This is a genomic window from Pseudoalteromonas sp. KS88 (genome assembly GCF_004766475.1).
Lineage (GTDB): Bacteria > Pseudomonadota > Gammaproteobacteria > Enterobacterales > Alteromonadaceae > Pseudoalteromonas.
Genome location: NZ_PYHV01000027.1, coordinates 1 through 57,671 on the forward strand (window position 1 = coordinate 1; position 57,671 = coordinate 57,671).

45 protein-coding genes, 8 tRNA genes and 1 rRNA gene (1 of these 54 running past the window's edge) are annotated in these 57,671 nt (G+C 39.9%); 18 read left to right on the forward strand and 36 right to left on the reverse strand.

The window, feature by feature from the left end:
- Nucleotides 1–70, reverse strand: a 16S ribosomal RNA gene (locus C7Y70_RS16990); the annotation flags it as partial.
- A 602-nt stretch (nucleotides 71–672) separates the two neighbouring features.
- Here C7Y70_RS16990 and C7Y70_RS16995 point away from each other — a divergent pair.
- Nucleotides 673–2,091 (forward strand): sodium:alanine symporter family protein, encoded by a 1,419-nt coding sequence (locus C7Y70_RS16995; protein ID WP_099297104.1) that lies wholly within the window; start codon nucleotides 673–675, stop codon nucleotides 2,089–2,091.
- A 697-nt stretch (nucleotides 2,092–2,788) separates the two neighbouring features.
- On the opposite strand, the gene C7Y70_RS17000 is transcribed toward C7Y70_RS16995, so the two are convergent.
- From C7Y70_RS17000 to C7Y70_RS17055, 12 genes are all read right to left on the reverse strand, one after another.
- Nucleotides 2,789–2,875, reverse strand: a tRNA-Leu gene (locus tag C7Y70_RS17000).
- Between the two features lie 37 nt (nucleotides 2,876–2,912).
- A tRNA-Cys gene (locus C7Y70_RS17005) sits at nucleotides 2,913–2,986 on the reverse strand.
- A gap of 18 nt (nucleotides 2,987–3,004) precedes the next feature.
- Nucleotides 3,005–3,080, reverse strand: a tRNA-Gly gene (locus C7Y70_RS17010).
- Between the two features lie 129 nt (nucleotides 3,081–3,209).
- Nucleotides 3,210–3,296 (reverse strand) — tRNA-Leu (locus C7Y70_RS17015).
- Nucleotides 3,297–3,335: 39 nt separating this feature from the next.
- A tRNA-Gly gene (locus C7Y70_RS17020) sits at nucleotides 3,336–3,411 on the reverse strand.
- Between the two features lie 87 nt (nucleotides 3,412–3,498).
- Nucleotides 3,499–3,585: transfer RNA gene (locus C7Y70_RS17025), tRNA-Leu, on the reverse strand.
- A gap of 35 nt (nucleotides 3,586–3,620) precedes the next feature.
- Nucleotides 3,621–3,694, reverse strand: a tRNA-Cys gene (locus tag C7Y70_RS17030).
- A 30-nt stretch (nucleotides 3,695–3,724) separates the two neighbouring features.
- Nucleotides 3,725–3,800: transfer RNA gene (locus tag C7Y70_RS17035), tRNA-Gly, on the reverse strand.
- Between the two features lie 139 nt (nucleotides 3,801–3,939).
- A complete protein-coding gene (pgsA, locus tag C7Y70_RS17040) occupies nucleotides 3,940–4,485 on the reverse strand; it encodes a CDP-diacylglycerol--glycerol-3-phosphate 3-phosphatidyltransferase (RefSeq protein WP_099297102.1) in 546 nt (181 codons plus the stop codon).
- 42 nt (nucleotides 4,486–4,527) lie between these two features.
- A complete protein-coding gene (gene uvrC, locus C7Y70_RS17045) occupies nucleotides 4,528–6,351 on the reverse strand; it encodes an excinuclease ABC subunit UvrC (RefSeq protein ID WP_135476054.1) in 1,824 nt (607 codons plus the stop codon).
- 8 nt (nucleotides 6,352–6,359) lie between these two features.
- Complete coding sequence (gene uvrY, locus C7Y70_RS17050; RefSeq protein ID WP_099297098.1) at nucleotides 6,360–7,010, reverse strand: UvrY/SirA/GacA family response regulator transcription factor; 651 nt, start codon at nucleotides 7,008–7,010, stop codon at nucleotides 6,360–6,362.
- 109 nt (nucleotides 7,011–7,119) lie between these two features.
- Nucleotides 7,120–8,271 carry a dicarboxylate/amino acid:cation symporter gene (locus tag C7Y70_RS17055; RefSeq protein ID WP_135476055.1) on the reverse strand — a complete coding sequence of 384 codons (1,152 nt, stop codon included), beginning with the start codon at nucleotides 8,269–8,271 and terminating at the stop codon, nucleotides 7,120–7,122.
- A 213-nt stretch (nucleotides 8,272–8,484) separates the two neighbouring features.
- Here C7Y70_RS17055 and C7Y70_RS17060 point away from each other — a divergent pair, with 213 nt between their 5' ends.
- The 4 genes from C7Y70_RS17060 to C7Y70_RS17075 all read left to right on the forward strand — a co-directional run bounded on the left by C7Y70_RS17060 (nucleotide 8,485) and on the right by C7Y70_RS17075 (nucleotide 14,708).
- Entirely contained in the window at nucleotides 8,485–10,818 is a 2,334-nt protein-coding gene (locus C7Y70_RS17060) for a carbohydrate binding family 9 domain-containing protein (protein WP_135476057.1), read from the forward strand.
- 207 nt (nucleotides 10,819–11,025) lie between these two features.
- Nucleotides 11,026–11,994, forward strand: a complete 969-nt coding sequence (gene cysK, locus C7Y70_RS17065) for a cysteine synthase A (protein WP_099297092.1) — start codon at nucleotides 11,026–11,028, stop codon at nucleotides 11,992–11,994.
- A 174-nt stretch (nucleotides 11,995–12,168) separates the two neighbouring features.
- Nucleotides 12,169–14,148 (forward strand): tetratricopeptide repeat-containing sensor histidine kinase, encoded by a 1,980-nt coding sequence (locus C7Y70_RS17070; protein WP_167850843.1) that lies wholly within the window; start codon nucleotides 12,169–12,171, stop codon nucleotides 14,146–14,148.
- A gap of 83 nt (nucleotides 14,149–14,231) precedes the next feature.
- Nucleotides 14,232–14,708: a hypothetical protein gene (locus C7Y70_RS17075; RefSeq protein ID WP_099297088.1), complete on the forward strand. Its 477-nt coding sequence runs from the start codon at nucleotides 14,232–14,234 to the stop codon at nucleotides 14,706–14,708.
- 53 nt (nucleotides 14,709–14,761) lie between these two features.
- On the opposite strand, the gene C7Y70_RS17080 is transcribed toward C7Y70_RS17075, so the two are convergent.
- The 4 genes from C7Y70_RS17080 to gltB form a co-directional block, all read right to left on the reverse strand.
- The gene (locus tag C7Y70_RS17080; RefSeq protein ID WP_135476061.1) at nucleotides 14,762–15,442 is read right to left on the reverse strand and encodes a response regulator; all 681 of its coding nucleotides are present in this window, start codon (nucleotides 15,440–15,442) and stop codon (nucleotides 14,762–14,764) included.
- Nucleotides 15,443–15,765: 323 nt separating this feature from the next.
- Nucleotides 15,766–17,934, reverse strand: a complete 2,169-nt coding sequence (locus tag C7Y70_RS17085; protein WP_135476063.1) for an ATP-binding protein — start codon at nucleotides 17,932–17,934, stop codon at nucleotides 15,766–15,768.
- 129 nt (nucleotides 17,935–18,063) lie between these two features.
- The gene (locus C7Y70_RS17090; protein WP_135476065.1) at nucleotides 18,064–19,479 is read right to left on the reverse strand and encodes an FAD-dependent oxidoreductase; all 1,416 of its coding nucleotides are present in this window, start codon (nucleotides 19,477–19,479) and stop codon (nucleotides 18,064–18,066) included.
- Nucleotides 19,480–19,488: 9 nt separating this feature from the next.
- On the reverse strand, nucleotides 19,489–23,946 hold the full coding sequence (gene gltB / locus C7Y70_RS17095) for a glutamate synthase large subunit (RefSeq protein WP_135476067.1): 4,458 nt from the start codon (nucleotides 23,944–23,946) through the stop codon (nucleotides 19,489–19,491).
- Nucleotides 23,947–24,721: 775 nt separating this feature from the next.
- Here gltB and C7Y70_RS17100 point away from each other — a divergent pair.
- The 6 genes from C7Y70_RS17100 to C7Y70_RS17125 all read left to right on the forward strand — a co-directional run bounded on the left by C7Y70_RS17100 (nucleotide 24,722) and on the right by C7Y70_RS17125 (nucleotide 31,982).
- Nucleotides 24,722–25,975 (forward strand): HlyD family efflux transporter periplasmic adaptor subunit, encoded by a 1,254-nt coding sequence (locus C7Y70_RS17100; protein ID WP_135476069.1) that lies wholly within the window; start codon nucleotides 24,722–24,724, stop codon nucleotides 25,973–25,975.
- 37 nt (nucleotides 25,976–26,012) lie between these two features.
- Nucleotides 26,013–26,723 (forward strand): ABC transporter ATP-binding protein, encoded by a 711-nt coding sequence (locus C7Y70_RS17105; RefSeq protein ID WP_135476071.1) that lies wholly within the window; start codon nucleotides 26,013–26,015, stop codon nucleotides 26,721–26,723.
- A 3-nt stretch (nucleotides 26,724–26,726) separates the two neighbouring features.
- On the forward strand, nucleotides 26,727–28,040 hold the full coding sequence (locus C7Y70_RS17110; protein ID WP_099297072.1) for an ABC transporter permease: 1,314 nt from the start codon (nucleotides 26,727–26,729) through the stop codon (nucleotides 28,038–28,040).
- Nucleotides 28,041–28,049: 9 nt separating this feature from the next.
- Nucleotides 28,050–29,255: an FtsX-like permease family protein gene (locus C7Y70_RS17115; protein WP_135476073.1), complete on the forward strand. Its 1,206-nt coding sequence runs from the start codon at nucleotides 28,050–28,052 to the stop codon at nucleotides 29,253–29,255.
- An 82-nt stretch (nucleotides 29,256–29,337) separates the two neighbouring features.
- Nucleotides 29,338–30,666, forward strand: a complete 1,329-nt coding sequence (locus C7Y70_RS17120) for a sigma-54 dependent transcriptional regulator (RefSeq protein ID WP_135476074.1) — start codon at nucleotides 29,338–29,340, stop codon at nucleotides 30,664–30,666.
- Nucleotides 30,666–31,982 (forward strand): ATP-binding protein, encoded by a 1,317-nt coding sequence (locus C7Y70_RS17125; RefSeq protein WP_135476076.1) that lies wholly within the window; start codon nucleotides 30,666–30,668, stop codon nucleotides 31,980–31,982. The genes C7Y70_RS17120 and C7Y70_RS17125 overlap by 1 nt, the downstream gene beginning before the upstream one ends.
- 48 nt (nucleotides 31,983–32,030) lie before the next feature.
- On the opposite strand, the gene C7Y70_RS17130 is transcribed toward C7Y70_RS17125, so the two are convergent.
- The gene (locus C7Y70_RS17130) at nucleotides 32,031–32,369 is read right to left on the reverse strand and encodes a Grx4 family monothiol glutaredoxin (protein ID WP_099297064.1); all 339 of its coding nucleotides are present in this window, start codon (nucleotides 32,367–32,369) and stop codon (nucleotides 32,031–32,033) included.
- Nucleotides 32,370–32,644: 275 nt separating this feature from the next.
- Here C7Y70_RS17130 and C7Y70_RS17135 point away from each other — a divergent pair, with 275 nt between their 5' ends.
- From C7Y70_RS17135 to C7Y70_RS17150, 4 genes are all read left to right on the forward strand, one after another.
- Nucleotides 32,645–33,226, forward strand: coding sequence for a Fe-Mn family superoxide dismutase (locus tag C7Y70_RS17135; RefSeq protein ID WP_099297062.1), 582 nt, complete (start codon nucleotides 32,645–32,647; stop codon nucleotides 33,224–33,226).
- A gap of 308 nt (nucleotides 33,227–33,534) precedes the next feature.
- A complete protein-coding gene (locus C7Y70_RS17140) occupies nucleotides 33,535–35,457 on the forward strand; it encodes a PrkA family serine protein kinase (protein ID WP_135476078.1) in 1,923 nt (640 codons plus the stop codon).
- 31 nt (nucleotides 35,458–35,488) lie between these two features.
- The gene (locus C7Y70_RS17145) at nucleotides 35,489–36,772 is read left to right on the forward strand and encodes a YeaH/YhbH family protein (RefSeq protein ID WP_135476080.1); all 1,284 of its coding nucleotides are present in this window, start codon (nucleotides 35,489–35,491) and stop codon (nucleotides 36,770–36,772) included.
- A gap of 21 nt (nucleotides 36,773–36,793) precedes the next feature.
- Nucleotides 36,794–38,308, forward strand: a complete 1,515-nt coding sequence (locus C7Y70_RS17150; RefSeq protein ID WP_135476082.1) for a SpoVR family protein — start codon at nucleotides 36,794–36,796, stop codon at nucleotides 38,306–38,308.
- A gap of 36 nt (nucleotides 38,309–38,344) precedes the next feature.
- Here C7Y70_RS17150 and C7Y70_RS17155 read toward each other — a convergent pair whose 3' ends face one another.
- The gene (locus tag C7Y70_RS17155; protein WP_099297054.1) at nucleotides 38,345–39,340 is read right to left on the reverse strand and encodes a diguanylate cyclase; all 996 of its coding nucleotides are present in this window, start codon (nucleotides 39,338–39,340) and stop codon (nucleotides 38,345–38,347) included.
- Between the two features lie 4 nt (nucleotides 39,341–39,344).
- Nucleotides 39,345–40,349 carry a response regulator gene (locus tag C7Y70_RS17160; protein WP_135476084.1) on the reverse strand — a complete coding sequence of 335 codons (1,005 nt, stop codon included), beginning with the start codon at nucleotides 40,347–40,349 and terminating at the stop codon, nucleotides 39,345–39,347.
- A 202-nt stretch (nucleotides 40,350–40,551) separates the two neighbouring features.
- Between C7Y70_RS17160 and tpx the strand changes: the two genes are divergently transcribed.
- Nucleotides 40,552–41,133, forward strand: a complete 582-nt coding sequence (tpx, locus tag C7Y70_RS17165; RefSeq protein ID WP_135476086.1) for a thiol peroxidase — start codon at nucleotides 40,552–40,554, stop codon at nucleotides 41,131–41,133.
- Nucleotides 41,134–41,220: 87 nt separating this feature from the next.
- Here tpx and adk read toward each other — a convergent pair whose 3' ends face one another.
- From adk to C7Y70_RS17210, 10 genes are all read right to left on the reverse strand, one after another.
- Complete coding sequence (gene adk, locus C7Y70_RS17170; protein ID WP_099297048.1) at nucleotides 41,221–41,865, reverse strand: adenylate kinase; 645 nt, start codon at nucleotides 41,863–41,865, stop codon at nucleotides 41,221–41,223.
- Nucleotides 41,866–42,042: 177 nt separating this feature from the next.
- Nucleotides 42,043–43,956, reverse strand: coding sequence for a molecular chaperone HtpG (gene htpG, locus C7Y70_RS17175; protein WP_135476088.1), 1,914 nt, complete (start codon nucleotides 43,954–43,956; stop codon nucleotides 42,043–42,045).
- 359 nt (nucleotides 43,957–44,315) lie between these two features.
- Nucleotides 44,316–44,924 (reverse strand): recombination mediator RecR, encoded by a 609-nt coding sequence (recR, locus tag C7Y70_RS17180; RefSeq protein WP_099297046.1) that lies wholly within the window; start codon nucleotides 44,922–44,924, stop codon nucleotides 44,316–44,318.
- 8 nt (nucleotides 44,925–44,932) lie between these two features.
- Nucleotides 44,933–45,259 (reverse strand): YbaB/EbfC family nucleoid-associated protein, encoded by a 327-nt coding sequence (locus tag C7Y70_RS17185; protein ID WP_099297045.1) that lies wholly within the window; start codon nucleotides 45,257–45,259, stop codon nucleotides 44,933–44,935.
- Between the two features lie 58 nt (nucleotides 45,260–45,317).
- Nucleotides 45,318–47,759 (reverse strand): DNA polymerase III subunit gamma/tau, encoded by a 2,442-nt coding sequence (dnaX, locus tag C7Y70_RS17190; protein WP_135476090.1) that lies wholly within the window; start codon nucleotides 47,757–47,759, stop codon nucleotides 45,318–45,320.
- A 4-nt stretch (nucleotides 47,760–47,763) separates the two neighbouring features.
- Nucleotides 47,764–48,303 carry an adenine phosphoribosyltransferase gene (gene apt / locus C7Y70_RS17195; RefSeq protein WP_099297043.1) on the reverse strand — a complete coding sequence of 180 codons (540 nt, stop codon included), beginning with the start codon at nucleotides 48,301–48,303 and terminating at the stop codon, nucleotides 47,764–47,766.
- A gap of 459 nt (nucleotides 48,304–48,762) precedes the next feature.
- Nucleotides 48,763–48,885: a hypothetical protein gene (locus C7Y70_RS20775; RefSeq protein WP_272897230.1), complete on the reverse strand. Its 123-nt coding sequence runs from the start codon at nucleotides 48,883–48,885 to the stop codon at nucleotides 48,763–48,765.
- A gap of 60 nt (nucleotides 48,886–48,945) precedes the next feature.
- On the reverse strand, nucleotides 48,946–49,707 hold the full coding sequence (locus C7Y70_RS17200; RefSeq protein WP_135476092.1) for a putative DNA-binding domain-containing protein: 762 nt from the start codon (nucleotides 49,705–49,707) through the stop codon (nucleotides 48,946–48,948).
- A 5-nt stretch (nucleotides 49,708–49,712) separates the two neighbouring features.
- Nucleotides 49,713–50,534, reverse strand: a complete 822-nt coding sequence (locus C7Y70_RS17205) for a DUF692 domain-containing protein (protein WP_099297106.1) — start codon at nucleotides 50,532–50,534, stop codon at nucleotides 49,713–49,715.
- Nucleotides 50,535–50,720: 186 nt separating this feature from the next.
- The gene (locus tag C7Y70_RS17210; RefSeq protein ID WP_135476094.1) at nucleotides 50,721–51,233 is read right to left on the reverse strand and encodes a hypothetical protein; all 513 of its coding nucleotides are present in this window, start codon (nucleotides 51,231–51,233) and stop codon (nucleotides 50,721–50,723) included.
- Nucleotides 51,234–51,402: 169 nt separating this feature from the next.
- Here C7Y70_RS17210 and C7Y70_RS17215 point away from each other — a divergent pair, with 169 nt between their 5' ends.
- Both C7Y70_RS17215 and C7Y70_RS17220 read left to right on the forward strand, forming a co-directional pair.
- Complete coding sequence (locus C7Y70_RS17215) at nucleotides 51,403–52,359, forward strand: tRNA-dihydrouridine synthase (RefSeq protein WP_135476096.1); 957 nt, start codon at nucleotides 51,403–51,405, stop codon at nucleotides 52,357–52,359.
- 72 nt (nucleotides 52,360–52,431) lie between these two features.
- On the forward strand, nucleotides 52,432–52,773 hold the full coding sequence (locus C7Y70_RS17220) for a conjugal transfer protein TraR (RefSeq protein WP_135476098.1): 342 nt from the start codon (nucleotides 52,432–52,434) through the stop codon (nucleotides 52,771–52,773).
- Nucleotide 52,774: 1 nt separating this feature from the next.
- On the opposite strand, the gene C7Y70_RS17225 is transcribed toward C7Y70_RS17220, so the two are convergent.
- The 6 genes from C7Y70_RS17225 to C7Y70_RS17250 all read right to left on the reverse strand — a co-directional run.
- The gene (locus C7Y70_RS17225; RefSeq protein ID WP_099297039.1) at nucleotides 52,775–53,830 is read right to left on the reverse strand and encodes a hypothetical protein; all 1,056 of its coding nucleotides are present in this window, start codon (nucleotides 53,828–53,830) and stop codon (nucleotides 52,775–52,777) included.
- Nucleotides 53,831–53,947: 117 nt separating this feature from the next.
- On the reverse strand, nucleotides 53,948–55,207 hold the full coding sequence (locus C7Y70_RS17230; protein ID WP_135476100.1) for a tetratricopeptide repeat protein: 1,260 nt from the start codon (nucleotides 55,205–55,207) through the stop codon (nucleotides 53,948–53,950).
- Nucleotides 55,208–55,217: 10 nt separating this feature from the next.
- Entirely contained in the window at nucleotides 55,218–55,835 is a 618-nt protein-coding gene (locus C7Y70_RS17235; protein ID WP_135476102.1) for an energy transducer TonB, read from the reverse strand.
- The gene (locus C7Y70_RS17240; protein WP_087531729.1) at nucleotides 55,835–56,239 is read right to left on the reverse strand and encodes a biopolymer transporter ExbD; all 405 of its coding nucleotides are present in this window, start codon (nucleotides 56,237–56,239) and stop codon (nucleotides 55,835–55,837) included. Before C7Y70_RS17240 ends, C7Y70_RS17235 begins: the two co-directional genes overlap by 1 nt.
- A gap of 14 nt (nucleotides 56,240–56,253) precedes the next feature.
- Nucleotides 56,254–56,778, reverse strand: coding sequence for a MotA/TolQ/ExbB proton channel family protein (locus C7Y70_RS17245; protein ID WP_087531730.1), 525 nt, complete (start codon nucleotides 56,776–56,778; stop codon nucleotides 56,254–56,256).
- Nucleotides 56,778–57,671, reverse strand: partial view of a MotA/TolQ/ExbB proton channel family protein gene (locus C7Y70_RS17250; protein WP_099297036.1) — the 3' portion only. Its footprint extends 471 nt past the window's final position; the window shows 894 of its 1,365 coding nt (coding positions 472–1,365); the start codon falls outside the window, past its right edge; it ends in the stop codon at nucleotides 56,778–56,780. Before C7Y70_RS17250 ends, C7Y70_RS17245 begins: the two co-directional genes overlap by 1 nt.

Sequence of the window (57,671 nt, forward strand, 5' to 3'; positions counted from 1 at the left end):
ACCGCTCGACTTGCATGTGTTAGGCCTGCCGCCAGCGTTCAATCTGAGCCATGATCAAACTCTTCAATTAAAGTTTTTTGTCTTTCGACAGCTCAATGAATTCTGAATTTATTTAATATCTTTCGATATTGAATTGACTGTGCTGCAATAAATAAATTTATTGCTGTTGGTCACTCAGTTTCAATTGAGACTCTAAATTTTTTTGCCTCACTACCTAAGTAGCTTGGCTGTTAGAACTCAATCTGTACGAGTGCCCACACAGATGATTGCTTTATATTGTTAAAGAACGTTGCGATTAAAGTGCTTTACTTTATCTCGCTAGGGCTGCGCATGTTACGCCTTCCTGTTTTTTTGTCAACACTTAATTTTAAACTTTTTTAAAAATCTAAACTCAAGTTTTACTCGACTACCTGATTAGCTGCTTGCCTCGCTAAGCGTTGCCTGCTCTGCCGTCTCAGTGGGGTCGCATTATAGGGAGAACCAATTTTTACGCAAGCGTTTTTAATCGTTTTTTTGCATTTAATTTTTACCCCAACGATACTCAAGCAAAACACACAAGTTACACACAAAAACCTGTGGATAAGTGATTAATTTGCGCTCTTTACTAAACTATTTATCACGCTTGTGGTAAGTTGCGCCGCATATTTACAACTCGTTTATTAGGCAGCACACATGACAGATATAATAAATAGTATAAGTGGTCTCTTATGGGGTCATATTTTGGTGTACTTATTAATAGCCGCGGGACTATTTTTTACAATACGCCTTGGCTTTATTCAATTCTTACAATTCCCGCATATGGTCAAAGTAATGTTCCAAAGCCGTCAAGGTTCAGATGGCGGTATCTCCTCTTTCCAAGCATTTTGTACGTCCTTAGCTGCCCGTGTTGGTACAGGTAATATGGCAGGTGTTGCAGTCGCGCTTTATTTAGGTGGTGCTGGTGCTATTTTTTGGATGTGGCTGATAGCTTTAATAGGTATGGCAACGAGTTTTGCAGAAAGTACGTTGGCTCAGGCTTACAAAACTCGCGATGAGGAAGGTAATTTTCGCGGTGGCCCTGCTTACTACATGGAATACGGTCTTGGCAAACGTTGGATGGGCATCGTGTTTTCGCTGTGCTTGATTCTAGCATTTGGTTTAGTTTTTAATGCTGTACAGTCAAACTCAATTGCAGCAGCATTTGAAGTTGCCTTCGGTATTCCCAACTATATAGTAGGTATAGCACTTGTTATAGGCTCTGGTATTATCATATTTGGGGGTCTAAAAACGATTTCACGGTTTGCTGAGTTAGCAGTCCCTTTCATGGCCGCCGCCTATCTAATTGTTGCATTGTATATATGCGCTATAAATTACACTGAATTACCAGATGTATTTATGCATGTAATTAGAAGTGCCTTTGGCCTTGAGCAAGCTGGCGCCGGGGCAATTGGTTATGGTGTTATGCAAGCGATGATCCAGGGGATCAAGCGCGGATTATTCTCAAACGAAGCGGGTATGGGTAGCGCAGCTAATGCTGCGGCAACCGCAACACCCAATCCACCTCACCCTGCTTCACAAGGTTATGTACAAATGCTAGGTGTATTTGTTGATACTATTATTATTTGTACTGCGACAGCCGCACTTATTTTATTGTCTGAACAATTAGCACCAGGCTCAAATGTAACGGGTATAGCTTTAACACAAGCAGCCCTTGAAGAGCATGTTGGTAGCTGGGGCGCAATATTTGTTGCAGTCGCCATTTTGTTTTTTGCTTTTACATCAATTGTAGCTAACTATTCTTATGCTGAAACAAACTTAATGTTTTTAGAGCACAACCATGCATCAGGCATGTTGATATTTAGGTTACTAGTTTTAGGTATGGTAATGTTTGGTGCGCTTGGCGAATTGCCACTTGTGTGGACTTTAGCGGATGTATCTATGGGCTTAATGGCAATAGTGAACGTAATCGCGTTATTTATGCTATCTGGTGTTGTAGTATGGCTAGCTAAAGATTATAACGCTCAACGACGCGCTGGAAAACTACCGACGTTCGACCCAAGTAAAAACGATAAGCTCAATAAAACGATTCCAAAAGGCATTTGGCACAAGTAACTTTAAAATGGTTTCGATAAAAACCCGAAACGGCCGTGGTCATTTCGGGTTTTTTATTGTTTTATATTAGTTCGCTTAATTAAGAGCTCTATTTTAATGTAGACACTCTTTGTCGCTCACTTGAGGTTTAGACTCTCAAAATGATTAAGTGTTATTGCGGATTGGTATAAGCCTCGTCGGTATATTCCTAATAACAGTATTTACCTAGTAAGACTCTTAACAAACGCATTAGTATTATCAAGCGCCTCGTCCCCTCTCTTTATAAATAATTAGTGAAGCAATTTACATTAACGCTATTAATGCTGGTTATGGCTTTGTAATGGTGTTAATACAAATAACAGTATGTGACTTTGGTTGATGCATATTACGAAACAAAACCATCAACGCCATTAAAAGCCTTATATTACTGCTTTTATATAAACCTCTTAAATTGGCCAGCCTGTTTTGGGGTGGATAGTTCCCATCGATAGCAAGGCGTAAATTTAGTGTTTTGTTCTAAATGAGAGGTTTTTTCGTGGCTAGAGTCAGGTTTGGATTATAAAAATGATCAACTGCAACCCGTTAATAGAGCAAATTTTTGCAACAAAGCGTGAGAATTTAACGTTTTAGACTAATGAAGTATTTTAGTGTGATCTTTTACGATTAGTTCGGTTAATCGAGAATAGTTTAATTAAAACTATAAGGGGAGAGCATAAAGTGGTGCCCGAGGCCGGACTTGAACCGGCACGACTTGTTAGTCGAGGGATTTTAAATCCCTTGTGTCTACCAATTCCACCACTCGGGCATCGAGTTTGCTATTTAAAGCGTGTGGACTAATTATTTGGAGGCGGAACCCGGAGTCGAACCGGGGTAAACGGATTTGCAATCCGGTGCATGGCCACTCTGCCATTCCGCCTAAACATATCAAATAATTTGGAGCGGCACACGAGGCTCGAACTCGTGACCTCGACCTTGGCAAGGTCGCGCTCTACCAACTGAGCTAGTGCCGCATAAAACATTATCAGTAATTCGTACGTTGTTGCGCGATTATGTCGCGGTAAAACGTTCTGGCAACTGAGTTAGTGCCCATTATTGAGTATTTATCTAACTTTTAATTACCTTGGTAAAATAATTAAAAGTGGTGCCCGAGGCCGGACTTGAACCGGCACGACTTGTTAGTCGAGGGATTTTAAATCCCTTGTGTCTACCAATTCCACCACTCGGGCATCGAGTTTGCTATTTAAAGCAAGTGGATAAAACTAATATGGAGCGGCACACGAGGCTCGAACTCGTGACCTCGACCTTGGCAAGGTCGCGCTCTACCAACTGAGCTAGTGCCGCATCATATTAATTCTATTTTTCACATAAACTAATTTATGTAACATTATTTTTATAAATTACACTTGGCGATGTAATTAAACCACAAAGTGGTGCCCGAGGCCGGACTTGAACCGGCACGACTTGTTAGTCGAGGGATTTTAAATCCCTTGTGTCTACCAATTCCACCACTCGGGCATCGAGTTTGCTATTTAAAGCATGTGGAGTGTTGTTGGAGGCGGAACCCGGAGTCGAACCGGGGTAAACGGATTTGCAATCCGGTGCATGGCCACTCTGCCATTCCGCCCCAATATCGGGGTTAGCCTTTAAGATAAACTGGAGCGGCACACGAGGCTCGAACTCGTGACCTCGACCTTGGCAAGGTCGCGCTCTACCAACTGAGCTAGTGCCGCTTTGTTTATCTAGGGGGCTATGCCCTCTCAACACGGACGCATTCTACAGAGATTATTAAACGCGTCAATACAAAAAATGCTAGTTTTGAACTGTTTGATTATTTTTTATCTAAAACGGTGCGTTATTAGACGTTTACAATCAATTTTTAGTCAATTCACCCCATGCAGCTACTAAATATTGCAGCATTGAACTCAATGTTAAGAAGGTTGCAATATATAATAAGCCATAGCTTAAATACATCATCCATGTATCGTACTGCCAAATCAGGCCTATAATGGCTAACATTTGTGCTGCTGTTTTGATCTTGCCCATATTAGACACAGCAACATTACCTCTTTTGCCCTGCTCAGCCATCCATTCGCGTAAAGCTGATATAACTATCTCTCGGCTAATGATGATTAATGCAGGAATGGTCATATACATAGATTGATAATAACTAGATAGTGCAACCAGTGCAGCGCACACCATTACTTTATCTGCTACTGGATCTAAAAATGCGCCAAAGGGCGTTGATTGCTCAAGCTTACGCGCTAAGTAACCATCAAGGATGTCGGTTATTGATGCTAGCCAAAAAATAAATGCGGCAGCAAAAAATGCCCATGAATAAGGTAAATAAAATATCACCAAAAAAATGGGGATAAGAAAAAGTCTAAAGGTTGTGAGTGTGTTTGGAATATTCCACATAACTACTTGGAGATGTCTTTTTTTCTATATTCGCACGAAGGGCTAGCCCTTGTCATGCAAATGATTAAATATCTTCTCAGCCATGTCAGGGCTGATCCCAGGAACTTGCTTTAATTGATCTATATTAGCAGCTTTTACACCCTGCATGCCCCCTAAATATTTTAATAATGTTTGACGTCGAACAGAGCCGACACCGCTAATCTCTTCTAGCAACGACTGGGTACGTTGTTTTTGACGCTTATTTCGGTGCCCTGCAATTGCAAAGCGGTGCGATTCATCACGAATATGCTGAATTAAGTGAAGCGCTGGTGCATCAGAGTCCATTGGAATGGTTTTTCTACCACCATCAATTAAAAGTGTTTCCAAACCAGGCTTACGGCTGGTCCCCTTTGCAACACCAACCAATAACGGCATTTTTGAATGTGGCCAAGTTTCAAAATATTGCTCAGCACGAGAAAGTTGCCCTTTTCCGCCATCAATGAATATAACATCAGGAATTTTATCTTCCGCAACAAGCTTGTTGTAACGCTTATTTAACGCAAATTCCATTGCGGCATAATCATCGCCCCCTGTTATACCAGTCACATTAAAGCGACGATACTCTTTATTATTAGGTCCTTGAGAATCAAAAACAACGCAACTTGCCACCGTATTTTCGCCCATTGTATGGCTGATATCAAAACATTCCATTCTATTAATATCATCAAGCCCCAGAGTTGCCTTGAGCTGAGCGTAGCGTTTGTTTATTGAGTCGATGGTACTTTGTTTTACAGTGATACTATTTAATGCATTTTTATTGGCTAATTGTAAATATTGAAAGCGCTCGCCCCGAGTTACTGTTTTTAAAGTTACTTTGCGCTCACTTATTTGACTCATAGCATCACTGAGTACATCAGACTCATTAAGTGTAAAAGGTAAAATGACTTCTTTTGCAATTCTGCCAGTAGCCCCTGGCGCCAGGTAATATTGACCCAAAAAAGATGTAAGGATTTCTTCATGCGATGAATCTTTTGGTACTTTTGGGAAATATGTTTTACTGCCGAGCACTTTATGGTCGCGAATCATCAATAAATGTATACCATTTAAGCCATTTAAGTGAGCAAAGCCTACAACATCCATTTCAGCATGATTTCCAGAAATAGACTGCTGCTCTTGCATCTTACGTAGTAACATTATTTGGTCACGAACTTTGGCAGCAAGTTCAAATTGCAACGCCTTACTGGCAACTTCCATTTTATTTACCAGCTCAGCAATAACCTCATGTGACTTACCCGTCAAAAATTTTCTAACATAATCGACTTGTTGAGCATATTCTTCATCAGTTACTTTATTAACACACGGTGCTGAACAACGTTTAAGTTGATATTGCAAACAGGGGCGACTGCGAGCTCTGTAATATGCATCTTCACACTGGCGAACTGGAAATATTTTCTGCATTAGCCTTAAGCTTTCAGACACAGCCCCAGCACTTGGGAAAGGACCAAAGTATTCGCCTTTGACTTTTCGGCTACCACGGTGAAACGCCAAACGAGGGTGTTTATGAGCAGTAAGTAAGATGTAAGGGTACGACTTATCATCACGTAACAAAATGTTGTAACGCGGCTGATATTTTTTTATTAGGTTGTTTTCAAGCAGAAGCGCTTCGGTTTCGGTATTAGTAAGCGTAACTTCAATACCATTAATATTGCTGACTAAAACACGCGTTTTGCTGTCTGTTACGTTACTTCTAAAGTAACTAGTTACCCGCTTTTTTAAATTTTTAGCTTTGCCGACATAAATGACTTTTTGTTCACTATCAAGCATCCTGTATACACCAGGTTCACTTGATAGTGTTTTTAAAAAATGCGCGTGATCAAATTGAGTCATAAAACAGATTAATTTGCGCTATCAATATCAATCATTTTGTACCGAATTGCTAAGTGGGTTAGCTCTACATCCCCACTCACATTAAGTTTTTCAAACATGCGATAACGGTAGCTATTCACTGTTTTAGCACTTAAATTTAATCGCTCGGCAATGTCTTGAACTTTTTGCCCTTTTGTAATCATGAGCATTATCTGTAGCTCACGCTCAGATAAACAGTGAAATGGGTTTTCATCTGTTCGGCCTGTTACCTGCGCCAAAGCTATTTGTTGGGCTATGTTAGGCGCTATATAGCGTTGACCTGCATTCACAGCCCTAATAGCATTAACCATTTCATCTGATCCCGCATCTTTGGTCAGAAACCCGTGCGCACCAATTTGCATAACTTTACTAGGAAATGGGTCTTCGCATTGCACTGTTAGTACGATAATTTTCACATCAGGACAGTAACGGCAAATCTTTTTTGTCGCCTCTAATCCACCGATCCCAGGCATGTTCATATCCATTAATACAATATCTGGCGAATTTTGCCGACAAAACTGAACAGCTTCTTCACCTGTTTTTGCCTCGCCAACTACCTTAAAACCCCGAATATCATCTAGAATACGTCTGATCCCTGTACGCACAAGTTCATGATCATCAACTAGAAGTACATTAATCAATGGAACACCCTCATATAACCTAAAAACATGCCCTAATGGCAAAATTAATGCGTCACATTAACACATAAAGCTGAAACGATAACAGTATTATCGTTTCACAAACTTCAAATTAGGCTGATTGTTTTTCACTAAAACGATCAACCCACAAAGCAATGACACCGTCTCCCGTTACATTACATGCCGTACCGAAGCTATCTTGGGCTAAATAAAGTGCAATCATTAACGCTACAGCCCCTTCGTTAAATCCTAACATACTGGTTAACAAGCCTAATGCAGACATTACGGCACCACCTGGCGCTCCTGGTGCAGCAATCATAACGACCCCAAGCATCATAATAAATGGCAACATACCAACAAGTGAAGGTACGCCCATATTGGGTGATAAGAACATGACGGCCATCGCACATGTTACAATAGTAATGGTCGAACCTGAGAGGTGGATAGTCGCGCATAAAGGCACACTAAAGTTAGCAACATCTTCTTTTACGTTATTTGCTTTACTCGCTCGTAATGAAACAGGAATTGTTGCAGCACTTGACATAGTGCCTAATGCTGTAAAATACGCTGGGAGCATGTTCTTCAACAACTCAAGTGGATTACGTTTGAGTAAGATACCACTGCCTACATAAAGGATACTTAACCACACCCAATGCATAACAAGCGCAGCGATAAGTACAACGCCAAACGTTTGTAAGGTATCAACGACGGTGCCAGCCACAGTCATTTCAGCAAATACACCCGCAATGTAAAAAGGTAAAGCAGGAATAATGACCTTAGCGAGTAACGCATCAATCACATCTCGCCCCTGATCAGACACTTTCTTAAGCGTTTCTAATTGTAATTGACTCATGCCAATACCAAAAACAAATGCAGTAGCAAGAGCAGTCATTACACCCATCAATGGTGGAATTTCTATATCAATAAAGCTTGTAACTTCAGTAACAACTTCAGCTTCAAATGTTAGGCCACCATCAAAAAGCGGGATCACTGCACTGATAACTAAAAAAGCCAATGTACCTGCAATGACTGTTGAACCATACGCAAAGCCAACTGTTTTTCCCAGAAGGTGACCTGAGCCTTTAGGTAAACCCGCAATTCCCGAGGCAATAAAAAATAAAATGATTAAAGGGATAGTAAAAGAAATTATTTGTCCGATAATTTCTTTTGCGGTGTAAAGAAGCTCAACACCTATCAGTGGCGCATACAAGCCCACTAAAATACCACCGACAATACCGGCTATTAATTTGAGTATTAAATTCATAACGTTCACTTTAAGATATAGATATTAACCTTTTACCACGTTTTAATTTATTTTTGTTATAAATTAGGCAGATTTATGTTTAATCGTATAAATTACCACCACAACAGGGCTCAAACTGATTTAAACGTAAATATATGCGCCCTATCGCGTTGCATTTGTTAACAAACATGCAAATTTATAACATACCCCTAGTTTGAACTTTTATAAGCATTTATGTACAAATCAATTATCTGTGCAGCCTTTATCAGCGCTTCCTTTAACGCTATTTCGGCCACTCAACCTATTAAACTACCTTACATCCCTCAATCAGCTACTGTAGATGGAAAATTAGATGAACCAAGCTGGAAACAAGCCAGAAAAATAGTCATAGATAATGTAACTTGGCCTTACGAAAATACTAAAAGCCCGGTGAACACCAACGTATACGTTTACGAAAATGGTGAAACTCTTTTTATCGGATTTGATGCACAAGATTCAAACCCTGAAGATATTCGCGCATTTTATCGTGATCGTGATGCTGCTTGGGACGATGACTTAGTCGGTTTAAAAATAGACTCTTACAACAACTCTCAACTTGCATATCAATTTTTTATAAACCCTCTTGGTGTCCAACAAGATTCAATTGAAAATGAACTTACTAAAAGCGAAAGTTCATCATGGGACGGTATTTGGGATAGTGTGGGCATTATTCATGAAAATGGTTATACGGTTGAAGTAGCCATACCTCTGCGTGTACTTAACTTTGATGACAGTATCGCTAATAAAACCATGGCTATGGAATTTTTACGGTTTTTACCCAGAAGTGAACGTTTGCGTATTTCGAGCATGCAAATAGATCATGGTAACAATTGTTGGATTTGTCAGATGCCCAGTTACATAGGATTTGAACAAGCAAAACAAGGTAACAATGTAGCTGTTATTCCTTCTGTGGTAACTGGAAAAAGTGAAAACCGCGACATAGATGCAACTGAGGTAGGTGAATGGCAAGCCGATCAAAATACTGAAGTAAGCCTTGATGTAAAGTGGGGTATCACTCCCGATATTACGCTTAATGCTACCATTAACCCTGATTTTTCTCAGGTAGAGGCTGACGTTGCACAGCTGAGTGTTAATAATAACTTTAGCTTGTTTTTTCCAGAAAAAAGGGCATTCTTTTTAGATAATGCAGACTATTTTGCCTCTACACTAAACTTAATACATACCCGAAATATTGCAGAGCCAGACTACGGAACTAAAATTACAGGCAGCAAGAACGGTCATACTTTTGCAGGCTTTGTTGCCAACGACAGTCAAACAAACGTTTTAATCCCCGGGAATCTAGGTTCTTCACTTGTTTCTTTTGACAGTAAAAGTGAAAACGCTGCGCTGCGTTATCGATATGATTTTGCGTCAGCTTTGTCATTGGGTTCAACAATAACACACCGTCAAAGTGATGATTACCAAAACAGTGTATTGAGTATTGATGGCAAGTTTAAACCGACAGTGAATGATACATTTTTACTTCAAGTCTTAAAGTCTGACACACAATACAGCGATGAATTTATAAATGAGTTGTGTGATGGTGAGAGTTGTTTAGACGCTGATCCTGAGCCTTGTGAAATAAATCAGGATTGTGATTTTAATGAAGGTGTTTTACGAGTTCTTAATCAACATAAACAATCAGGGACTGGCTACTTTGTAAAATATGAACACGATGAAAAATATTGGCGAGCTTTTGCCGATTACCAATACCGCGATGCCGATTTACGTGCTGATTTAGGGTTTATTTCACAAGTTGATTTTCAAAAGTTTACCACTGGTGGGGAGTATCGCTGGTATGGTGAAAAGCACAACTGGTGGAATCGTGCTAATTGGTATGCGGATTGGGATATTACACACAACGAAAATAACGAATTACTAGAAAAAGAAGCCCAAACTAGCTTTTCAGTCAATGGCCCTCTGCAAAGTTATTTTGAACTATCTATGGAACACCGAAACCGAACTGGCCTTCGTCATGATAAATCACGGCTAGACATCGACAATAATACTGATCTTTTCAGCGAAAATGGTATTGGTTTATACAGTAACTTTAAGCCCAAAGCTGGATTATTTGCTTCTTTATACATGTACACGGGTAATGCAGTAGATCTGGCCAATAATCGTGTTGGCAACAAGCTTCGGATCCGCCCGATTTTAAATATGAATTTGGGTAAGCACTTTGAAATACGCCTTCGTCATACCTATGAGAAGTTAGACGCAAACGGCCGTGACGTATTTACCGCTAATTTAAGTGACGTCAGGTTGACCTATCAATTCAATGTAAATAGCTTCTTAAGGCTTGCCGTTATCTACACAGATCTCGAAAGGAATAAAAGCAACTATATTGAAGATGTCGACAGCCAATATAAAAAATTAGCTACACAACTGTTGTATTCTTACAAACTAAACCCACAAACAGTTTTCTTTGCAGGCTACTCCGATACAGGCTATCAAGATGATGAGCTTTCATCCATCACAAAAGAACAGCGCACTTTATTTGCTAAATTCAGCTATGCTTGGCTTTTATAATTAACTAATGAGCCTCAATAGAGAGCTCATTTTAGCTGTTAGCCGCTGATTATAAGGCTTATGACTAAATGCTATAAGCCTATTCGCTATATGTTATAGCCAAACTTTACTTTCGTTTTTTATGGGGCAAAGTAAAGTGTGGTTATTATAGATCGAACACATACGTGATTTGATCCCCATTGAATTAATTGCTTCCAAGGGAACATTATGTCTAACATTTTTGAAGATAACTCATTAGCGATTGGTAACACACCAATCGTCAAGCTTAACCGCGTAACGTCTGGGAATGTATTTGCCAAGATAGAATCTCGTAACCCAAGCTTTAGTGTAAAATGTCGTATAGGCGCTTCAATGATTTGGGAAGCAGAAAAATCGGGCGTTCTAACTAAAGATAAAGAATTAATCGAACCAACATCTGGTAATACAGGTATCGCGCTTGCTTTTGTTGCAGCTTCACGCGGCTACAAGTTAACGCTAACTATGCCAAACACAATGAGCTTAGAGCGTCGTAAGCTACTTAAAGCATTAGGTGCAAATCTAGTGTTGACAGATGGTGCTAAAGGTATGAATGGCGCTATTGAAAAAGCGAAAGAAATTCAAGCAAGTGATCCTCAAAAGTACATTCTTTTACAACAATTCGAAAACCCTGCAAACCCTAAAATTCACTTTGAAACAACGGGCCCAGAAATCTTCGAAGCAATGGACGGAAAGATTGATATCTTCGTTGCAGGTGTTGGTACAGGCGGTACAATCACAGGTGTTAGCCGTTATCTAAAACTAGAAAAAGGGCTAGATGTGCTATCAGTTGCTGTTGAGCCAACAAACTCACCCGTTATCAGCCAAACACTCGCTGGTGAAGAAGTTAAACCTGGTCCTCATAAAATTCAAGGTATTGGCGCAGGCTTTATCCCGGGCAACCTAGACTTAGAAGTTGTAGACGCTGCTGAGCAAGTATCTAATGAAGATGCAATTTCAATGGCTCATGAACTTATGAAAAACGAAGGTATTTTAGTGGGTATTTCATCAGGTGCCGCTGTTGTAGCTGCTAAACGTCTTGCTGAAAAGCCTGAAAACGCAGATAAAAACATTGTTGTTATCTTACCAAGTGCGACCGAGCGTTACCTTTCTAGCCCGTTATTCGCTGATGAATTTTCTGATCAAGAACTCGTACAGTAATATATTCTCGATATACTAAATACCTCAGGCCCCGTATCTATGCGGGGCTTTTATTTGTAACTCAATAAAATTAAAACACAACCCTCCCCTCCATAATTAAGACACATTTGACGGCTAGTGTTATATAACTCATTTCCATTTTGCCTTCTTATGTACAACTTTATATACCCCTTAGTGTTAATATTATCTTTTTCAACTTTAGCTGTTGCTGATGCCAAAATAAAAAAAATCGAAACATCTGTAGCAAATGAAAATTTAGACATATCAAGAAAAAGCTTAGATTCATTTTTTGAACAGATGGAGTTTGCTAAGTCACTAAGAAAAGCGAGTAACCATAAAAAGGCCATTGAAGTTTTAAAGCCTCTATTAAACTATACACACCTGTCTAACACAGAGCTATTCAAACTGCACACTGAGCTGGGGATCAATCATCGACGCTCTTTATTATTAAAAAATGCCACAACACATTATCTCTTAGCCAAAAAAATAGCGAAAGAAATTGGCGAAAATGAATTACTTTCCAAAGCCCACAGTAACCTAGGTGTTTTATATGAAACACAGAGCAACTTATCTCTGGCTATGCAAGAGCAAACTAAAGCGTTAGCACTTCTTGATAAAAGTTCAAACTGGGGGCTAATAGCGAGTGTGTATTACAATCTAGCTGAAATATCTAGTAGGTTAAATAAGTTAGAGGAGGCAGCCTACCTTTATTCAAAAGCACTTGAGAACGATAAAAAATCACAGGACAAATTTAATATTGCTTCCACTAATTTAAGTTTAGCTAAAATAACAATTAAGCAGACTAATTATCATCTTGCAATAACACAGCTCATTAGCACTCTCGAGTATCTATCTAGTTTGAAAGCTCCGCAGCAGCTCTCTGTTACGCATAGACTATTATCCTTGAGTTACATGAAAACAAACCGATTAAATAAAGCATTCAAGCACGCAAATAAAAGTGTATCGTTTGCACTAGATACAGACTCGCCGATTTATAAAGCTTATTCATTAATGCAATTGTTAGAAGTGTCGTTAGCGAAAAAAAACATACTTTTAAGTACACAAACTTTGCACAAGATTCAGCAGCAACTTGAACATATTGATAACGAAGTACTGCTTTTAAAGTACCACAGATACAGTGCTTTACTTCTTGAATTAACCGGCGATCTTGAAAAAGCAATTCTGCATTGGAATATAGTTGACTCATATCACAACATCATTCAAGTAAACTATTTAAATGAGGCTACTACGAATTATATGCATCAAGTGGATTCACTTGTCCAAAGACAAAAGCTTATTACCTCTGAACAAAATAATATTGTCAGCCAGGCTAAACTGAAAACACAAAGGCTTGAGAAAAAAATATGGTTACTTGCATACTCAGTAGTATTTCTACTGTGTATTTTGATAATCAGCCTTTACTATATAAAACACAGAAAAGCTAAGTACAAAGCTAAGCTTTATCAATCCAGCTTGAATTTGAAAGACAAAATGTTAGCCGACATCTCACATGAATTAAGAACGCCTTTGAGTGTCCTCAAACTCAATATCGAAAGCTTAGAGCATGATTTACAGGAAGATAAATCACTTGCATACCAAAAAATTAATGACAAAATTAGTCAACTAAATAACTTGATAAGTAATGTCTATCAATTATCGCAAGTAGATAATGCATCTATGAGTTTAAACAATCAAACCTACTCTATTGTCAATTTATTTAAAACCTATTCTGAAGACCTTAAATCAATGGCAGAACATAAAGGGCTGACATTTATCATAGACAATGCGGTTTCACAAAAACAAAGTATTTTTATTGATAAACACAAACTCGATCAGATAATTTATAACATATTCAATAATGCTTGTTTGTACACAAATAACCCTGGATTAATTAGATTTAAAGTTCGCCTAAATCCAACACAACTTTTTATTCAAGTGGATGATAGTGCTCCTGGCGTCTCAGAATCACATATTGAACATTTATTTGAACGCCTTTACAGAGTCGAGGATACACGCTCTAAATCTGTTGATGGTTCAGGCTTAGGGCTCTCAATATGTGCTAGCTTGCTAAAGCTTATGCAAGGTTCAATTAAAATAAAAAAAGGTAAATACGGGGGGCTATGTGTGAGGGTGTTACTCCCACTTAAATATTAAAAAACTATAGAAATTAATATCTTATCCATTTTCTATCCATATTTAATTGTTTAAATTTAACAATACAGTGATGGAGAGAAAACATGACACAGCAAACATTAAAACACCGAGATTGGGTAAAGATAATTGATAAACGCCATAGAGAGCTCTCACTTAAAAAAAAGAAAACAATAGCTGACTTACTGCCTTGCTATTTAATTTGTTCGGTAGCGATTGGCTCTGCATTTTTAATATTATCCAGCTTCATAAAATCAAACAAGCAAGAAGAACTCTCTGCTCAAGAAAAGCAAATTATTCAGCAGTATTTTAGTAAAAAATTGAAAGCAGGAAGATGGTATTTAAGTCATTCAGACTTCAATGGTAATAACATAAGTATTTATATCAACTTACCGGAGCTGCTTCCTATAGAAGAGCCCTATCTGAGCAACTATATTCAAAATACTTTGTGTCCATCGCGTAAAGAGCATGAATCAAAGCTCATAGAAAATTACAACTTATTGATAAATTTGTTCACTGGGCCAAAAGCAACCAGTATGCAAAGCACAAGGTGTAAGGTGTAATTTGAACTGCAAAAAGCCAGTATTAATAGAATACTGGCTTTTTTATTGACTGGTTAAGCTATTTCATCTTTATTGAAGCAATAGCCGGCTCCATATACAGAGCCAACTATTTTAGGAGAGAAATTTAAGTGTTTAAGTTTTTTGCGGATGTTTTTAATATGGCTATCAATCACTCGGTCGGTGATATCCAAGTTGCTCGGTTGCACATATTCAAGAATATATTGTCTAGAGAACACACGGCTTGGTGATTTATACAGGAGTGAAAAAATGTCAAATTCTACTTTAGTAAGAGCAAGCAAGTTGCCTTTTAATTTTACAGTTAGGTTTTCAGTGTTTATTTCGATGGCCTGCTCAGCCTCTGTATGTTGATTTTGTGAGCACCGGCGTAATATAGCTTTCACACGCATTACTAACTCAGCCGCACTGAAGGGTTTACAAACATAATCATCAGCCCCCAGTTCAAGCCCTTTTAATCGGTCTGACTCAGCAACTTTGGCTGTAACCATAATTACAGGTACTAACGAAAAAAGCCTAATCTGCTTTAAACACTCGACCCCACACTGATTAGGTAGCATTACATCCATTATTATTGTATCGGGTTTATTTTCTTTAACCCAAGAGACAACTTTTGCACCATCATCAATATGTGTTGATTTAAAACCTGCCGCTTTAAAAAAAAGCATTACTTGTTGAGCAATATCAATATCATCTTCAACAATTAAAACATGATGCATAAATGAGCCTGTTTATTTTATTTGAATTGTTTTTAAATGCTTTTTTATCGAGCATCTAAAGGTTAATGATAATGTTTCGTCAAATAACAACATTGATAATACATCATATATATCATCACTATTTTCCAACTCACAAAGTAAATCCTGCTCAATGGGTGTTGTTGACTTGATAAAGCCAAGGGCCGATAGTTTTGTATAAGAAACAGACATACCTAAGCGCTATCCATATAAGTTTACACCAAAAATACTATTTTGGTTTTAAATTCTAATATGGTTATTACAACTCAATATTATGGAGAGAATATGGATAATGTCATAGGATGTTATTTATTTAAGTATAAAGGAACAGTAATGAGCACGCTGACGCCGCCTAATTCACTTAGCGATGCGTTGATAGTCCCCCCATGTAAAGATATTATTTTTTTACTTATTGCCAGTCCTAAGCCTGAACCACCGGATTCTCTGCTTCTTGATTTATCACAACGGTATAAACGGTCAAAGATTTTATCTAAATCATTTACACTGACACTTGGACTGGAATCACTTAAGCATAGAATCAAATCGTTATTAATGATCTCGCTACTAAACTCTACTTTACCTGGTAAATCTGTGTAGTTAATACTGTTGCGCGCGAGATTATAAATAACCTGATTTAATTTATGAACATCAATTGATACTAAAACGTTTAATTGTATATTAACTTTACTTTCAAATGATAAACCCGCTTTAGTCACTAAAAGCTCAATGTCATTTGAGAAATTTGAAACGAGCTCATACGCATCACACTGCACCCTTTGTAACTCTAGATATCCACTATCAGCCTGAGCAAGTTCATATATATCAGAGATTAATTTATTTAGGCTGTCCAACCTGACATGTAAGAGTTTATATGTCGCGTCTGGATCATCTATCAAGTTATGCTCTAGTGACTCTATATTTAATTTTAACACCGTTAAAGGTGTGCGAAGCTCGTGTGATACATCCGCTAATAATTGGTCCTTCATCATAAGCGACTTATTTAATATTGTCGCTTCTTGCTGAGCCAACTTGCGTTTTTGACGATAGAGTAAATACAAGCCAATAAAACTGAGTAGAAGTATCAGCGCCACACCAGCAGCAATAAACATATTTTGCTGATTTTTAATTTCATTAACTTCCTGCTCTGCTTTCATTTCGGCTAATTCGATCTGAGACGTTTGGTATTGCGCTTGTGCTGCTAACCCTAGCGCGCGTGAGTTACTCTCATTATTCATTTCGTCTGTTAGATTATTGTATGCCATATTTTTCATAGCAAAGGCTTCTTCAAAACGACCTAGTTGGCTATAAACTGTGGCTAATAAGTTTGTTAATGAATGTTGAGAACTCTGTGTAACACCGCTGGTATTGAGCTTATTTAAAACCTTCAGAGCCTTCATATGATCATTATTACCCACAAGCGCTTTAGCATAAGATAGTGAAAGCTGTTGATGTAGTACCTTACTTTCAATTTTATCTAAGCTTTCAAGTGCTTCTTCAAAAAGAAGAATAGCCTCTGCGTATTGCTGTGTATGTGCAAGTAACTCAGCCTGATTACCTTTAGTCCATGCAATATTTCTTTCACTTTTTAACTCAGTGAAAAGCGTCAACGCCTCTTCTAAAAAAACGGGTACTTCAGCATATCGCTCAAGAGCCATCAACTGTTGACTTATTTTAATTAGGTCAGACCCCGCATAATTAAAAAACTGAGTTTTTTTGTCATACTTATATGCATTTAAATACGCATCGAGGCTTTTTTCATGGTCTTTTAAATCTGCATAGCTTTTACCAATACTGTAATATAGTTGACCATACCAATTTTCGGGGGACTCTGCCTGATTCGTTACATAATCTAAGAGATCTAACTGAATTTCTAACGCTTTAACAGGCAACTTTAGATCACTATAAATCATTGCTTCAGCATTATAAGCAGCCATGGTAACAGGTGTGTTATTTGCCATAGTCGCCGCAATTTTGGCCCTTTCTACAGCTCGCATCGCTTCACTAAATTTACCGCTCTCTTTAAGAGCAAAAGAGTAAAACCGTAAACTATGGCTTAGCATCCGATGGTCTTTTGTTTTCTCAAAGAATTTAATTGCTTGCTCAAAATTTCGTTGTGCTGTTATAAATTGCCCGAGATTTATAGCCAAATCTCCACGAGTAATAAATAATTTTCCCTGATATTCAGAACTTTTAAACCTCGTAAGCAACTCCTCAAGTTGATTCAAGTAATTCTCTACTTTAGTAAAATCTCCCAGCTTATTGTGCAGTAGTGCAACTCTGTGAAGAACGTAAGCACGTTGGCTATCAGCAAGCTCACTTTCAAGCAACCTTGCTCCTTCTTGAGCCAGCATTTCTTTATCTTTTTGTTCTTTTATTGCGGCTACAAACGAATCAAATTGTGTTGCCTCATTTGCAATTAATACCGGTGCTGTAAATACACTTAAAACTAAAATGAGTTTGATCAATAATTTCATTTACTCTACAAGTCCATACTGTGAGATATTTTATTGATTTAATAATAACAGTTTGCGATATAAAATTCTGTTCATAATAAAAAAGCAAGCCAGTAGGCTTGCTTTTCATATTCTTAAACTTTCAAAACGTTATACTTCTAAGTAGTCCATGATCCCTTCAGCGGCATTACGCCCTTCGAAGATTGCCGTAACTACTAAATCTGAGCCGCGAACGATATCGCCACCAGCAAAGATTTTTGGATTTGTGGTTTGATGGGTAAAATCACCTTGCTCTGGTGCATTAATGCCACCCCAATGGTTAATTTCAACATCGTATTTTTCTAACCAATCCATTTTGTGTGGCTTAAAGCCAAACGCCATAAGTACTTGGTCGGCTTCGATTACATGCTCTGAGCCAGGTACGACTTCTGCGCGGCTACGACCATTCTCATCAGGTTCACCCATTTGAGTTTTAACCATTCTAACGCCAGCAACATGACCTTTGTCGTCAAGTTCGATACCTGTAGGTTGTACGTTAAAGGTAAATTCCACACCTTCTTCCTTGGCGTTTTTAACTTCACGCTTTGAACCAGGCATATTTTCTTCGTCACGGCGATAAGCACAAGTTACTTTGTCAGCACCTTGACGAATCGATGTACGTACACAGTCCATCGCAGTATCACCACCACCAAGTACCACAACTTTTTGCTTAGCCATATCGATGTAAGCTTGGTTTGTTTCGTCATAGCCCATTACACGGTTAGTATTGCCGATTAAGAACGGCAGTGCATCATGTACGCCCGGTGCATCTTCATTTTCAAGGCCTGCACGCATACTTTGATATGTACCCACACCTAAAAACACAGCATCGTAATCAGCTAAAATCTCATCCATGGTGATATCAACACCGACTTCGACGTTAAGTTTAAACTCAACGCCCATTTCAGTGAATATTTCGCGGCGCTTTTGCATCACTTCTTTTTCAAGTTTGAAAGAAGGAATACCAAACGTTAATAACCCACCAATTTCAGGGTGACGGTCAAATACGACCGGTTTTACACCATTGCGCACTAGAATATCAGCACAGCCAAGACCTGCTGGGCCTGCACCAATAATGGCTACTTTTTTATCTGTCCATGTCACATAGGACATGTCAGGCTTCCAGCCCATTTTAAATGCCGTGTCAGTGATATACTTTTCGATATTACCGATAGTTACTGCGCCAAACTCTTCATCCAACGTACATGAGCCTTCGCATAATCTATCTTGTGGACAAACACGTCCACATACTTCAGGCAAACTATTGGTACGGTGAGACAGCTCTGCGGCCTCTAATATACGGCCTGTACGAATTAACTTGAGCCACTGTGGGATATAGTTATGTACTGGGCATTTCCACTCGCAATATGGGTTACCACAATCTAAACAACGATCAGCTTGAGAGTTTACTTGAGTCTCTGAAAAGGGTTCGTAAATTTCAACAAACGATTTCTTACGTGACGAAATAGGTTTCTTTCGCGGATCAACCCGCTGCACGTCTATAAATTGATATACATTCTCGCTCATACTACCCCCTTACTGTGCTTGAACACGAAGTTCTGCACTACTGCGAGCGCGATGCCCGAGTAAACTTTTCACATCACTTGATTTTGGTTTAACCAACTTAAACTTAGGTAAGTAAGTTTCAAAATTAGCTAAAATATTCTCTGCACGACTTGAGCCTGTTAGCTCTAAGTGCTCGGCAATTAGACCGCGTAAGTGTTCTTGGTGAGAACTGAGTTCATCCAATAACACAACTTCAACCAACTCTGGGTTAATGCGTTTTTCAAAGTCGTTACGCTCATCTAAAATATAAGCAAAACCACCAGTCATACCCGCACCGAAGTTAACCCCAACGTTACCAAGTACGCACACAACTCCACCGGTCATGTATTCACAGCCGTTATCGCCTAGGCCTTCTACCACCGCTTGCACACCCGAGTTACGCACAGCAAAACGCTCACCTGCACAGCCTGCAGCAAATAACTTGCCGCCTGTTGCACCGTATAAACACGTGTTACCAGCAATCGTCGCTTTGTGGCTTTGAAATGATGAACCTAGTGGCGGGCGAATAACCAGCTTACCGCCAGCCATACCTTTACCAACATAATCGTTAGCGTCACCTACAAGCGTCATTTCAAGTCCGCCTGCATTCCACACACCAAATGATTGACCAGCAGTACCGTGCAATTCAATTGATACAGGATCAGCTGCCATACCTTGGTTGCCATGTTTGTCAGCAATATAACCTGATAGCATGGCACCCACTGAGCGATCGGTATTACAAATACGATTAACCAGCGAAATCCCCGTACTTTCATCGATTGCTTGTTGTGCTTTTTCAAGCAGCGTTTCGTTTAACTTACCTAAGTAATGTGACGAGTTTGGCGCACTGCAATAAAGCGTTTCACACGTTGGGTTATTTGGCTGAGCAATCACAGATGATAAATCAATCTTTTGTTGCTTCGCGGTTTTGCCTTCAATCGCTTCAAGTAAATCTAAGCGACCAATTAAGTCGGTTAAATTTGCTACACCAAGGCTTGCCATTATTTCACGGGCTTCTTGTGCAATAAACTTAAAGTAGTTCATCGCCATTTCTGGCAGACCATGATAATGCTTTTGACGCAGTGTATCGTCTTGTGTTGCAACACCAGTCGCGCAATTGTTTAAGTGACAGATACGTAAGTATTTACACCCTAATGCCACCATAGGGCCAGTACCAAAGCCGAAGCTTTCTGCCCCTAAAATAGCCGCTTTAATAATGTCTAAACCTGTTTTTAACCCGCCATCTGTTTGTAGACGAATACGGTGACGTAAGCCATTTTCAACCAATGCTTGTTGGGTCTCTGCAAGACCAAGTTCCCATGGGCTACCTGCATACTTCACGGATGTTAATGGACTTGCACCTGTACCACCGTCATAACCCGATATTGTAATTAAATCGGCATAGGCTTTTGCAACACCCGTTGCAATCGTCCCCACACCTGGCTCTGATACTAGTTTGACCGAGATCAGCGCTTTAGGGTTTACTTGTTTTAAATCAAAAATTAGCTGGGCTAAATCTTCAATTGAGTAAATATCGTGATGTGGTGGAGGCGAAATAAGCGTTACACCGGGTACTGAATAGCGTAGCTTAGCGATATACGGGGTTACTTTTTCACCCGGTAACTGGCCGCCCTCGCCTGGCTTTGCACCCTGCGCTACTTTAATTTGAATGACATCAGCGCTGCGTAAGTAATGCGGTGTTACACCAAATCGGCCCGAGGCAACTTGCTTAATACGCGAGTTTTTCTCTGTACCGTAGCGTAGTTTGTCTTCACCACCCTCACCGGAGTTCGAACAACCGCCTAAGCGGTTCATTGCGATGGCCAGTGCTTCATGTGCTTCTGGTGACAACGCACCAATACTCATTGCCGCAGAGTCAAAACGTTTGTATAGCTCAGTAGCAGGCTCAACATCATCAATGCTGATACCTTTATCTGGCAATTTAAGCGCCAACATGTCACGCAATGTAGATACTGGGCGTTTATTAACCAAATCAGCATAGACGCTGTAATCAGTGTAGTCACCTGAACGCACTGCTTTTTGCAATGTTTGAATAACGTCTGGGTTGTAGGCGTGGTATTCACCGCCATGTACATATTTTAATAAACCACCATGGCTTAATAGCTTGCGTTTACTGTGTGCTAACTGATGAAGTTTACGTTGGTCTTCATCAAAGTCGCTAAAACATGCGCCCTTGATTCGACTAGCTACGCCATTAAAACACGTATCAACCACGGTATCTGACAAACCAACGGCTTCGAATAACATTGAACAACGATATGACGCAACGGTACTGATACCCATTTTCGACATAATCTTGTATAAGCCTTTGTTTATCGCATTACGATAAGCAAGGGTCACTTCGCAGTAGCTTTTCTTAATCACTTTTGAGTCGCTCATTGCAACCAATGATTCATACGCAAGATATGGGTAGATTGCCGTTGCACCAAAACCAATTAGTACGGCAAATTGGTGCGCATCTCGAACGCTACCTGTTTCAATGATGATATTTGATTCACAGCGTAAGTTGTTATCTACAAGGCGTTTTTGTACAGCGCCAACAGCCATTGCTGCTGGGATTGGTAATTGATTTTCATCAAAATTACGGTCGCTTAGAAATAACATTACACAGCCTGAAGCCGCTTTTTCTTGCGCTTCATCGCAAATACGGGTGACCGCATTAGCTAAGCCTTCTTCTTTACTATAAGTAATGTCAATTTTACAGTAGCTGTAATGCGCTTGGTCGGCACTTAGTAACTGCTGCATGTCAGCGTACATCAAAATCGGTGTATCAAACTGCAAGCGTTTAGCGTGGCCTGTGGTTTCGTTAAACACGTTTTGCTCACTTCCAATACAAGTAGCCAGTGACATAACGTGATTTTCACGGAGAGGGTCGATCGGCGGATTAGTTACCTGCGCAAACTTTTGGCGGAAGTAATCAAACAACGAACGGTTACCTTCAGATAGCACGGCAAATGGCGTATCATCGCCCATCGAGCCCGTTGCTTCTTGGCCAATTTCACCCATTACACGAATAACACTGTCGAGCTCTTCGTTAGTAAAGCCAAACATTTTTTGGTATTTAAGTAAGGTGTGATCGTCAAATGAACGATTACCTGCATCTTGCTCTGATAACTGCTCGAACGGTGTTAATCGTTTCACATTCTCTTGCAGCCATGCTTTATAGGGGTGGCGCGCTTTTAAATCTTGATCGATTTCATCAGAGTGCCAAATTTTGCCTAAATGTGTGTCAATAACTAACAGTTCACCCGGACCAACACGGCCTTTTTCAACGACTTCATCAGCGGTATAATCCCAAATACCCACTTCAGAGGCAAGGGTAATAAAGCCATCTTGTGTGATCACATAGCGCGCAGGACGAAGGCCGTTACGGTCTAGATTACAGGCCGCAAAGCGACCATCAGACATAACGATACCCGCTGGGCCATCCCACGGTTCCATATGCATTGAGTTAAAGTCATAAAACGCACGTAAGTCATCATCCATTGCACGGTTTTTCTGCCATGCAGGTGGCACAAGCATACGCATAGCACGGAATAAATCCATGCCACCCGCTAAAAATAGCTCAAGCATATTATCTAAACTTGATGAATCTGAGCCTGTTTCATTAACAAAGGGTGCTGCTGTTTGTAAGTCAGGAATAAGTGGCGAGGCGAACTTGTACGAACGCGCACGCGCCCACTGACGGTTACCTTGAATCGTATTGATCTCACCATTGTGCGCTAAATAACGAAATGGTTGAGCAAGTGGCCAGCGTGGCTGTGTGTTTGTTGAAAAGCGTTGATGAAAAACACATATCGCACTGGTCATACGAATATCAGCTAAATCTAAATAAAAGTTAGGTAAATCTACCGGCATCATTAAGCCTTTGTAGATGGTCACTAACCCAGACAAGCTCGCTATGTAAAAACCTTCATCGTCGCTTAAACGTTTCTCGGCACGACGACGTGCTACGTATAAGCGGCGCTCTAAATCTTTCGGACGCCAACCCTCAGGCGCACTTACAAAAATTTGTTCAAAATTTGGTAGTTGTTTTTTGGCAATAGGGCCCAAGCACGATGCATCTGTCGGCACAACACGCCAACCCTGAATATTAAGCGTTTCTTTTTCGAGTTCTTCACTCAATACATCTTTGGCAGTTTGTGCAAGTACTGGATCTGCGTTTAAGAAAATCATGCCAACTGCATAATTTTTACCTAAATGCCAATTTTGCTCACTGGCGATTGCGCGAAAAAAGCTGTCTGGTTTTTGTAACAATAAACCACAACCATCGCCTGTTTTACCATCGGCAGAAATACCACCACGGTGTTCCATACGGTCAAGGCCTGTGATCGCTGTTCTTATTAAGCGATGACTAGCCTGACCATTAACCTGGGCTATTAAGCCAAAGCCACAATTATCTTTTTCTAATTTTGAGTCGTATAACATAGACCCCTCCCCTTGCTACAACAGCTAGCTATTAAAGATCTTCTCGACGGTTTGCTAGCAGACGGTCAAAACTATCGCCAATTGTACATAGAGTCAATAGCATTATGAATACATATTCATATTCTTGAATATTTCTCACGCAAGTACAATCTTTTTATTTCGTGCCAATTTTTAACATTTAGCCAATAAATACCCATTATTTTTTTATGACACTGGTGTCAAATTTAACAACTTGTAAAAAACGACACTTCTAAAATCACAGTTTACGTAAACGTAAAGGCGCCATAAAATGCATAAATATTCACTATCGAGTTTGAGTGATGTCCATCGTTTTTTTCCATTGGGTGTCGAATTTTTACTTATTATAAATGGCGTAATTAAGATGCACTTTTACAAATTGACTCAAGGCATAACTCTGTTGAGCTGCATAAAAAACACATAAATGCATAAATACCGCTTTGTGATAATCCGGCTATTTACCTTCCCTCACATAAAAGCACTATGAAATTGACCTTAAGGGAATGCTCAAAAAAGTGTCCGCTGCGGACACATTTGCTGTCCGCGGACACATTAAAAAGGGCAAGTAAAAACATTTAATACAATAAATCAATAACTTGAAACTTGGCACAGTAATCGAATACATAAAACTAAGATATTAATAGGACACCATTATGTTTATTCTCAGTTTGTTTTTAGTCTCGCCAATTACCATGCTTGCCGTGAGCTTAATGATTACCTACCTCGAAGAATAAATATAAAAAATAAAGGAAGTCTCATGATAAAAGACACTAGCGCACAGGACACTTCTGTTGTCCGAACTAAAAACTATATGAAACCGCTCATTATTGGGGCAGCAATCATGTCGCTTGTTGCATTGTGTGCTCAGGCATTTATGGGCACTGAGAAAGGGGCTTTTTCTGTTGATAGAGATACATTGCAGATTGCCCACGTAACCCGGACTACATTAATTAGGGATGTTTCTGCCAGTGGCAAAATCGTCGCTGCAAATGCACCAAAAATTTACAGCCCAGAGCGAGGCTATGTGGATTTACGAGTAAAAGCAGGCGATAACGTTAATAAGGGAGCGATTATTGCTATTGTTGAAAGCCCTGAACTCACGAACGAATTAAAGCAACAACAATCTGTATTAGCGCGCCTAGACGGTGAGCTTAAACGCAAACACCTTGAAGCGCGCAGACAAAAACTTAGTTTAACTAAAGCTCTCGACCTCGCTCAAGTTGAACTCAATGCTGCGGATAGGGAAAATCGCCGCGCCAAACTATCAATTTCTAAAAATTTAATTAGCCAAATTGATCTAGAAAAAGCAGTCGATGATTTAGCTCGCGCAAAGCTTTCATACAAACATGCCCAACAAGAGGTAGCGTTAGCTAAGGATACATTGGCGTTTGAACTTCAAGCCGCTGAACGAGATTTAGCACGGCAACAGCTTGTTGTTGACGAACTAAACCGACAAGTTAGCAACCTGACTATTGAAGCTAGCGTTTCCGGTATTGTAGGCAATTTATTAGTACAACAAAAAGAAGCGGTTACGCAAAGCCAACCGTTAATGACCTTGGTTGATTTGAGTAACTTTGAGGCAGAACTGCAGGTCCCTGAAAGTTATGCAAATGAACTGGGGCTAGGCATGACAGTCGAGCTCACATTAGGGGCTAGTAAAGTGTTAGGAACGCTTAGTGCAATTTCACCCGAAGTTAATAACAGAGAAGTCACCACTCGGGTCAGGTTTAATAAAGAACTAACAGGAATTCGTCAAAATCAACGATTGACCGCCCGTATACTATTAGAAAACCGCGACAATGTGTTGCAGGTCAAACGTGGTGCATTCCTACAACAAGGAGGAACTCGAGCCTATAAGGTTGTAAATGACTCTGCACAATTAATTGATATATCTATTGGGGCAACAAGTATCAATGCCGTCGAAATAATTACAGGTGTAGAACCCGGCGATAAATTAATAATTTCAACTTATGACAATTTTAAAAACGCATCAACCTTATTACTCCGCTAATAGTCGCGTTTAAACAAAACAATAAAAGGACACAATCATGCTAAAAATGAACAACATTAGTAAAATATATCAAACTGAAATGGTACAAACACATGCATTGCAAGACTTTAGTTTACAAGTAGATGAAGGTGAATTCATTGCTGTAACAGGGCCTAGTGGCTCAGGTAAAACAACATTCTTAAACATCGCTGGCATGCTAGAGCCCTTCTCTGAAGGAGAATACTTACTTGACGGTATTGATGTTGGCAAACTAAACGATAACCAGCGCGCTGATGTTCGTAATCAAAAGATTGGCTTTATATTTCAAGGCTTCAACCTCATTCCTGATTTGAATTTATACGAGAACATTGAAGTACCTTTGCGCTATAGAGGTATTAAAGCAGCTGAACGTAAACGTCGAATTGAACAATGTTTAGAGCAAGTAGGCCTTGCCTCGCGTGCTAAACATCTACCGCAGCAACTGTCTGGCGGTCAACAACAACGGGTTGCGATCGCACGAGCGCTGGCGGGTGAACCAAGGTTTTTACTCGCTGATGAACCAACGGGTAATTTAGATAGCCTAATGGCACGCCAAGTGATGGAATTACTTGAACAAATAAATCGCGATGGTGCAACCATTGTGATGGTCACACACGACCCCGAACTCGCCCGCCGCGCCCCCCGTAATATTCAAGTAGTCGATGGTCAACTCGCCGATTTTACCTTGTACCAAGGCGCGCAAAACCTGAAAAATGTTGCTGGAGCGTAAGCCATGCTATTACATTACTTTGATTTAAGTTGGCGTAGTTTTAAACGTACGCCATTGGTCAGCAGTTTGATGGTGTTAGCAATTGCTATTGGCATTGGTGTCACCATGACAAGCCTCAGTGTTTATCACATGATGGCGAGCGACCCAATCCCTAGTAAAAGCAGCCAGCTGTTTAGTGTTCAAATGCAAATAATGGATGATGGCAACACGTGGTGGACAAAAGATAATTTACCACTGCAGTTGACATACAAAGATGCGACCAACTTATATCGTGCTAATACTGAAGGTAACCGCTTGAGTATGGTACGTAGTGGCTTTTCTATCTATACCGACTCAGACACCGTTAAGCCTTTTAGCAAAAGTGCGCGGATGACCACACCTGAATTTTTTGACATGTTTCAACTTGAGTTCTTATATGGCAATAAGTGGTCGCAACAGCAAGAAGAAAATGCAGCTCCTGTCGTTGTCATAAGTGAAGAGTTGAACGAAAGGCTATTCGCTGGTGAAAATTCTGTCGGCAATATCATTTACCTTGATAACGAAAGCTATGAAGTTATTGGCGTCACAAAGAACTGGCCTTTAGTCGTTAAATACTACGATTTAAATAATGGAGCCTTTAACGAGCCTGAGAGCATGTTTTTACCATTTAGTCTTGTTGAAGCGAGAGAATTTGGCAACTGGGGTAATACCAATGGCTGGAAACATGAAGACGTTAGAAGCTTTAAAGCGAAGCTACAGTCAGAAATGGTATGGGTTCAATTTTGGGTGGAATTAAACAACGCACAGCAAAAACAAGACTATGAAACCTTTTTAATGGCCTATATGGAAGAGCAACAAAAGCGTGGCCGTTTCAATCGCAAAGAGCTTATTTACAGCTTGCGTGATGTTAACCAATGGATGGAATACAACAATGTAATCAGTGAAGACAATAAAATCTTGGTCGCCTTAAGTTTTATGTTTTTAGCCGTTTGTTTAGCCAATATTCTTGGCTTATTGTTAGCAAAATTTTTACGTCGCGCGCCTGAAGTCGGTGTACGCCGCGCTTTAGGGGCTAGTAAACGGCAAGTATTTTTACAGCACCTTGTTGAAGTTGCAATGCTCGGATGTTTCGGTGGCTTAATCGGTATCGTACTTGCACAATTAGGGCTGTGGGGTGTTCGTCAAAGCTATGATTACTACTCATCAATCGCCACTATGGATATCACTATGTTACTCAGTGCACCCATCATTGCAATTACAACCTGCATCTTAGCCGGGCTCTACCCTGCTTGGTTAGTTTGTAAAACAAACCCTGCAATTTACCTAAAGAGCCAATAGGGGCAAATTATGTTAGAGATAAAACCAATTTTTCACGCGTTATGTCGCTCAAAAATAGGCGCCTTATTGCTATTGCTTCAAATTGCTATCACCACCGCGATTGTCAGTAATGCTGCATTTATAATTGAAGATAAAGTGAGCTATTTAAGTCAAGAAACAGGCTACCCTGAAGACGAAATATTTTCATTCCACGTCATGTTATTTGGTGATGATGTGTCTAGCCACCAGCAGTTTGAGCTGGACGAAGCAATGTTACGTAGGTTACCTGGCGTAATTGATGCTGCTTATATTAGTAATACACCGCTTTCAGGCAGTGGCAGTGCGTCTGACTTTAGTATTAACCCAGCTCCTGAACCCGGGCTTTCAGCCAGAACGTCCTATTTTTTTACTGATGACCATGCTTTAAATACATTAGGACTTGAACTTGCTGCTGGACGAAACTTCAACGAAAGTGAAGTTATTGTAACTGATAATAATGAGCAACGTGCTAATGTAACTATCATTACCCAAGTACTAGCCGATGAGTTATTTCCTGATGCAAATGCTTTAGGTAAAACCGTATATTTAGGTGATATTGCTCTTAAAATAGTGGGTATTATCAAAAAAGCTAAAGGCCCTTGGCTCAAAGATAGCCGCCCTGATAGTGTTGCTTTAATTCCTTACATCAACCCAAATATTTCAGGTAACTTTATCGTTCGTACTGATGCCAGCCAACGCGCAAAATTAACGAGTACAATTGAAGATGAGATGCTAAAAAACTATGACAAACGCGTAATTGTAAGAGTCCGAGGTTTAAATGAAGCCAAAGAAAGTTACATGGCGCAAGACACCTTAATGATGCGTATGTTAATTGTGCTCATCACTATATTAGTACTGGTAACTGCTCTAGGTATATTCGGCTTAACTTTATTTAATATCAGTAAGCGGACTAAACAAATTGGTACCCGTCGTGCATTGGGCGCGAGAAAATCTGCCATTATTAGCTATTTTTTAGTTGAAAACGCCATGATCTGTAGTTTTGGTTTAATATTAGGTTGTATTGCAGCCTTATTACTTGGCCAATTGCTCATGCAACATTTTTCAATTGCTGCATTGCCAACAAGTTATATAGTAGGCACCGCAATTATGGTGTTTGTAATGAGTTTGCTCGCGGTATTTGGTCCAGCCAGACGTGCGGCGAATATATCCCCTAGCATTGCTACGCGAACCATATAAAGCCATTCCCAACCTATGCTACACTGGTTTAATACCGTGTAGCATTTTAAATAAAGATAATAAAAACAGCGATTATATTCTCATGGAAAAAATACTTATCGTTGATGATAACCCCGCTGTTTTAGAGGCGCTATCATTACTACTGGAAATTCATGACTTTGCTGTTGTGACTGCCACTAATCCATTTGAGGCCATTCAAGTGGTGCAATATCAACGTATTGCGTTGGTCATCCAAGATATGAACTTCACTGCAGACACAACCTCTGGTGAAGAAGGTAAAGCGCTTTTTTATCAATTAAGGCAACTCAATCCACACTTACCCATTATTTTGATCACTGCTTGGACAGAGCTTGAAGTAGCCATAGAGCTTGTTAAAGCAGGTGCCGCAGATTACCTACCCAAACCATGGGATGATACAAAGCTGCTAACGTGTGTCAGTAACTTGATCGAACTTGGTCAGGCAAAGCAACAAAACGCAATTTATAAGCGTCATCAACAAGAACGTGATAAAAGTATAAACAATGCAGAACTTGTCGGGTTAGTTTACAAAAGTACGGCCATGGAAAATATTCTCACAATGGCCATTCAAGTAGCTAAGTCGGATGTTTCAGTGCTCATAACAGGCCCCAATGGCAGCGGTAAAGAGCGAATAGCACATATAATTCAAGCCAATTCTTTATTGCACGATCACCCCTTTATAACAGTAAACGCCGGTGCCCTGCCCAGTGAATTAATTGAAGCAGAATTATTTGGCGCCGAAGCTGGTGCATACACAGGAATAACCAAACAACGTATTGGCCGCTTTGAGGCAGCTGATGGGGGAACATTGTTTTTAGATGAGATTGGCAATCTACCTCTGTCAGGGCAAATGAAGTTGCTACGCGTTTTACAAACGGGTGAATTTGAACGACTCGGTTCGACTCAAACACGAAAAGTTAATGTGCGAGTTATTTCAGCAACCAACGAAAACTTGGTAAACGCTATTAAGCTGGGTAAATTTAGAGAAGATTTATACTATCGCCTGAATGTCATTGAGTTAAATTTACCCGCTCTTGCTGAGCGTCCAGATGACATCTTGGTACTAGCAAATCACTTTTTGAACAATAGAGAGCTTAGCATTGAAACAGAGCAAGCATTATTAGCCCACAGTTGGCCTGGCAATGTTCGTGAGCTTGAAAATGCATGTAAACGCGCGGCCGTATTAAACTCATCAGGTATTATTACTTTGGCTGATTTTGCATTACAAACACCCAAAATGAATAATTCGAGCACTAAAACTGAGGTGACAAAACACGATATAGAGCAGGCCATGCATCTTCATCAAGGAGTAATTGCAAAGGTTGCGAGGCAATTTGGTATGAGTCGGCAAGCACTGTATAGACGTTTGCAAAAATTTGAGATTGATTATTGATGAATATTAACAATCGATTTATGAGTATTCGCTATGGTTTGCTTTTTATAAGTATTGTTGCCGCACTCGTCCCAATTTTGCTAATTAGTTGGATTACAGATCTTTCATGGCAGCTGACTCTTGCTTTCAGTGTATTTTGTGTACTGATAACCAGCTACTTATCACTGCGGTTGGTTAATCCACTAATGCAAGGAATACATTCATTAGAGACCGGATTGCTTAATTTTAAAGATGGGGAACTTTCATCATTACTTGCCTATGATGACAACAATGAAATTGGGAGATTATGCGAACTTTATAATCAAACGGCAAAACAACTGCGCCAAGAGAAACAATGGATTTATCAACGTGAATTGATGCTAGATAAAGTGCTACAAAGCTCACCGCAAGCGGTTATTTTAAAAAACGACCAAGGCTTTATCGTTTACAGTAACCACAGCGCCAGAGACTTACTCAATGCTAAAACGTCACTTGAAGGCAGTCAGTTTTCAGCGCTATTTGCCAATGCCCATCCACAGCTAATTAATGCCCTTGAGCGCGAAGTTGACGGTTTATTTACCCTCGATAATCAACAACAAGAATCGCAAACGTGGCATTTAGCCACTGGCAAACTGTTACTCAATAATCAGTTTCATACTTTATATGTATTTAAACAATTAACTCGCGAACTAAGCCGACAAGAAGTGGAAGTCTGGAAAAAAGTGATACGTATAATCAGCCACGAGCTTAATAATTCACTTGGGCCTATGTCATCCATGTTACACAGCGGAAAAATTCTCAGTGCGAAAGTCGATGAGCCAAGACTAAGCCGCGTATTTTCAACCATTGAAGAGCGTATTAAACACTTAAACGAATTTGTTCAAGGTTACGGTAAGTTTGCCAAACTCCCCACACCACAGCTTTCTAAAATAAATTGGCCAACATTATTCTTACAACTACAAAATCAATGGTCATTTAATTTATCAGAGCAAACCGCAGTAACAACGTTTGCAGATCAAACTCAGATTGAACAATTACTCATAAACTTGTTGAAGAATGCGCATGAATCGGGCTCTAAAGCTGAGCATATTTCAATCACACTAGCACAAGATAATAACAATACCCGAATTATTGTAAATGACCAAGGCAAAGGAATGAGTGAGCAAGTGATGGCCAATGCACTTATTCCTTTTTACTCAACAAAATCAAGCGGTAGTGGTTTAGGGCTCGCATTATGCAGAGAAATCGTTGAAGCACACCATGGACAGATAAGTTTGCATAATCAAGCTACAGGCGGGTTAAGCGTACACATAATACTGCCTAATAACACCCAATAAAAAAGCCGCTAAACAGCGGCTTTTAAACATTCTAACTGGCAATCAGTATTACTCAGCGTCAGCTTCTTTGAACTTTGCTGCTGTTTCAGTAATCAATGGTTGTAACTCACCACGCTGGAACATTTCGATGATGATATCGCAACCACCAATCAACTCACCTTCAATCCAAAGCTGTGGGAATGTTGGCCAGTTAGCATAAGCTGGAAGTTCAGCACGGATGTCTGGGTTTAGTAAAATATCAACGTACGCAAATGGTTCGCCACAAGACATTAAAGCTTGAGACGCCTGTGAAGAAAAACCACAATTTGGTAATTTAGGTGAGCCTTTCATATAAAGGATAATTGGATTTTCTGAAATCTGCTGTTTAATTTTATCAATGGTTTCCATCTACAACCTCAAAGTGACGATAACTGAACATATTCATGGCTTGAAAAATTTTCATTAAGCCTCATATATGTATCTTAAAATGGGCAAATAAAGCCGCAATCGAAATAGTCTTGCATTTGCATTGCTGTTTTGCATTGCTGTTTGCTAAAACTTGAGTAAAATACTCAACAATTATAGTAACACTATAATTCTGTTTGGTATAGATAAGTGGTCTGTTCAAGCAGGCATTACGTATTACCAAACGGACTATCAACCAAAAGAAGATGGAGATAAAAATGTCATTTGAACTACCGTCACTACCATATGCAATTGATGCACTTGAGCCACACATCTCAAAAGAAACACTAGAGTTTCACCACGGCAAACACCACAACACTTATGTTGTTAAATTAAATGGTTTGATCCCTGGCACTGAATTTGAAGGCAAAACACTTGAAGAGATCGTTTGTTCTTCAGAGGGCGGCGTATTTAACAACGCAGCTCAAATCTGGAACCACACTTTCTACTGGAACAGCCTTTCTCCGAACGGTGGCGGCGAACCAACTGGCGCAATCGCTGACGCGATCAATGCTAAGTGGGGCTCTTTCGATGCGTTTAAAGATGCATTAAATGATAAAGCAGTAAATAACTTTGGTTCAAGCTGGACGTGGTTAGTTAAATTAGCAGATGGTTCACTAGACATCGTTAATACGTCTAATGCTGCTACGCCACTAACTGATGAAGGCGTTACGCCTGTTCTTACTGTTGATTTATGGGAACACGCATACTACATCGATTACCGTAACGTGCGTCCTGATTACCTTAAAGGTTTCTGGTCTCTAGTTAACTGGGAATTCGCAAACGCAAACTTCGCGTAATTTAGTAACCTATTTAGAGTTTACTAATAGAAAAGGTGCTTCGGCACCTTTTTTTGTTATTACAAATTGCTCTGTATTATTGACCACCCTCCTTAAAAATATATTTCCTCTATTTGAACGCCGTACCCACGCAAGGTAAGCAACAAGGTGTATTGAAAGTAATCGTTTGAAATAAGTCCTCATAAAACCCTAGGATAAATTTTTAATTTTATTGCACAAAAATCCAAATTCATGACTAAGCTTTAAATAGCCTTTGCTTACTTTTAATAATTCAGCACCTAGTTTAAGCAGGTTTTTTGGAGGTCTTCATGAGTATTTTTGAGCATTACCAAGCACGCTACGAAGCGGCACAAGAAGAAGAATACAGCATTGCTGAATTCTTAGAAATTTGTAAAACCGATAAGTCTGCCTATGCCAGTGCCCCGGAACGATTACTAATGGCAATTGGTGAACCACAAATGATTGATACGTCTACAGACGCGCGACTGAGTAGACTATTTTCAAACCGTGTTGTAGCCCGGTATCCCGCGTTTAATGACTTTTATGGAATGGAAGACGCCATTGAGCAAATCGTTTCTTACCTAAAACATGCTGCGCAAGGTCTCGAAGAGTGTAAACAAGTACTCTACCTACTTGGGCCTGTTGGCGGTGGTAAATCTTCGATCGCAGAGAAACTAAAATATTTAATGCAACAAGTCCCTATTTATTCAATCAAAGGTTCACCTGTTAATGATCACCCCTTAGCATTATTTGATGTGAATGAAGATGCAGGTGTACTTGAAAAAGAATATGGCATTAAGCCGCGTTACTTAAAAACAATCATGTCGCCATGGGCAACTAAACGCCTACATGAATTTAATGGTGATATAAGTCAGTTTAAAGTAGTGAAACGCTACCCTTCAATTTTAAATCAAATTGCAATTGCAAAAACTGAGCCCGGCGATGAAAACAATCAAGATATTTCTGCACTGGTTGGTAAAGTAGATATTCGTCAACTTGAGCATTTTGCCCAAAGCGATCCTGATGCTTACGCTTTTTCGGGCTCATTGTGTCTTGCGAATCAAGGGTTAATGGAGTTTGTTGAGATGTTTAAAGCGCCTATCAAAGTGCTGCACCCTCTACTAACAGCGACCCAAGAAGGTAATTACAACGGCACCGAAGGCATCAGTGCTCTGCCCTTCAATGGTATGATTTTAGCTCACTCGAATGAATCTGAATGGCAAACATTTAAAAATAATAAAAACAATGAAGCGTTTCTAGATCGTGTCTACATAGTAAAAGTACCTTACTGTCTACGTGTGTCTGAAGAAATTAAAATTTATGATAAATTACTTGAACACAGCGAGTTGTATAATGCGCCGTGTGCACCAGGGACGCTTGAAACTCTCGCCAAGTTTACCACCCTATCACGCCTTAAAGACCCAGAAAATTCCAGCATCTATTCTAAAATGCGTGTTTATGATGGGGAGACTTTGAAAGATACTGATCCCAAGGCAAAGTCGTATCAAGAATACCGTGACTATGCGGGGGTTGATGAGGGGATGACTGGACTATCAACCCGGTTCGCCTTTAAAATTTTGTCCCGCGTATTTAACTTTGACACGCTTGAAGTTGCAGCTAACCCTGTGCATTTATTTTATGTATTGGAACAACAGATAGAGCGAGAGCAATTCTCGGCTGATGTAGAGGAGCGTTATTTAAGCCATTTGAAAGGCTATTTGATACCTCAATACGTTGAATTTATAGGCAAAGAGTTACAAACCGCTTACCTTGAGTCTTACTCTGAATATGGACAAAACATATTTGACCGCTACGTTACCTATGCCGATTTTTGGATTCAAGACCAAGAATATCGCGACCCAGATACCGGCCAGTTATTTAATCGCGAAGCACTTAATGCGGAGCTTGAAAAAATTGAAAAACCTGCGGGTATCTCTAACCCCAAAGATTTTAGAAACGAGATAGTTAATTTTGTTCTTCGAGCTCGCGCTCACAATAACGGTAAAAATCCACTTTGGACAAGCTATGAGAAACTTCGGACGGTTATTGAGAAAAAAATGTTCTCAAATACCGAAGAGCTATTACCTGTTATTTCATTTAATGCCAAAACATCGGCTGAAGATCAGAAAAAACATGAAGACTTTGTCAATCGCATGGTCGAAAAAGGCTACACCCAAAAACAAGTTCGCTTGCTGTCAGAGTGGTACTTACGCGTTCGTAAGTCGCAGTAATAAAATGGTAGGTGCATTTTAGGGGGTCAATATGGCGAATTTTATAGACCGTCGTCTAAACGGTAAAAATAAAAGTACGCTTAACCGTCAGCGCTTTATAAGACGGTATAAGAAACAGATAAAAGAAGCGGTATCTGATGCTGTAAACAAACGTAGCGTGACAGATACCAGTAGTGGCGAAAGTATTTCGATTCCACAAAGAGATATTAGTGAGCCGATTTTTCATCAAGGTAGAGGCGGTGATAGAGAGCAAATACACCCAGGGAATGATCAATTCTCAACGGGTGATAAAGTTGAGCGCCCTCAGGGGGGACAAGGGGGAGGCGCTGGAGAGGGTGAAGCAAGTGACTCTGGTGAAGGAGAAGATGATTTTGTTTTTTCTATTTCTAAAGACGAATACCTAGACTTATTATTTGAGGACTTAGAGCTGCCTAACCTGCAGAAAAATCAACTTGATAAACTAGTACAAATGAAAACTCACCGAGCGGGATTTTGTAGTGATGGTATGCCCAGTAATATTGACATAGTACGCTCCTTACAAGGCTCTTTAGCGAGGCGTGTTGCAATGAGTGCAAGTAAAAAGCGCCGTTTGAAAGAACTCAATTTTCAGCGCGAAATCTTGCTTGCAGAAGCTGAGCCTGACTTAGCTGCAATTACTTTACTTGAACAAGAGATTGCGCAATTAGAACTGCAAATAAAGGCGGTGCCCTTTATAGATAACTATGATTTACGCTTTCGTAACTATGAAAAGCAGCCCCACCCCACCAGCAAAGCGGTTATGTTTTGTATTATGGATGTGTCTGGATCAATGGATCAGGCAACCAAAGATATGGCTAAGCGTTTTTACATCTTGCTCTATCAGTTTCTAACAAGAAGCTACAAAGATATAGAGGTGGTTTATATTCGCCACCATACGCAAGCAAAGGAAGTGGATGAACAAGAGTTTTTTTATTCACAGGAAACCGGCGGTACCATTGTTTCAAGCGCGTTGAAGCTCATGAATGAAATAATTCAAGAGCGCTATAACGCATCACAATGGAATATTTATGCCGCACAAGCATCTGATGGTGATAACTGGGCCGATGATTCACCACAGTGTTCGCAGATCCTGCAAAATAAGCTGCTCGACGATGTACGTTATTATGCCTATATAGAGATCACGACTCGCGCTCATCAAAGTCTTTGGCGAGAATACCAGAGCCTCTGCCAAAAATACGACAACTTTGCCATACAGCATATTAAGCGTGTTGAAGATATTTACCCTATTTTTCGAGAGCTATTTAAGAAGAATCGTCAACATCAAGGTGCTGCGTAACCTGCACAATGAGGTATTTATATGACCGATCAACGTATGAGTGATGGTCCTGACTGGACGTTTGAGTTATTGCAACAATATCAAGATGAAATTGCACGTGTTGCTAAGCATTATCGATTAGATACTTACCAAAACCAGATTGAAGTTATTACTGCTGAGCAAATGATGGATGCCTATTCAAGTGTGGGTATGCCTATTGGTTATAGTCACTGGTCTTATGGAAAGAAGTTTATTCAAACAGAACAAAATTATAAGCGAGGACAAATGGGTCTTGCTTATGAAATTGTGATTAATTCAGACCCTTGTATCGCTTATTTAATGGAAGAAAACACCTTACCAATGCAAGCACTTGTCATGGCCCATGCATGCTACGGACACAATTCTTTTTTTAAAGGGAACTACTTATTCAAAACATGGACCGATGCAGGCTCAATAATCGATTACTTGCTATTCGCTAAGAATTACATCTCTCGTTGTGAAGAAAAGTATGGCATCGACGAAGTCGAAACCCTGATAGATTCTTGCCACGCGTTAATGAATTACGGCGTTGATAGGTATAAGCGCCCGCAGCAAATATCTTTATTTGAAGAACAGAAGCGTCAACAAGAGCGTGAAGAATACATGCAATCACAAGTCAATGAACTTTGGCGTACTATTCCTGTTCAGCATCAGGAAGCGAAAAAAAGTGAACATAACTTTCCTTCAGAACCACAAGAAAATATTCTGTATTTTATTGAAAAAAATGCGCCGTTATTAGAATCATGGCAACGTGAAATAATTCGTATCGTGAGAAAAATATCGCAGTATTTTTATCCGCAAAAACAAACCCAAGTTATGAATGAAGGCTGGGCTACGTTTTGGCATTACACTATTTTGAATCACCTTTATGATGAAGGGAAACTGACCGACTCATTCATGCTAGAGTTTTTACAAAGCCATACCAATGTTGTATATCAGCCGCCTTATAATAGTAAATATTATTCAGGTATTAACCCTTACGCACTCGGTTTTAATATGATGGTGGACATTAGGCGCATCTGTGAAAACCCGACTGAAGAAGATAAACGCTGGTTTCCTGAATATGCTGGCAGTAATTGGCTGGATACTTTGCATTTTGCTATGGAGAACTTTAAAGACGAAAGTTTTATCAGCCAGTTTTTATCGCCTAAGCTTATTCGTGATTTTAAATTATTTACTATTATTGACCATGAAAAAGAGCCTACTTTAGAGATTGGCGCGATTCATGATGACAGTGGTTATCATAAAGTGCGAGAGTCATTATCTGCACAATATAACCTAAGTAATCATGAACCAAACATACAAGTATATGATGTAGATATTAGAGGCGATCGTTCATTAACGCTTCGATATGTTCCCCATCAACACATCCCGCTGGCGAAATCTCAGGATGAAGTTCTTAAGCATCTATATCGATTGTGGGGTTTTAAAGTAAAGCTAGAACAACAGTCCCCCTCTGGGGAGATAACAGCACTGGGTCAATGTCCAATGGACGACTCTCGCCATAGTACTGAATGAAACATTGAAACCCGATTGTCTAGACAAAAAATGACGCTAGGCGTCATTTTTTAATTCATCGTTAGGTTGCTGTAATGCAGTGTAATCTGTAATACAGTTTCGCCCTTTATCTTTTGACGTATATAGCGCTTTATCAGCAGCTTCAATCCACTTTTCATAGCGTTCAAAATCAGATTGGAAACAGGCAAGACCAATGCTAATCGTCATTTTTATTTGTTCTCCATCAAAATAGATCGAAGAAGCTTCAATTAAACTACGCAGTCTTTCTGCCAATATTTCAGCGCCCGCCTTATCTGTATCAAGGAGTGTTACTGCAAACTCTTCACCACCATATCGACCCGCTACATCTGTTTCACGCAATGTTTTTCTGAGCAAATCCGCAATATGACGTAATGCCTCATCACCACAACGGTGTCCGTATTGATCATTGATTTTTTTGAAGTGATCAATATCAAACATCAATAAACAACTGCTACCAGCACTTCTTTTTATCCTTAAAAACTCTTTTCTGAGAGAGTCTTCCCAGTGACCACGGTTGTTCAATTTAGTTAAAGCATCTGTCTGGCTCATTAGCTCTAATTTGCTATTTAGCTCTTCGAGCTCACTTTTGTTCACGGCTACATCTGTAACATCATAAATAATGATACAAATATGGCTTACTTCACCTCTGACATTAGATAATGGAATAAAAGTCGCATTTTGATACATATGGTCCGCTTTACCTGTGATAGGCCTGTAATTTTTAAAGCGGAATATATAAGGTTGTTGCTCCCATATGGTGAACGAGCGATTTTTTAAAACAAATACTGATTCTGATTTACTGCGAAACCACTTCTCATCAATCGAAGGAAAAAGGTCGAATAAGTCTTTATCTTTTACAGCACTTGGCAATAAACCCGAATGATTTTCCATAAAACCATTCCAGATACACACTTTATATTCGCGATCTAACACTACCAAGCCGACATCGACAGTGTTAAACATATCCATTAACCAATGGATTTCATTCATATTAAAATCAGCTGCTGGCATAATGTTAGTCTTCTAATAGGTACGCAACTTTGTATTTCAAAGTCTTCATTGAATCTTCGGTGAATAACAGCATTAAATCACAATTTATATTATGGTTTTCAATACCGTAACTGATCTCAATCGCAAGGGTGCGTTGCCAGCGAGATTTATTCGCTTTCACTAAGTCAGACACATCACAGTGTTGACCTAGCACGACCGGGTGACCTTGGCTAAACGTCATATCTAACTGGCGAGAAAGGCCGGTTAAAATGGCGCCAATTAAGATATTACTAATATCCATTAATAGCTCAAGTTCAATATTGTTATTTAGCTCGCCTTCGTAATTCATTAACGAAGCAATTTCTTTGAAGCTTGAGTCATTTAAAAGTAATAATGCCTCACCCGACACACCACCACCAATAAAGCCCTGGCATACGCCTGAAGTAGTTGCATTTGCATCAATTGAGCGCAATGCCATATCTAATTCATTAACTTCAAGGATATTAACATTAGGTATCGGCAGTTCGACAAACACGTTTAACAGTCGAGCAAGCAGGTCCCCTGCTTGACCCATAGCAACATTGGTTAGCTCCTGATAGATATCCCGCACATCGGGGTCGACTTGCTCCCCTAACTGGTGTGCTAAACGCTCACGCATGGCTTTGTCTTTAATACCATGGTGTTCAATAATATCGGCAAGCTTTTGAGCGTCACAGGGTTTTTGAATAAAGTCAATTGCACCTAAACCGAGTACCCGCTGATGGGCGTTCGGTTGTATATCACCAGACACCACAACAGTGAGTACAGAAAGAGATTGATTTTGAATCTCTTGCAATACTTCGTAGCCATCCATTTTTGGCATGTTTAGATCTAGAAATAGGATTTCTGGTTGTATGGCTTTGATCTGCTCAATGCAATGCTCACCATCTTCAGCAAACTCAACTTTGATATCCCAATCATCTGGTAGCGATCGTGCTAATTGTCGCCGTGCTAGCTTTGAGTCGTCGCAAATTAATACCGATGTTGACATAGCTTCTCTCTGTTTTGCCGTTGCACGTATTTAGTATACAACATGCTTTTATTGTTATTTGTCAGCGAATAAACGTAAATCTGTGCAATATGTTAATCAATGTAACCAATATTTACAATTTTAAATTTCAGTAAACTCTTTGTCCCATTCGTTGATTATAATACACTGAATGCAATTGCGTTAATTTTAAAGGAAATACCTTATGCTTAGATTGCTTACTTTTGCTTTGTGTAGCTTTTGTGCCACTACTTTTGCGGCTGATATTGGCCAAAATACCTTAGATGCCGGTAAGGTATCAGCTCAATCAAAACCTGTTACTCTGCTAGGCACGGGGGTTGAAGTAGATCAGCAAGCTCCAAATTTTAAAGTCGTTAATGATTCATTTGCCCCTGTTACTCTGAAAGACTATCAAGGCAAAGCCGTTTTAATCAGTGTTGTACCAAGCCTAGATACCGGTGTTTGCAGTATTCAAACTAAACATTTCAATGAAAAAGTAGCTGCGCAATTTCCCTCGATTGCCATGCTTACAATCAGTGCTGATTTACCTTTTGCTCAAAAGCGATTTTGTAAAGCTGAAAATATAGACAAAATCACGACGTTATCAGATTCTGTTTGGCGTGACTTTGGCCAGAACTATGGACTAATTATTAGAGATATGGGCTTGTTAACACGTGCAGTATTTGTATTAGATAAAGAACATAAAATTGTATACAAGCAGTTAGTTGATGAGTTGTCTAAAGAGCCTAATTACGCGCCTGTCATTGATGCAATGAAAACAATTTAAGCCATGACGTATTAAAAACCGTAGTTATAAAAAACCATAGTTATAAAAAAACCGCCAAATTTGGCGGTTTTTTACTTTAGGCACTTTTTAGCCTAATAATTCACCTAGCTGTTGGCTTACCGCTTCAACTGCTTGAGTACCGTCTAATTTATGGTACTGGGTGTTACCCGCTTTTGCTTCTGCTTGGTAGTAATCAACCAACGGCATAGTTTGCTCATGGTAAATACCTAAACGTTTGCGTACTGTTTCTTCAGTATCATCGGCGCGGATGATTAAATCTTCACCTGTTACATCGTCTTTGCCTTCCACTTTTGGTGGATTATAAACAATGTGGTAAACGCGACCAGAGCCCGGATGAACACGACGTCCGCCCATACGCTCAACAATGATTTCATCAGCAACGTCAAATTCGATAACGTGGTCTACTACTACGCCATTTTCTTTCATTGCATCTGCTTGTGGGATTGTGCGCGGGAAACCATCTAACAAGAAACCTTTTTCGCAATCTTCTTTAGCGATACGCTCTTTCACTAAACCGATGATGATATCATCAGAAATTAACTGACCTGCATCCATTACTTTTTTAGCTTCTAAACCCAGTGGTGTGCCTTCTTTAATTGCTGCACGTAACATGTCACCAGTAGAAATTTGTGGAATACCGTATTTGTCCATCAAAAACTGAGCTTGAGTGCCTTTACCTGCACCCGGCGCGCCCAAAAGAATAATGCGCATATCATTGTCCTCGGTTGATACTGTTCTGAACAAGCAGCCCAGTAGTATTTATCTTAAAGATTGAATTCTTCCATAAGCGCTTGCGATACTCAAGCAACTTATACTAATTGCTTATCCGTAATTAACAAAAAAGGGAGCTATTTGCTCCCTTTTTATTCAATGACACATCTAATGCTATTATTTACTAAGATCGAGCATCAATTTATTCAAACGAGTCACAAAACCAGCAGGGTCTTTAAGCGTACCACGCTCTGCAAGCAATGCTTGATCAAGTAATACATTTGACCACTGACCAAACTTGTCTTCATCCTGCTCAACATTAAGGTGCTTAACAAGCTGATGATCTGGGTTAAGCTCAAAAATTGGTTTCGCTTCTGGTGCAGTTTGACCCACAGATTCCATTAGCTTTTGCATTTGCGAGCTCATGTCGTTATCGTCGCTAACTACACACGCAGGCGAGTCAGTTAAACGATGCGTAAAGCGTACATCTTTAACGCTTTCACCGAGTGCAGTTTTAATGCGCTCAATTAAGCCTTCAACTTCTTTTTCAGACTCTTCTTGCGCTTTCTTCGTTTCTTCGTCATCCAAGTTACCTAGGTCAAGATCGCCTCGGGTAATTGACTTGAACGGTTTTTCAGAGAATTCTGTTAAGTGGCTCATCATCCACTCATCAACACGGTCGCTCATTAGTAATACTTCGATACCCTTCTTACGGAAGATCTCTAAGTGTGGTGAGCTTTTAGCCGCTGTAAACGAATCAGCAACAACATAGTAAATAGCATCTTGCTCTTCGTTCATACGTTCAATGTACTGCTCTAATGAAACGTTTTGAGCTTCTTCATCTGTGTGCGTTGAAGAGAAGCGTAGTAATTTAGCAATCACTTCTTTGTTGGTCGCATCTTCAGCTGGACCTTCTTTCATTACTTGACCAAATTCGTTCCAAAATGTTTGGTAATCATCGGCTTTATTTTTCGCCATGCGCTCAAGCATTTTTAAAATACGTGAAGTACAACCCTTACGAATAGCTTGTGTCACTTTGTTATCTTGTAAGATTTCACGCGATACGTTCAACGGTAAATCGTTTGAATCAAGTAAACCTTTTACAAAGCGTAAGTAGCTTGGCATAAACTGCTCAGCGTCATCCATTACAAACACACGTTGTACGTAAAGTTTTAAGCCACTTTGACGTTCACGGTTCCATAAGTCGAAAGGCGCTTTTTTAGGGATATAAAGTAGGCTTGTGTATTCAGTTTTACCTTCAACTTTATTGTGACCCCAGCTTAGCGGCTCTTCCCAGTCATGACTTACGTGCTTGTAGAACTCTTTGTATTCATCTTCAGATATTTCAGACTTATCACGAGTCCAAAGTGCTGTAGCGCGGTTAATGCTTTCCCAAGCAGCAGGCTCTGCTGGTGTTTTTTCGCCATCTGGGCCTTCAGACTCAGGTACTTCCTCTTTATACATTTGTACTGGTGTAGAAATGTGATCAGAATATTTAGTAACAATGCTACGCAGGCGCCAATCATCAGCAAATTCAGCTTCGTCTTCACGAAGGTGCAGAATAATGTCTGTACCACGGCCTTCTTTTTCAATCTCTTCTAGGGTGTACTCGCCCTCACCTTGTGATTGCCACTCAACACCTTTTTCTTCGCCAGCTTTACGAGTGCGAACAGTCACTAAGTCAGCCACAATAAACGCTGAATAGAAACCAACACCAAATTGACCAATTAACTGTGAATCTTTGCTTTGGTCGCCAGTTAAGTTTTTGAAAAACTCAGCTGTGCCCGATTTTGCAATAGTACCTAATGAGCTGATAACTTCATCACGGGTCATACCGATACCGTTATCTGAAATAGTCACAGTTTTTGCATCTTTGTCTGCACTGATACGCACACGTAAGTCCGCATCGCCTTGGTATAAATCACCATTTGAAAGCGCTAAAAAGCGTAACTTGTCGGCCGCATCTGAGGCATTAGACACAAGTTCACGTAAAAATATTTCTTTATTTGAATAAAGCGAGTGGATCATTAGGTTTAATAGTTGTTTAACTTCTGTTTGAAAGCCTAATGTTTCTTTTTGTGCTGCAGTCATTGTGTAAATCTCCAATTAGCAAATTGTCTGCGTTATGCACTTAATATGGGGCGCGCAGAATGAACTTCAAGGGATAATTTAAAAAAGGTGTGTGATCAGAAGTAAAAAGTGTATGAAATTAAAAAGCCTGTACTTAATTTAATAAATACAGGCTTTTTTAAAGCTTTTAGGACTATCACGTTATTAGGGTCTGTTGACCTTTGTGGATTAAGACTTGCTCAAACTAGGGGCGGTTTAATCGCGGCGCGAGGTTTGTAACCTAGTGGGCTAAGTCAAACCCTGGCTACAAAGAGTAAATCGCCCCTAAGCAGAACCCGAACGAAGGGCAGCGCCTGTTAACCTTGCAAGGTAAACAGACCCTAGTCTTGGCTTACGGCTTTTCGACCACTAAAGGCATGCATTAAGGTCATGCCATCAAGTAAATCGAGTTCACCGCCTACTGGTATTCCGTGGGCAATACGAGACGCTTCGACTTTATGGCGGTGGCACAATTGTGCAATAAAATGGGCTGTAGTTTCACCCTCAACCGATGGGTTGGTGGCCAAAATTACTTCATTCACTCCACCTTGACGCAATTTGCTCTCTAAAATATCAAGGCCAATTTCGTTTGGACCAATACCGTCAATGGGTGATAAGTGCCCCATTAAGACAAAGTATAAACCTTTATATTGCCCTGTTTGCTCAATCGCCAATACATCTGTCGGTGATTCAACTACACACAAAACGCCACTGTCTTGGCGTTTTGGGCTCATGCAAATCTCGCACTGTGGCTGCTCTGCAAATGTTCGACAAGATTGACAATGTCCTACAGCACTCATCGCTTTAGTTAAAGCATTACCAAGTTGCGTGCCGCCTTTGCGGTCACGCTCAAGCAAATGAAACGCAATGCGTTGCGCGGACTTTGGACCAATGCCCGGCTGGCATCGCAGTGCTTCAATGAGCTGGCTTAAACTTTGTGAAAGTTGCATTGTTTACCTTAGAACGGCATTTTCATACCTGGTGGTAATTGCATGCCACCAGTTACTTTACCCATGCGTTCTTGCGTTTCTTCAGCCACACGACGCACAGCATCATTACATGCTGCTGCAAGTAAGTCTTCAATCATGTCTTTATCGTCTTCCATCAGGCTTTCATCAAGCTCTACACGGCGAACGTTGTGGTTACCAAGCATAGTAACTTTAACAAGGCCTGCACCGGCTTCACCAACAACTTCCATAGTAGCGATTTCGTCTTGGGCTTTTTGCATGCGCTCTTGCATTTGCTGCGCTTGCTTCATCATGTTACCCATTCCACCTTTAAACATAATTCTCTCTCTTTGTGTAATCTTTAATTGTCATGAAGATAAGGGCTATTGTAATGAATTACAATGCCTGGATGCTGTTTTCGTCTATTATTGCTGAAAATAGCTGCTGAAATTGCACGATATTTTCATCTGAATTAATCACATCAATCGCTTGTTGATGACGCCCTACATCTATTTTCTGCTGTATTAAATAGGGTGAGTCAATTACACCCTGCGCAAAATTGATACTGAGCGTTACGTTGTGCTCATAAATACTTGAAAGTGCTGCATCAAGTTTTTGCCTAAGTATCGGTGAATCTAAATGCTTTTGTGACTCGTCAACGTCGATATGTAAATTGTTATCTTGTTTTGTAAAAATAGAATGCAACGCAAATTGGCGCATTCTGCCACCGAGCCCCATTCGCTTGATTAAATAAGCCCATTCATCTTGTTGATGAGCAAACCTGATCTCACTAATTGGACTTTGAAAGTCATCAGGAACTGGAATGCTCGGCGCTTGTTGAACAACCTCTGGCTTTTTTTGTGGGTTAATTTGTTCTAATAACTCAGGCGCCAAATTTTCAGTAATTGTCTGATGTTTATCTTTAAAGTCTACTTTTTTTGTTGCAACTTGATTATTTGAGCGTGTCTGGCTCCCCGACTCTGGGAGCTCTGGCTTTTTTACGGTTTGGCCTGCGTCATCATTTGACCAAGGCGGCGCATCGATAGCTGCTGATTTGGGCTCTGCAGCCTGTTGTGGCTGTGACTCAGGTAATGGCGTTTGAGGTTCAGGTTCAGGGCTAACTCTGTCAGCATGTGTAACTTGTTGCTCAATGGTTTGGGTATTATTAATACTTGTACCAGATAACTTACCTACACCGGATATGTTTCTATCACGTAGAATGCGTGCAATGGCTGATTGTGCTTGTGACTCTTGTTGTGCAATTGAGGTTTGAGGTTCGCTATTATAGCTATTAGCTTCAGGCTCAACGTGTGCTGTTTGGGTTTGCTCATTAAAGCCTTGCTCTACTGCACTACTCATAATGTCATCAAACTGTGTCGCTAACGTTTGTTCAGCGTCACTGTGTTGTTGGTAGGCATCATCTTGACTTTGCTGCTGGGCATGCTCATCGCTGAGAGTGTTTTCAGTACTTGCTTGTGCTTCTGTTTTATTTACGGTTTGAGCGAGTTCATCACGTTGTTCATTGGTGTTGCTTTGCTCAACTTGATTATCCGATGCAATGTCCTTCTCAGGCTGCATATTATCGGCTACATTTACATCACTGTCTGATGACTGGATTTGACGATTAGCCTCAGCAAGAGGAGTTTGCTGCACCATTTTATTTTTATTAATAATATCGCGCAGAGCACTGGCTCGCCCAGCGTTGTTTTGTTTCGGTTGCGCTGTGTTTGATGAGTCTTGCGTTGACAAAGAACCGGTAGGCTCAAAGGCAAGAAGCCTTAGCATGATCATTTCAAAGCCAAGACGCGGCTCAGGCGCCCATTGTAAATCTTTTTTACCATTGAGCAGCAACTGGTAATAAATTTGAATTTGTTTACAGTCGCTTGCTTGCGCTACTTCTTGGATAAACTCTGCATTATGCTCATCTAACTTTGCTGCATCAGGTACTAGCTGAGTTAGCTGAATAAGGTGTGTTAGGCCAATTAAATCATCAAGCAGCGCATTATATTGCGGGTTTTGACTCGCAATTTGTTCTACTTGCATTAACAAAGCTGCCCCATCTTGAGCTAATAAAGCCGCTAAAATGTGTTGGCTGTAGTGATTATCCATCAACCCCAGCATGCGTTGCACTGCTTGATGTTGAATGTTGCCATTTGTTTGAGCAATCGCTTGATCTGTCAAACTTAGCGCATCTCGCATACTGCCATCAGCGGCTTTAGCAATTATATGTAATGCCTGTTGTTCAAAGCTTAACTGCTCTTCGTTCAGTACATACTCTAGTTGCTGTAAAATTTCAGGTTGTGATAACGCATTCAGATTAAACTGTAAGCAACGAGATAAAATAGTAACTGGAAGCTTTTGTGGGTCCGTTGTGGCAAGCAAAAATTTAACGTGCTCTGGTGGCTCTTCTAAGGTTTTCAATAAAGCATTAAAACTATGCTTTGAAAGCATGTGCACTTCATCAATTAAGTACACCTTATAACGCCCACGAGTTGGAGCATATTGAACGTTATCTAGTATCTCACGCGTATCTTCGACTTTGGTTCTCGATGCCGCATCGATTTCTAGCAAATCAATGTAACGCCCCGCTTCAATATCTTTACAACTACTACATTGACCGCAAGGTTGGGCAGAAATACCCTCATCACAGTTTAAGCTTTTAGCAAAAATACGTGCAATGGTGGTTTTCCCCACCCCGCGGGTCCCAGTGAATAAATAAGCGTGGTGCAGTCTATTTTGTGTTAATGCATTAACTAATGCTTGCTTAACATGTGACTGACCGACCAATTCATGAAAGGTCTGAGGTCGCCATTTTCTCGCTAGGACTTGGTAACTCATGTAATTATTCGCCTTCGAATTCAACCAATTTAAGGATATTTATACCCATTTTCTCAATGCGTTGCTCACCACCAAGCTCTGGCAATGACACAACAAACGCAGCATCAGTTGCATTACCACCAAGTTTATTAACAAGCTTAGCAGTCGCTTCAATTGTGCCACCTGTTGCTAACAAATCATCTACTAAAAGTACTTTATCGCCAGGTACAATCGCATCAGTATGCAGCTCGAGCACATCTTCACCGTATTCAAGTTGATAATCTTGAGAAATAACAGCGCGAGGTAATTTACCTGGTTTACGCACAGGGATAAATGGAATTCCTAATGCATAAGAAAGTGGAGCCCCAAAAATAAAACCGCGTGACTCTGTACCAATAATTTTGGTAAATCCTTGGTCTTTATAAGCGTCGATAAACGCATTTATAGTTGCTTGAAATGCAGCTGGATCAGCCATAAGTGTTGTTACATCACGGAACATGATGCCCGCTTTTGGGTAGTCGGCTATCGTTGTGATGCTGTCTTTAATAATCGATGGAGTTGTCATAATTTAAGCTGTTATATCGTTAATATTACAAAGCAGGTAATTATATACCCAAGCGACCCTAAGATGCGAGCTTAGCTGAAATTAAAACGCCCAGATAAAGAATCTAGTTAACCTCAACGCTGGACAACAAATTTATCCCCAGCGGCTACTTCCAACGCTGCCTGCGTTGAATTTACTTGCAATAAGCCTGCTATTGTCGCGTAAATTCGCTTTGTTATCGCTAAAAGTCTCCGACTGGAGACGGATAAATACATTTGTTATTTAATATCAAAACATTAGTGCATTTTTCAACCAGATTTCAAGTTAAATACAATTAAATTAGGACTTATGGCGATATGTACTGCAATAGTTTTGTTTATATGTGCATTTAGATTGATAAAAAACAGCTGTAAAGGAGGGATTAAAACACATTAAAGAGGCTGTACTAAATACAGCCTTATTATATTTAAACTGGTTAAATTACGATAATGTCGTCATCCAACCTAAAATTGCATTCAAGCAACCAATTCCAACAAAAATAGCTAAAAATGCTAAAAAATACATTAAATTAAATGGGTCTTTAAAATCTTTATCTTCCGACATGGTACTACCTTTTATTAAGCGCGACGTTTAAAAGCGCACATGATAATCCATGTGAAATTATCAATAAAGGTTTTCATCCTCATTTTTTGTCACAACAACTCCTTTATGAGCCATTGTCATTAGCGTGCTGTTAGCTCCATCGTGGATTTGTTGTTCACTAAATTGAGGAGCTTGCTGCAATACACAATTACATAGTTCAAAAAAATCAATACCGGGCGTCGTTTCAATAAGAGATAGCAATAATGCTGTCATCGCATTCGTCACAAGAAATTGAATTTCATCTTCATGATCTCTATAAACAACAAAGTAATGCGGTGTTGCACCTGGTTGAGTAGGTATGTAATCTGCGCTAATATTATGCACGGCAAATTGATAACTTAAATTGCGTGCCGTACTACTCAAGAATAAAGGCACTGAAGTGATTGCACTGCCAATAGGTAGTTCGCTCTCGTCTTGTTGACATATCGACACGTCCAATTCAACCCACTCATAATGCGCAAGCTCAATCATAAATATAGGGTCGTTCTTTGCTCGCTCATAAGTATTAACCAGATAATTGACAAACTCCGCAGCAATATCTAAGAAATAAGGTGACTGACAATCATGCTCAATAAAAAATTTCCTGATCAGTTTTTGCCAATCCTCGCGAGAATATAAGGACTTTAAAACCGGAAAACCGGATGAAATAAACCCTTCAATATTATTAAAAAATAAGTCGCGGTAAATAGCCATTCGACGGTCTTCAATTCCATGAGGAAGAGGATTTTCCTTTGGTTGGCGAATATGTTCCATAAAGGCATATTGGATTTTATCAAAAGACATACTACTCAAGCTCGCTTTTTGCTTATTTGGCTATGCTTAATTTGTAATTGAGAAATTGTATCTAACTCTTTGGCTAAAATATCCATAGGTGGGATGTTAAAGTCTCGCTCTAATAACGTTGGAAATACACCATGAACTTCATAAGCCTTATCCAGCAACTGCCAAACAGGGTCAATGACATCAGCACCATGGGTGTCAACAATCAAATCTTCAGCTTCATTATAGTGACCCGCAATATGAATATAATCAATCCGCTCAGAGGGGAGCCCTTGAATAAATTCCATTGAGTCATACTTATGGTTAGTCGCATTTACATAAATATTATTTACATCGAGCAACAATTTACAATCAGCGCGTGAAAGAATCTCTGTCGTGAATTCAAGTTCACTCAATTCTTGCCCAGGGGCTGCATAATACGACACATTTTCAATCGTAATTTGTCGTTCTAATATATCTTGAACTTGCTTAATACGTTTTACTACATGCTTAATTGCGGGTTCAGTAAACGGGATTGGCATCAAATCATACATATGACCTTTACCAGAGCAGTAACTCAAATGTTCGCTGTAACGTTTAATATCATGCTCTTTAAAAAAGCCCTTTAATGATTTTATAAATTCAATATCCAGTGGCTCAGGTGAACCAATAGATAAAGACAAACCATGGCACACAAAATTGTGGGCATTTGTAAGCGACTTAAACTGTTTTTTATAGCGACCACCTAATTTGAGCCAATTCTCAGGTGCAACTTCAAAAAAATCAATTTGGGTAGGTACATGCTCAAGTAATTCGTCAAGCATTTCTCGGCGCAAACCTAAACCCACCATGCCAAACTCACTTACATTTAAGGTCATCTTTATTCCTACTATTTTCCTCAGATAAACAAAATAATATCAGTAACGCATGATGGCTACCTTGTTTACTAATTTTACGCTAAACGGTTAAGTTGTGGCATGGCACTTCTTGATTAATGATGTTGATAACCAATAAAACAAGAAGTGCAACGACAAAGTTTAATGGCTTCCACCACATTTGCCTTCACCACATTTACCTTCTTTTTTGGTTTTCGAGTCTTTCATTTTGGCATGGCCACCACATTTACCTTCACCGCATTTGCCTTCAGCTTTGGCTTTAGCATCTTTTGTTTTTGCATGACCGCCACATTTGCCTTCACCACACTTACCTTCGGCTTTAGCTTTAGCATCTTTTGATTTTGCATGGCCACCACATTTACCTTCACCACATTTTCCTTCGGCTTTAGTTTTAGCGTCTTTGGACTTTGCATGGCCGCCACATTTGCCTTCACCACACTTACCTTCGGCTTTAGCTTTAGCATCTTTTGATTTTGCATGGCCGCCACATTTACCTTCACCACACTTACCTTCTGTTGCGTCTATCTGGTAACCGGTTACTAATTCTTGAAACTCAAACGGATTGGCTTGAGCAGTTGTTGTCACCAAGCTTGCACTGCTGATAACTACCGCACCTAATGCTAACGCAACTGTATTTTTTTTTGCTGTATTCATAATATTATTCTCTCTATCTTCAACGGGTATACTTAATAGACCCACCATTTAGGAAAAACTTTCAAAATTTAACAATAATATTATTTTTTTTCATTAACCGATATTGATTTATCAATCACAGAGGAACAGGTAGACTACGTTTCCCATTTTTTATAGGTATGTGACATTAATGAAACTAGTTTTAGCACCAATGGAAGGCGTTGTGGATTTTAAAATGCGCCAATTACTAACAGATATTGGTGGCTTTGACTTGTGTGTAACCGAGTTTATACGTGTCGTTGATGCACGATTACCTGATAAGGTATTTCATCGATATTGTCCTGAGCTTAATAATAATGGCTATACGCGCGCGGGGACGCCTGTACGTATTCAGCTATTAGGTCAAGTTGCTGACGCTCTCGCGGAAAATGCGGCAAAAGTTGTCGAATTAGGGTCTCATGGTGTCGATTTAAACTTCGGCTGCCCAGCCAAAACAGTCAACCGCAGTAAAGGTGGTGCAGTACTACTCAAAGACCCAGAACACATGTATGAAATAATCAAGGCTGTCCGTAACGCGGTACCTCAAGAGCACCAAGTAAGTGCCAAAATTCGATTGGGCTTTGACGATGATAGTAACAGCCAGGAAATTGTAGATGCTGTGGTAAGCGCCGGGGCTAATAGTATTGCAATCCACGCGCGCACTAAAAGGGATGGCTATAACCCACCGGCATATTGGGAAAAAATCCCGCCTTTAATTAAAGGTAAATCTATTGATGTTGTAGCCAATGGTGAAATATGGCAAGTGTCGGATGCTATTTTGTGCCAGCAACGCAGTACATGCACTGATCTGATGCTGGGACGCGGTGCATTATCACACCCTGATCTGGCAAAAAAAATAAAAGCGCACTTTAATGGCCAGCAATATGATGGTCTTAAGTGGGAGAACATTTTATATCATATTATTCATTCTTCCATGCACCATGATCCAAGTAAAGATGAAAAGTACTTTGCATCAAGGACAAAACAATGGCTTGGCTATTTAAAACGTGAATACAAACAAGCGAGCACATTGTTTGACGAAATCCGACGCTTAAAAACAAAAGAAGATGTTTCTTTGGTATTAAACAAATATGCAATCGCGCCCTAAATTGATACACATCATTATTAACCTCGATTAAATTATGGATAATACCATCATTGTACAATGAGGAAATAAGTTATGAATCAATCACAACATACTTTGGCACGCTTAAACAGTGAACTTACTTCACAGCGTAAGTCACTATTAACTGCTTTAGCGCAATCGAACAGCCTTAGCCATCATTGCTTATTACATACCCTTGAATCGAATAACCCAGAGCGATGGTTAGAGCTCACAGATAAGCAATTGGGTTCTGAATACAGTGCATTGATTAAACGCTTAGAAAAGTTGGAAGCAGCTGTATGCCAAATAGAAATAGGCCAATATGGGTATTGTTGCGATTGCGAAGAAAAAATTGATGCACAGCGTTTGCTAGATGACCCAACTAACCAACGCTGTAGAAAATGTGACCCGGTATAAGTTATAGCTTATTGTCTAACAGCTGTGCGAAGGCAAAACTAAACGCAGGAAAGTAAACAAGGTTTTCAACTGCATATGCTGCTTGCTTATCTGACATTTGAATGCGTTTTTGTAGATTAACTTTTGCTTGTTGCACAGTCCAAGCATGGTAATGAATTCCCAAATCGGTTTCCATCATCGCTAACCAAAATGCCTTGTCTGAATCAGACATTTTCTCAATCTGTAATGAAGCAGAAAGTGGCAAATTATAGTAACTTTGCTCCCAATCAAGTCCCGCAATTAATTCATACGAGTTAAACATTAACCATTTCTCAAGCAATGAATCGCTGTGATCGCCATCGAAAGTTTGAGTGTACCTCTGTTGTTTGGAAAATTCTGCTCTGTTTTGTATTTTAGCTAACCAAATTAATGGAGCATCTGTTTTTTGTGCGAAATAATTTAACTTACTTTGATACCATGACGCGCCATTAGGCAATCCATGTAAACCAACGCTACCTCTAGGTGTATAACTAGATAAGTAGTCACTCAAGCTTTCCAAAGCAACTGAGATATCTTGACTAATACCTTTTATCTCTTCTAATTTTGCAACATGTGACTTAAGGCTGTTTAATTCAATTTTATTCAATTTAAGTTTGCTTTCTAAACCTAACGAGAGCTGTTTGATAGTAAAACCAATCCATTGTGCTATTTCCTGATCAGTTATTAAGTCATTGCTCAACATATTTTCTACAACATTAATATTTGCAGGCCATGGAAAATATCGCGCAGGAAAACGCTCAGAAATACTTAAATAATCAGCTAATTGCTGCTGTGGTTTTGTTAGGTCCATAGCACGTAAAGAGCGATATACATCATGGCGAGTTAGTAAATATGATTCTGAGAAAGGTAGTTTACTATCTAGTGTAATTTCACTAGCTATTGATGTATCTAAAGGCTGTAAAAACTCATTTTGTACTCTTAGTTGTTGCTTAACCTGCTCTATATCTGAATACTTTATTGCAGGCTCACTGCACCCTGTAAGTAACATTAACAAGCATACACCAACATATTTTATCATTTTCAAACCCAAATAGAGGCCTCTTTGATAAGAAGCATTTAATTAATTTATGTGTGTTCAAATAAAAGGAATAAAAAAAGCCCCAAAGGGGCTTTTTAAACTGTAAAGCAATGTATATTAAATTTTCACACCGTTGCGAGCGGCTTTATCTTTAATATATGGAGCCCAACCTTTTGCAAACTTACGTGTGCGTTGGTCATCCATTGCTTTTTGAATCGCTGCATAAGCTTGCTTATACTTTTCTTGATAGTAATAAGCTTCAGCTAAATCTGTATATATAGTTCCTTTTTTGTCAGAACCTAATTCCAGAGCCTTATTCAAACGAACAACGGCAGCACTATAATTTTGCGACTGAAGTAATAACGAACCTGCTTTACGGTAAAGTTCAGCATCGTCATCAAACTTAGCGGCTTCTTCATAATACTTAGCTGCTTCTTCGATATTTTTTGAGCGGTGATAGTTACTCGCTATCGCGCTGATATTTTGTTTATTTCGCTTCACAATCTTATCATTGATAGATTCCTCAAGGACTTTAGCAGCCTTGTAAGGGATCTCATTCAAAGAATAGAAGTTAGATAAAACTTTATAATCAACTTCAGTCTCAAAAAAACCATTTTTGTAGGCTACTTCCATCGTCGCAAGACCTTTTTTATAGTCTTCCGTCTGAAGGTAGTACTTGCCTAAACTAACCCATGCTTTTTTGTCATCAGGCCAGATACGAACAATCTCTTCACCCACTTTTACCATATTGCTATAGTCTTTAAGCTCAAAGTATGAACCTAATTTAAGTTGGTAAGGGCCTTTTTTAGGCTCTTCTTGAAGTTTGATTGCTTTATCTGCAGGCTCAAAAACGTCACGGAATTGTTCTAGCTGGTAATTAGCTTGTGCAATACGGGTATAAACCGTTGCATCTTCCTCACCAGTAAAATCCATCCATCTTACATAAGCTTCTTTAGCTTTTTTGAATTGCTCTGTACCAGCATACATATCACCTAATGTTTTTAAGCTTTGCTCTTGATCTGCAAAGTTCAAAACATCAGGGGCGACAGCTAACTCAAGGTGCTTGATCGCAGTTTTGTACTGCTCTTTCTGACCATACATGCTACCTAGATAGCGGTTAACCGTTGCTTTGTCAAAGTCATCAGAAGGGTCAAGCTCTTTCAGCATAGCGATTGCTTCATCAAGCTTGTCTTCGTTGTACAAATCAAATGCTTTAACAACTTTTTTACCAGTGCGCTCACCCATGATCTTAGTTTTTGCCTTTTTACGCTCTTCAATCTTTGCGTAATCTGGCGCAGCTAAAACCGGTGCAGTAATCACTGCACCCGAGAGAGACATAAGTACCGCAAGTGCTGTTACTTTAGATAAATTTCTCATACTTGCCTCCTTAATTGCCTTGGTTAAGTTTAAAGTCTAATTGAACCTGTAAGCCAACTTGCTTCTGTGGTTTACCATCAATGATCTTAGGACGGTACTTCCACTTTTTAAGTGCACGTTTTGCTTCTCTATCAAAGATTCGTTTAGGGTCTGCGTCAATTACTTCAACGTCTGTAACCCCACCCAACTCATCGATTGAGAATGAAAGTTGTACCCAACCTTCTTTACCATCACGTGCCGCTTGTGTTGGATATTTTGGTTCAATACGAACGATAGGTGTCGCATCACCGTCACGTCCAAATGCACCTGGACCACTTAGGCCACCAGCCGAACTTCCCACATCGATGCTACCCATGTTAAATGACATAGCACCCGGATTAGGGTTGTTAGTTTCCGGCTGAGGCGGCTGCGGTTTAGGCGGCTGCTTTGGCGGTGGTGGAGGCGGAGGCGGAACACGCTTCCTCTCCTGCACCTTAGATTCAGGCGGATTCGTCATAATTTCGACTACGATCTGCTCTTTTTGCTCCGTGTTACGGTCAGCCCCACCAGAGATGAGGAAGGCCATGAAGTAGAACAAGCCGAAAGTAACTGCCCCACCTGCAATCAGTGAAAACAGAAAACGAATCATTACTGATCTCCAGCTATTGAAATTCTCAGGTTGTCACCCGTCGCTTTGATCTGGTCCATAACTTTAACCACAGTGCCATGTTTTGCATCTTTGTCAGCTTGCAAAATTACAACATCTGTAGGTTGTTCTGCTAATAAACTTTCGATCTTTGCTGAAACACGTTCAACATCAACTTGCTGTTTATCAATCCAGATCTCGCCGTTGTCACGAATCGCAATAAAAATGTTCGCATTTTTTTGCTTCGTAGCTTGGGCCGCTTTTGGTTTATTGACTTCGATACCAGCCTCTTTAACGAACGATGTAGTTACGATAAAGAAAATAAGCATGATAAATACGATGTCAAGCATCGGCGTCATATCTACCGCTGCTTCTTCTTCTTCACGAAAACGTTGTTTACGTGCCATATTTAATTCTCTCTCTAGTGATGAGGCATGCTATCTATAAGTTTGGCTTTCACCATTCTCGCTCTTGCCTCAAGGCGTGAGCTAAAGAAAACTCCAGATAGTGCCGCAACCATTCCAGCCATTGTTGGGATTGTTGCCATTGAAATACCAGATGCCATTAAACGTGCGTTACCAGTACCTTGAGTAGCCATCGTTTCGAAAACCGATATCATACCCGTTACTGTACCTAGTAAGCCGATTAAAGGACAAATAGCTACTAATGTTTTAATCAACAACATACGCTGATCTAATTTTTCAGACGCTTCAGAAATCCATGCTTCACGGATTCTGTGTGCGTACCAAGACGTAGTGTCTTGGCGGGCATCCCACTTTCCTACAATTTCCTTCGTCATACGAGGAAACTCAGAAAGTAAGAACCAATAGCGCTCAATCATTAAAACCCACATAAGAAAGAGTGCTATCGCGACCACGTATAATACCTGGCCGCCTGTGCCAACAAAATCCCTGATAGATTCCCAGATCTCCATCAGGACTAGCATTAGGCTTTCTCCTTCTCCGCGTGAGTAGCAACGATACCCGCGCTTTGCTCATCAAGGATGTGTAGTACCGACTTACTGCGACCCGCTACAACAGCGTGAAGAAGGATAAGTGGTAATGCAGCAATTAGACCTAGCGCAGTAGTTACAAGTGCTAGAGAGATGTTACCTGCCATGATCTTCGGATCACCCGTACCGAACAATGTGATTGTTTGGAACGTTAAGATCATACCGATTACCGTACCTAGTAGACCAAGTAGTGGCGCGATTGCAGCAAGGATTTTGATGATGTTGATACCCGCTTCGATGCGAGGCGTTTCACGAAGAATCGCTTCATCAAGCTTAAGCTCAAGGTTTTCAACGTCTTGGTTTTTATTCTCTTGGTACACTTTAAGGATACGACCCAGTGGGTTGTTAGCATTAGGTGTAGACACATTTTTAAGTTGGCTCTTAATTTTACCCGTCGTGATTGTTAAATCAACAAAACGAACTAAGAAGATTAATAAACCAAAGCCTAATAAAGCTGTGATGATATAACCAACTACATCACCTTGATGGTAATATTCCATCAGTGATTTTTTCTGTGTATTGATACGTAAGATAGCACCACGTGTAGGATCCACGTAAACACCTGCGTATTCACCAGCAGAAGTAGCCGCTAAATCATCAATACCTGCAAGGATAAAACCATCTGGTTGCTTACCTAGCGGTTGAATTGATTTAGTCTCAGGTGAATAAATTAAGTAGCCATCGTCTGTAACTAAGTTGAAGTTACCAATACGTGTTACTTTCTTCACAGAAGAGTTACCGTCAAGGCCTGCAACTTCAGTTTCAAATGTTGAAACTTTTGCTGATTCAGTCATTTCAGTTTGAAGTGAAATCCAAAGCTCTTCAAG

Excerpts from the sequence above, each read along its gene's own strand:
- C7Y70_RS16995 (WP_099297104.1), top strand. The coding sequence starts at position 673 with ATGACAGATATAATAAATAGTATAAGTGGTCTCTTATGGGGTCATATT.
- pgsA (WP_099297102.1), bottom strand. The coding sequence starts at position 4,485 with ATGTGGAATATTCCAAACACACTCACAACCTTTAGACTTTTTCTTATC.
- uvrC (WP_135476054.1), bottom strand. The coding sequence starts at position 6,351 with ATGACTCAATTTGATCACGCGCATTTTTTAAAAACACTATCAAGTGAA.
- C7Y70_RS17055 (WP_135476055.1), bottom strand. The coding sequence starts at position 8,271 with ATGAATTTAATACTCAAATTAATAGCCGGTATTGTCGGTGGTATTTTA.
- C7Y70_RS17060 (WP_135476057.1), top strand. The coding sequence starts at position 8,485 with ATGTACAAATCAATTATCTGTGCAGCCTTTATCAGCGCTTCCTTTAAC.
- cysK (WP_099297092.1), top strand. The coding sequence starts at position 11,026 with ATGTCTAACATTTTTGAAGATAACTCATTAGCGATTGGTAACACACCA.
- C7Y70_RS17075 (WP_099297088.1), top strand. The coding sequence starts at position 14,232 with ATGACACAGCAAACATTAAAACACCGAGATTGGGTAAAGATAATTGAT.
- C7Y70_RS17080 (WP_135476061.1), bottom strand. The coding sequence starts at position 15,442 with ATGCATCATGTTTTAATTGTTGAAGATGATATTGATATTGCTCAACAA.
- C7Y70_RS17085 (WP_135476063.1), bottom strand. The coding sequence starts at position 17,934 with ATGAAATTATTGATCAAACTCATTTTAGTTTTAAGTGTATTTACAGCA.
- C7Y70_RS17090 (WP_135476065.1), bottom strand. The coding sequence starts at position 19,479 with ATGAGCGAGAATGTATATCAATTTATAGACGTGCAGCGGGTTGATCCG.
- gltB (WP_135476067.1), bottom strand. The coding sequence starts at position 23,946 with ATGTTATACGACTCAAAATTAGAAAAAGATAATTGTGGCTTTGGCTTA.
- C7Y70_RS17100 (WP_135476069.1), top strand. The coding sequence starts at position 24,722 with ATGATAAAAGACACTAGCGCACAGGACACTTCTGTTGTCCGAACTAAA.
- C7Y70_RS17105 (WP_135476071.1), top strand. The coding sequence starts at position 26,013 with ATGCTAAAAATGAACAACATTAGTAAAATATATCAAACTGAAATGGTA.
- C7Y70_RS17110 (WP_099297072.1), top strand. The coding sequence starts at position 26,727 with ATGCTATTACATTACTTTGATTTAAGTTGGCGTAGTTTTAAACGTACG.
- C7Y70_RS17115 (WP_135476073.1), top strand. The coding sequence starts at position 28,050 with ATGTTAGAGATAAAACCAATTTTTCACGCGTTATGTCGCTCAAAAATA.
- C7Y70_RS17120 (WP_135476074.1), top strand. The coding sequence starts at position 29,338 with ATGGAAAAAATACTTATCGTTGATGATAACCCCGCTGTTTTAGAGGCG.
- C7Y70_RS17125 (WP_135476076.1), top strand. The coding sequence starts at position 30,666 with ATGAATATTAACAATCGATTTATGAGTATTCGCTATGGTTTGCTTTTT.
- C7Y70_RS17130 (WP_099297064.1), bottom strand. The coding sequence starts at position 32,369 with ATGGAAACCATTGATAAAATTAAACAGCAGATTTCAGAAAATCCAATT.
- C7Y70_RS17135 (WP_099297062.1), top strand. The coding sequence starts at position 32,645 with ATGTCATTTGAACTACCGTCACTACCATATGCAATTGATGCACTTGAG.
- C7Y70_RS17140 (WP_135476078.1), top strand. The coding sequence starts at position 33,535 with ATGAGTATTTTTGAGCATTACCAAGCACGCTACGAAGCGGCACAAGAA.
- C7Y70_RS17145 (WP_135476080.1), top strand. The coding sequence starts at position 35,489 with ATGGCGAATTTTATAGACCGTCGTCTAAACGGTAAAAATAAAAGTACG.
- C7Y70_RS17150 (WP_135476082.1), top strand. The coding sequence starts at position 36,794 with ATGACCGATCAACGTATGAGTGATGGTCCTGACTGGACGTTTGAGTTA.
- C7Y70_RS17155 (WP_099297054.1), bottom strand. The coding sequence starts at position 39,340 with ATGCCAGCAGCTGATTTTAATATGAATGAAATCCATTGGTTAATGGAT.
- C7Y70_RS17160 (WP_135476084.1), bottom strand. The coding sequence starts at position 40,349 with ATGTCAACATCGGTATTAATTTGCGACGACTCAAAGCTAGCACGGCGA.
- tpx (WP_135476086.1), top strand. The coding sequence starts at position 40,552 with ATGCTTAGATTGCTTACTTTTGCTTTGTGTAGCTTTTGTGCCACTACT.
- adk (WP_099297048.1), bottom strand. The coding sequence starts at position 41,865 with ATGCGCATTATTCTTTTGGGCGCGCCGGGTGCAGGTAAAGGCACTCAA.
- htpG (WP_135476088.1), bottom strand. The coding sequence starts at position 43,956 with ATGACTGCAGCACAAAAAGAAACATTAGGCTTTCAAACAGAAGTTAAA.
- recR (WP_099297046.1), bottom strand. The coding sequence starts at position 44,924 with ATGCAACTTTCACAAAGTTTAAGCCAGCTCATTGAAGCACTGCGATGC.
- C7Y70_RS17185 (WP_099297045.1), bottom strand. The coding sequence starts at position 45,259 with ATGTTTAAAGGTGGAATGGGTAACATGATGAAGCAAGCGCAGCAAATG.
- dnaX (WP_135476090.1), bottom strand. The coding sequence starts at position 47,759 with ATGAGTTACCAAGTCCTAGCGAGAAAATGGCGACCTCAGACCTTTCAT.
- apt (WP_099297043.1), bottom strand. The coding sequence starts at position 48,303 with ATGACAACTCCATCGATTATTAAAGACAGCATCACAACGATAGCCGAC.
- C7Y70_RS20775 (WP_272897230.1), bottom strand. The coding sequence starts at position 48,885 with ATGTCGGAAGATAAAGATTTTAAAGACCCATTTAATTTAATGTATTTT.
- C7Y70_RS17200 (WP_135476092.1), bottom strand. The coding sequence starts at position 49,707 with ATGTCTTTTGATAAAATCCAATATGCCTTTATGGAACATATTCGCCAA.
- C7Y70_RS17205 (WP_099297106.1), bottom strand. The coding sequence starts at position 50,534 with ATGGTGGGTTTAGGTTTGCGCCGAGAAATGCTTGACGAATTACTTGAG.
- C7Y70_RS17210 (WP_135476094.1), bottom strand. The coding sequence starts at position 51,233 with ATGAATACAGCAAAAAAAAATACAGTTGCGTTAGCATTAGGTGCGGTA.
- C7Y70_RS17215 (WP_135476096.1), top strand. The coding sequence starts at position 51,403 with ATGAAACTAGTTTTAGCACCAATGGAAGGCGTTGTGGATTTTAAAATG.
- C7Y70_RS17220 (WP_135476098.1), top strand. The coding sequence starts at position 52,432 with ATGAATCAATCACAACATACTTTGGCACGCTTAAACAGTGAACTTACT.
- C7Y70_RS17225 (WP_099297039.1), bottom strand. The coding sequence starts at position 53,830 with ATGATAAAATATGTTGGTGTATGCTTGTTAATGTTACTTACAGGGTGC.
- C7Y70_RS17230 (WP_135476100.1), bottom strand. The coding sequence starts at position 55,207 with ATGAGAAATTTATCTAAAGTAACAGCACTTGCGGTACTTATGTCTCTC.
- C7Y70_RS17235 (WP_135476102.1), bottom strand. The coding sequence starts at position 55,835 with ATGATTCGTTTTCTGTTTTCACTGATTGCAGGTGGGGCAGTTACTTTC.
- C7Y70_RS17240 (WP_087531729.1), bottom strand. The coding sequence starts at position 56,239 with ATGGCACGTAAACAACGTTTTCGTGAAGAAGAAGAAGCAGCGGTAGAT.
- C7Y70_RS17245 (WP_087531730.1), bottom strand. The coding sequence starts at position 56,778 with ATGCTAGTCCTGATGGAGATCTGGGAATCTATCAGGGATTTTGTTGGC.